General features: G+C 45.4%; 72 protein-coding genes, 1 pseudogene and 2 other annotated features (1 of these 75 cut by a window edge). Of the genes and pseudogenes, 4 read left to right on the forward strand and 69 right to left on the reverse strand.

The features are described from left to right. Window positions 1-483: 483 nt before the first annotated feature. Entirely contained in the window at window positions 484-1,140 is a 657-nt protein-coding gene (gene pgmB, locus HOP45_RS19100) for a beta-phosphoglucomutase (protein WP_181350986.1), read from the reverse strand. 47 nt (window positions 1,141-1,187) lie between these two features. Next, window positions 1,188-1,418: a hypothetical protein gene (locus HOP45_RS19105; protein ID WP_181350988.1), complete on the reverse strand. Its 231-nt coding sequence runs from the start codon at window positions 1,416-1,418 to the stop codon at window positions 1,188-1,190. A gap of 287 nt (window positions 1,419-1,705) precedes the next feature. Between HOP45_RS19105 and pdaB the strand changes: the two genes are divergently transcribed. After that, the gene (pdaB, locus tag HOP45_RS19110) at window positions 1,706-2,353 is read left to right on the forward strand and encodes a polysaccharide deacetylase family sporulation protein PdaB (RefSeq protein ID WP_370458070.1); all 648 of its coding nucleotides are present in this window, start codon (window positions 1,706-1,708) and stop codon (window positions 2,351-2,353) included. Window positions 2,354-2,430: 77 nt separating this feature from the next. On the opposite strand, the gene HOP45_RS19115 is transcribed toward pdaB, so the two are convergent. Next, window positions 2,431-3,033: a KinB-signaling pathway activation protein gene (locus HOP45_RS19115; RefSeq protein ID WP_181350989.1), complete on the reverse strand. Its 603-nt coding sequence runs from the start codon at window positions 3,031-3,033 to the stop codon at window positions 2,431-2,433. 138 nt (window positions 3,034-3,171) lie between these two features. On the opposite strand from HOP45_RS19115, the gene gerD reads away from it, so the two are divergent. Continuing rightward, entirely contained in the window at window positions 3,172-3,846 is a 675-nt protein-coding gene (gene gerD, locus HOP45_RS19120) for a spore germination lipoprotein GerD (RefSeq protein ID WP_181350990.1), read from the forward strand. A 51-nt stretch (window positions 3,847-3,897) separates the two neighbouring features. On the opposite strand, the gene HOP45_RS19125 is transcribed toward gerD, so the two are convergent. The 40 genes and pseudogenes from HOP45_RS19125 to rpsJ form a co-directional block, all read right to left on the reverse strand. After that, entirely contained in the window at window positions 3,898-4,950 is a 1,053-nt protein-coding gene (locus HOP45_RS19125) for an Mrp/NBP35 family ATP-binding protein (protein WP_181350991.1), read from the reverse strand. 92 nt (window positions 4,951-5,042) lie between these two features. Continuing rightward, on the reverse strand, window positions 5,043-5,765 hold the full coding sequence (cwlD, locus tag HOP45_RS19130) for an N-acetylmuramoyl-L-alanine amidase CwlD (RefSeq protein WP_370458071.1): 723 nt from the start codon (window positions 5,763-5,765) through the stop codon (window positions 5,043-5,045). Between the two features lie 54 nt (window positions 5,766-5,819). Further along, window positions 5,820-6,494 carry a Dph6-related ATP pyrophosphatase gene (locus tag HOP45_RS19135; RefSeq protein WP_181350992.1) on the reverse strand — a complete coding sequence of 225 codons (675 nt, stop codon included), beginning with the start codon at window positions 6,492-6,494 and terminating at the stop codon, window positions 5,820-5,822. Window positions 6,495-7,104: 610 nt separating this feature from the next. After that, window positions 7,105-7,497, reverse strand: coding sequence for a 30S ribosomal protein S9 (gene rpsI, locus HOP45_RS19140; protein WP_181350993.1), 393 nt, complete (start codon window positions 7,495-7,497; stop codon window positions 7,105-7,107). 21 nt (window positions 7,498-7,518) lie between these two features. Continuing rightward, window positions 7,519-7,956 carry a 50S ribosomal protein L13 gene (rplM, locus tag HOP45_RS19145; protein ID WP_181350994.1) on the reverse strand — a complete coding sequence of 146 codons (438 nt, stop codon included), beginning with the start codon at window positions 7,954-7,956 and terminating at the stop codon, window positions 7,519-7,521. A 212-nt stretch (window positions 7,957-8,168) separates the two neighbouring features. After that, window positions 8,169-8,912 (reverse strand): tRNA pseudouridine(38-40) synthase TruA, encoded by a 744-nt coding sequence (truA, locus tag HOP45_RS19150; RefSeq protein WP_181350995.1) that lies wholly within the window; start codon window positions 8,910-8,912, stop codon window positions 8,169-8,171. A 15-nt stretch (window positions 8,913-8,927) separates the two neighbouring features. Further along, on the reverse strand, window positions 8,928-9,725 hold the full coding sequence (locus HOP45_RS19155; RefSeq protein ID WP_181350997.1) for an energy-coupling factor transporter transmembrane component T family protein: 798 nt from the start codon (window positions 9,723-9,725) through the stop codon (window positions 8,928-8,930). Continuing rightward, the gene (locus tag HOP45_RS19160) at window positions 9,722-10,591 is read right to left on the reverse strand and encodes an energy-coupling factor ABC transporter ATP-binding protein (protein ID WP_181350999.1); all 870 of its coding nucleotides are present in this window, start codon (window positions 10,589-10,591) and stop codon (window positions 9,722-9,724) included. Before HOP45_RS19160 ends, HOP45_RS19155 begins: the two co-directional genes overlap by 4 nt. Then, window positions 10,567-11,403: an energy-coupling factor ABC transporter ATP-binding protein gene (locus tag HOP45_RS19165; RefSeq protein ID WP_181351001.1), complete on the reverse strand. Its 837-nt coding sequence runs from the start codon at window positions 11,401-11,403 to the stop codon at window positions 10,567-10,569. The genes HOP45_RS19160 and HOP45_RS19165 overlap by 25 nt, the downstream gene beginning before the upstream one ends. 165 nt (window positions 11,404-11,568) lie before the next feature. After that, complete coding sequence (rplQ, locus tag HOP45_RS19170; protein WP_181351002.1) at window positions 11,569-11,925, reverse strand: 50S ribosomal protein L17; 357 nt, start codon at window positions 11,923-11,925, stop codon at window positions 11,569-11,571. A 47-nt stretch (window positions 11,926-11,972) separates the two neighbouring features. Then, a complete protein-coding gene (locus HOP45_RS19175) occupies window positions 11,973-12,917 on the reverse strand; it encodes a DNA-directed RNA polymerase subunit alpha (RefSeq protein ID WP_181351004.1) in 945 nt (314 codons plus the stop codon). A gap of 179 nt (window positions 12,918-13,096) precedes the next feature. Continuing rightward, window positions 13,097-13,495, reverse strand: coding sequence for a 30S ribosomal protein S11 (gene rpsK, locus HOP45_RS19180; protein WP_181351005.1), 399 nt, complete (start codon window positions 13,493-13,495; stop codon window positions 13,097-13,099). Window positions 13,496-13,525: 30 nt separating this feature from the next. Continuing rightward, window positions 13,526-13,891 carry a 30S ribosomal protein S13 gene (rpsM, locus tag HOP45_RS19185; protein ID WP_181351007.1) on the reverse strand — a complete coding sequence of 122 codons (366 nt, stop codon included), beginning with the start codon at window positions 13,889-13,891 and terminating at the stop codon, window positions 13,526-13,528. A 24-nt stretch (window positions 13,892-13,915) separates the two neighbouring features. Beyond that, the gene (gene rpmJ, locus HOP45_RS19190) at window positions 13,916-14,029 is read right to left on the reverse strand and encodes a 50S ribosomal protein L36 (protein WP_003720928.1); all 114 of its coding nucleotides are present in this window, start codon (window positions 14,027-14,029) and stop codon (window positions 13,916-13,918) included. A gap of 35 nt (window positions 14,030-14,064) precedes the next feature. Then, the gene (gene infA / locus HOP45_RS19195; RefSeq protein ID WP_099156774.1) at window positions 14,065-14,283 is read right to left on the reverse strand and encodes a translation initiation factor IF-1; all 219 of its coding nucleotides are present in this window, start codon (window positions 14,281-14,283) and stop codon (window positions 14,065-14,067) included. Further along, a complete protein-coding gene (locus HOP45_RS19200; RefSeq protein ID WP_181351009.1) occupies window positions 14,261-14,596 on the reverse strand; it encodes a KOW domain-containing RNA-binding protein in 336 nt (111 codons plus the stop codon). Before HOP45_RS19200 ends, infA begins: the two co-directional genes overlap by 23 nt. A 16-nt stretch (window positions 14,597-14,612) precedes the next feature. Further along, a complete protein-coding gene (map, locus tag HOP45_RS19205) occupies window positions 14,613-15,359 on the reverse strand; it encodes a type I methionyl aminopeptidase (protein WP_181351011.1) in 747 nt (248 codons plus the stop codon). Further along, window positions 15,356-16,009, reverse strand: a complete 654-nt coding sequence (locus tag HOP45_RS19210; protein ID WP_181351013.1) for an adenylate kinase — start codon at window positions 16,007-16,009, stop codon at window positions 15,356-15,358. The genes map and HOP45_RS19210 overlap by 4 nt, the downstream gene beginning before the upstream one ends. A gap of 48 nt (window positions 16,010-16,057) precedes the next feature. Beyond that, window positions 16,058-17,350, reverse strand: a complete 1,293-nt coding sequence (gene secY / locus HOP45_RS19215) for a preprotein translocase subunit SecY (protein WP_181351014.1) — start codon at window positions 17,348-17,350, stop codon at window positions 16,058-16,060. Beyond that, on the reverse strand, window positions 17,350-17,790 hold the full coding sequence (rplO, locus tag HOP45_RS19220; protein ID WP_181351016.1) for a 50S ribosomal protein L15: 441 nt from the start codon (window positions 17,788-17,790) through the stop codon (window positions 17,350-17,352). The genes secY and rplO overlap by 1 nt, the downstream gene beginning before the upstream one ends. Window positions 17,791-17,816: 26 nt before the next feature. Continuing rightward, the gene (rpmD, locus tag HOP45_RS19225) at window positions 17,817-18,002 is read right to left on the reverse strand and encodes a 50S ribosomal protein L30 (protein WP_181351018.1); all 186 of its coding nucleotides are present in this window, start codon (window positions 18,000-18,002) and stop codon (window positions 17,817-17,819) included. Window positions 18,003-18,015: 13 nt separating this feature from the next. Further along, window positions 18,016-18,519, reverse strand: a complete 504-nt coding sequence (gene rpsE / locus HOP45_RS19230) for a 30S ribosomal protein S5 (RefSeq protein ID WP_181351020.1) — start codon at window positions 18,517-18,519, stop codon at window positions 18,016-18,018. Between the two features lie 20 nt (window positions 18,520-18,539). Next, a complete protein-coding gene (rplR, locus tag HOP45_RS19235) occupies window positions 18,540-18,902 on the reverse strand; it encodes a 50S ribosomal protein L18 (RefSeq protein ID WP_181351021.1) in 363 nt (120 codons plus the stop codon). 34 nt (window positions 18,903-18,936) lie between these two features. Continuing rightward, a complete protein-coding gene (gene rplF, locus HOP45_RS19240) occupies window positions 18,937-19,479 on the reverse strand; it encodes a 50S ribosomal protein L6 (RefSeq protein WP_181351023.1) in 543 nt (180 codons plus the stop codon). A gap of 31 nt (window positions 19,480-19,510) precedes the next feature. Further along, window positions 19,511-19,909: a 30S ribosomal protein S8 gene (rpsH, locus tag HOP45_RS19245; protein WP_181351025.1), complete on the reverse strand. Its 399-nt coding sequence runs from the start codon at window positions 19,907-19,909 to the stop codon at window positions 19,511-19,513. Window positions 19,910-19,938: 29 nt separating this feature from the next. After that, window positions 19,939-20,124 carry a type Z 30S ribosomal protein S14 gene (locus HOP45_RS19250; protein ID WP_181351026.1) on the reverse strand — a complete coding sequence of 62 codons (186 nt, stop codon included), beginning with the start codon at window positions 20,122-20,124 and terminating at the stop codon, window positions 19,939-19,941. A gap of 26 nt (window positions 20,125-20,150) precedes the next feature. Beyond that, window positions 20,151-20,690 (reverse strand): 50S ribosomal protein L5, encoded by a 540-nt coding sequence (gene rplE, locus HOP45_RS19255; RefSeq protein WP_181351027.1) that lies wholly within the window; start codon window positions 20,688-20,690, stop codon window positions 20,151-20,153. Between the two features lie 25 nt (window positions 20,691-20,715). Then, window positions 20,716-21,027, reverse strand: coding sequence for a 50S ribosomal protein L24 (gene rplX, locus HOP45_RS19260; RefSeq protein WP_181351028.1), 312 nt, complete (start codon window positions 21,025-21,027; stop codon window positions 20,716-20,718). Between the two features lie 40 nt (window positions 21,028-21,067). Beyond that, window positions 21,068-21,436: a 50S ribosomal protein L14 gene (rplN, locus tag HOP45_RS19265; protein WP_181351029.1), complete on the reverse strand. Its 369-nt coding sequence runs from the start codon at window positions 21,434-21,436 to the stop codon at window positions 21,068-21,070. 44 nt (window positions 21,437-21,480) lie between these two features. Then, on the reverse strand, window positions 21,481-21,744 hold the full coding sequence (gene rpsQ, locus HOP45_RS19270; protein ID WP_181351030.1) for a 30S ribosomal protein S17: 264 nt from the start codon (window positions 21,742-21,744) through the stop codon (window positions 21,481-21,483). Between the two features lie 23 nt (window positions 21,745-21,767). Beyond that, the gene (rpmC, locus tag HOP45_RS19275) at window positions 21,768-21,968 is read right to left on the reverse strand and encodes a 50S ribosomal protein L29 (protein ID WP_181351031.1); all 201 of its coding nucleotides are present in this window, start codon (window positions 21,966-21,968) and stop codon (window positions 21,768-21,770) included. Further along, window positions 21,958-22,392 carry a 50S ribosomal protein L16 gene (gene rplP / locus HOP45_RS19280; RefSeq protein WP_181351033.1) on the reverse strand — a complete coding sequence of 145 codons (435 nt, stop codon included), beginning with the start codon at window positions 22,390-22,392 and terminating at the stop codon, window positions 21,958-21,960. The genes rpmC and rplP overlap by 11 nt, the downstream gene beginning before the upstream one ends. Continuing rightward, window positions 22,386-23,052 (reverse strand): annotated as a pseudogene (rpsC, locus tag HOP45_RS19285) (30S ribosomal protein S3). The gene rplP and the pseudogene rpsC overlap by 7 nt, the downstream one beginning before the upstream one ends. A gap of 3 nt (window positions 23,053-23,055) precedes the next feature. Beyond that, window positions 23,056-23,397, reverse strand: coding sequence for a 50S ribosomal protein L22 (rplV, locus tag HOP45_RS19290; protein WP_181351036.1), 342 nt, complete (start codon window positions 23,395-23,397; stop codon window positions 23,056-23,058). A 19-nt stretch (window positions 23,398-23,416) separates the two neighbouring features. Next, a complete protein-coding gene (gene rpsS / locus HOP45_RS19295) occupies window positions 23,417-23,695 on the reverse strand; it encodes a 30S ribosomal protein S19 (protein ID WP_181351038.1) in 279 nt (92 codons plus the stop codon). 58 nt (window positions 23,696-23,753) lie between these two features. Then, window positions 23,754-24,593 carry a 50S ribosomal protein L2 gene (gene rplB / locus HOP45_RS19300; RefSeq protein ID WP_181351039.1) on the reverse strand — a complete coding sequence of 280 codons (840 nt, stop codon included), beginning with the start codon at window positions 24,591-24,593 and terminating at the stop codon, window positions 23,754-23,756. A 34-nt stretch (window positions 24,594-24,627) separates the two neighbouring features. Beyond that, window positions 24,628-24,918: a 50S ribosomal protein L23 gene (rplW, locus tag HOP45_RS19305; RefSeq protein WP_181351041.1), complete on the reverse strand. Its 291-nt coding sequence runs from the start codon at window positions 24,916-24,918 to the stop codon at window positions 24,628-24,630. Then, the gene (gene rplD, locus HOP45_RS19310) at window positions 24,918-25,541 is read right to left on the reverse strand and encodes a 50S ribosomal protein L4 (RefSeq protein WP_181351042.1); all 624 of its coding nucleotides are present in this window, start codon (window positions 25,539-25,541) and stop codon (window positions 24,918-24,920) included. Before rplD ends, rplW begins: the two co-directional genes overlap by 1 nt. Before the next feature lie 21 nt (window positions 25,542-25,562). After that, window positions 25,563-26,195 carry a 50S ribosomal protein L3 gene (rplC, locus tag HOP45_RS19315; RefSeq protein ID WP_181351044.1) on the reverse strand — a complete coding sequence of 211 codons (633 nt, stop codon included), beginning with the start codon at window positions 26,193-26,195 and terminating at the stop codon, window positions 25,563-25,565. 31 nt (window positions 26,196-26,226) lie between these two features. Continuing rightward, complete coding sequence (gene rpsJ, locus HOP45_RS19320) at window positions 26,227-26,535, reverse strand: 30S ribosomal protein S10 (RefSeq protein ID WP_181351046.1); 309 nt, start codon at window positions 26,533-26,535, stop codon at window positions 26,227-26,229. Window positions 26,536-27,268: 733 nt separating this feature from the next. On the opposite strand from rpsJ, the gene HOP45_RS19325 reads away from it, so the two are divergent. After that, window positions 27,269-27,430, forward strand: a complete 162-nt coding sequence (locus tag HOP45_RS19325) for a hypothetical protein (RefSeq protein WP_181351048.1) — start codon at window positions 27,269-27,271, stop codon at window positions 27,428-27,430. An 11-nt stretch (window positions 27,431-27,441) separates the two neighbouring features. Then, the gene (locus HOP45_RS19330) at window positions 27,442-27,924 is read left to right on the forward strand and encodes a DUF4367 domain-containing protein (protein WP_181351050.1); all 483 of its coding nucleotides are present in this window, start codon (window positions 27,442-27,444) and stop codon (window positions 27,922-27,924) included. A gap of 153 nt (window positions 27,925-28,077) precedes the next feature. Here the strand turns inward: HOP45_RS19330 and tuf are convergent, their stop codons facing one another. The 26 genes from tuf to radA all read right to left on the reverse strand — a co-directional run. Continuing rightward, window positions 28,078-29,268 (reverse strand): elongation factor Tu, encoded by a 1,191-nt coding sequence (tuf, locus tag HOP45_RS19335; RefSeq protein ID WP_181351051.1) that lies wholly within the window; start codon window positions 29,266-29,268, stop codon window positions 28,078-28,080. A 125-nt stretch (window positions 29,269-29,393) separates the two neighbouring features. Continuing rightward, complete coding sequence (fusA, locus tag HOP45_RS19340) at window positions 29,394-31,472, reverse strand: elongation factor G (protein WP_181351053.1); 2,079 nt, start codon at window positions 31,470-31,472, stop codon at window positions 29,394-29,396. A 44-nt stretch (window positions 31,473-31,516) separates the two neighbouring features. Continuing rightward, window positions 31,517-31,987, reverse strand: a complete 471-nt coding sequence (gene rpsG / locus HOP45_RS19345; protein ID WP_181351055.1) for a 30S ribosomal protein S7 — start codon at window positions 31,985-31,987, stop codon at window positions 31,517-31,519. 49 nt (window positions 31,988-32,036) lie between these two features. Further along, window positions 32,037-32,453, reverse strand: a complete 417-nt coding sequence (gene rpsL / locus HOP45_RS19350) for a 30S ribosomal protein S12 (protein ID WP_181351056.1) — start codon at window positions 32,451-32,453, stop codon at window positions 32,037-32,039. A 99-nt stretch (window positions 32,454-32,552) separates the two neighbouring features. Continuing rightward, window positions 32,553-32,804, reverse strand: a complete 252-nt coding sequence (locus HOP45_RS19355) for a 50S ribosomal protein L7ae-like protein (protein ID WP_181351057.1) — start codon at window positions 32,802-32,804, stop codon at window positions 32,553-32,555. 148 nt (window positions 32,805-32,952) lie between these two features. Next, a complete protein-coding gene (rpoC, locus tag HOP45_RS19360) occupies window positions 32,953-36,564 on the reverse strand; it encodes a DNA-directed RNA polymerase subunit beta' (protein WP_181351058.1) in 3,612 nt (1,203 codons plus the stop codon). 72 nt (window positions 36,565-36,636) lie between these two features. After that, window positions 36,637-40,170 (reverse strand): DNA-directed RNA polymerase subunit beta, encoded by a 3,534-nt coding sequence (rpoB, locus tag HOP45_RS19365; RefSeq protein WP_181351059.1) that lies wholly within the window; start codon window positions 40,168-40,170, stop codon window positions 36,637-36,639. A gap of 325 nt (window positions 40,171-40,495) precedes the next feature. Continuing rightward, window positions 40,496-41,098, reverse strand: a complete 603-nt coding sequence (locus HOP45_RS19370) for a class I SAM-dependent methyltransferase (protein WP_181351060.1) — start codon at window positions 41,096-41,098, stop codon at window positions 40,496-40,498. Between the two features lie 142 nt (window positions 41,099-41,240). Further along, window positions 41,241-41,606, reverse strand: coding sequence for a 50S ribosomal protein L7/L12 (gene rplL, locus HOP45_RS19375; protein WP_181351061.1), 366 nt, complete (start codon window positions 41,604-41,606; stop codon window positions 41,241-41,243). 58 nt (window positions 41,607-41,664) lie between these two features. Then, entirely contained in the window at window positions 41,665-42,165 is a 501-nt protein-coding gene (rplJ, locus tag HOP45_RS19380) for a 50S ribosomal protein L10 (RefSeq protein WP_181351062.1), read from the reverse strand. A 65-nt stretch (window positions 42,166-42,230) separates the two neighbouring features. Further along, window positions 42,231-42,380, reverse strand: a sequence feature (ribosomal protein L10 leader region). 52 nt (window positions 42,381-42,432) lie between these two features. Next, window positions 42,433-43,128 (reverse strand): 50S ribosomal protein L1, encoded by a 696-nt coding sequence (gene rplA, locus HOP45_RS19385; RefSeq protein WP_181351063.1) that lies wholly within the window; start codon window positions 43,126-43,128, stop codon window positions 42,433-42,435. Window positions 43,129-43,242: 114 nt separating this feature from the next. After that, window positions 43,243-43,668 (reverse strand): 50S ribosomal protein L11, encoded by a 426-nt coding sequence (rplK, locus tag HOP45_RS19390; RefSeq protein ID WP_181351065.1) that lies wholly within the window; start codon window positions 43,666-43,668, stop codon window positions 43,243-43,245. 158 nt (window positions 43,669-43,826) lie between these two features. Beyond that, window positions 43,827-44,363, reverse strand: coding sequence for a transcription termination/antitermination protein NusG (gene nusG / locus HOP45_RS19395; RefSeq protein ID WP_181351067.1), 537 nt, complete (start codon window positions 44,361-44,363; stop codon window positions 43,827-43,829). A gap of 138 nt (window positions 44,364-44,501) precedes the next feature. After that, the gene (secE, locus tag HOP45_RS19400) at window positions 44,502-44,675 is read right to left on the reverse strand and encodes a preprotein translocase subunit SecE (RefSeq protein ID WP_181351068.1); all 174 of its coding nucleotides are present in this window, start codon (window positions 44,673-44,675) and stop codon (window positions 44,502-44,504) included. 36 nt (window positions 44,676-44,711) lie between these two features. Continuing rightward, a complete protein-coding gene (gene rpmG, locus HOP45_RS19405) occupies window positions 44,712-44,870 on the reverse strand; it encodes a 50S ribosomal protein L33 (RefSeq protein WP_181351070.1) in 159 nt (52 codons plus the stop codon). Between the two features lie 69 nt (window positions 44,871-44,939). Further along, window positions 44,940-45,596: an RNA polymerase sporulation sigma factor SigH gene (gene sigH, locus HOP45_RS19410; protein WP_181351071.1), complete on the reverse strand. Its 657-nt coding sequence runs from the start codon at window positions 45,594-45,596 to the stop codon at window positions 44,940-44,942. Between the two features lie 83 nt (window positions 45,597-45,679). Further along, a complete protein-coding gene (locus HOP45_RS19415) occupies window positions 45,680-46,189 on the reverse strand; it encodes an NYN domain-containing protein (RefSeq protein WP_181351073.1) in 510 nt (169 codons plus the stop codon). 3 nt (window positions 46,190-46,192) lie between these two features. Then, window positions 46,193-46,936, reverse strand: a complete 744-nt coding sequence (rlmB, locus tag HOP45_RS19420) for a 23S rRNA (guanosine(2251)-2'-O)-methyltransferase RlmB (RefSeq protein ID WP_181351074.1) — start codon at window positions 46,934-46,936, stop codon at window positions 46,193-46,195. A 3-nt stretch (window positions 46,937-46,939) separates the two neighbouring features. Beyond that, on the reverse strand, window positions 46,940-47,338 hold the full coding sequence (locus HOP45_RS19425; protein WP_181351075.1) for a Mini-ribonuclease 3: 399 nt from the start codon (window positions 47,336-47,338) through the stop codon (window positions 46,940-46,942). 4 nt (window positions 47,339-47,342) lie between these two features. Next, window positions 47,343-48,740 (reverse strand): cysteine--tRNA ligase, encoded by a 1,398-nt coding sequence (gene cysS / locus HOP45_RS19430; protein ID WP_181351076.1) that lies wholly within the window; start codon window positions 48,738-48,740, stop codon window positions 47,343-47,345. Further along, complete coding sequence (epsC, locus tag HOP45_RS19435) at window positions 48,730-49,392, reverse strand: serine O-acetyltransferase EpsC (protein ID WP_181351077.1); 663 nt, start codon at window positions 49,390-49,392, stop codon at window positions 48,730-48,732. The genes cysS and epsC overlap by 11 nt, the downstream gene beginning before the upstream one ends. Before the next feature lie 460 nt (window positions 49,393-49,852). After that, window positions 49,853-50,073, reverse strand: a binding site (T-box leader). Between the two features lie 39 nt (window positions 50,074-50,112). Next, window positions 50,113-51,585 carry a glutamate--tRNA ligase gene (gltX, locus tag HOP45_RS19440; RefSeq protein WP_181351078.1) on the reverse strand — a complete coding sequence of 491 codons (1,473 nt, stop codon included), beginning with the start codon at window positions 51,583-51,585 and terminating at the stop codon, window positions 50,113-50,115. Window positions 51,586-51,651: 66 nt separating this feature from the next. Continuing rightward, complete coding sequence (locus HOP45_RS19445; RefSeq protein WP_181351079.1) at window positions 51,652-52,839, reverse strand: bifunctional 2-C-methyl-D-erythritol 4-phosphate cytidylyltransferase/2-C-methyl-D-erythritol 2,4-cyclodiphosphate synthase; 1,188 nt, start codon at window positions 52,837-52,839, stop codon at window positions 51,652-51,654. 94 nt (window positions 52,840-52,933) lie between these two features. Further along, window positions 52,934-54,049, reverse strand: coding sequence for a PIN/TRAM domain-containing protein (locus HOP45_RS19450; protein WP_181351081.1), 1,116 nt, complete (start codon window positions 54,047-54,049; stop codon window positions 52,934-52,936). Between the two features lie 168 nt (window positions 54,050-54,217). Further along, window positions 54,218-55,291, reverse strand: a complete 1,074-nt coding sequence (gene disA, locus HOP45_RS19455; RefSeq protein ID WP_181351082.1) for a DNA integrity scanning diadenylate cyclase DisA — start codon at window positions 55,289-55,291, stop codon at window positions 54,218-54,220. Next, window positions 55,292-55,342, reverse strand: partial view of a DNA repair protein RadA gene (gene radA, locus HOP45_RS19460; RefSeq protein WP_181351083.1) — the 3' end only. 1,329 nt of this gene lie beyond the right edge of the window; only the last 51 of its 1,380 coding nucleotides appear in the window; the start codon falls outside the window, past its right edge; the stop codon is at window positions 55,292-55,294.

Genomic DNA, 55,342 nt, shown 5'->3' on the forward strand with positions numbered 1-55,342 from the left:
TATAGAAGAAACTGAATTGACGTACTGGTTGGTTTGTTCAGTTTTCAAAGATCGAAAGGTTCATCGCTTTTTGCGACAAGTTATAATATACCATGTCTTTAAAAGGAAGTCAATAAGTGGATTAGAAAAGATTTCCCTCTCATCCATTCGCTTATTTTTTTGGACTGCCTTTCCCGACAACGATTAATAATATAGCATACGAATTATCACCAATGCAATATAAAAATCCAATCTTTTTATATATTTTTCATAGATTGCGATGAACAAAGGCGCAAGCGCCCCGGGAGCTCCGACACGCATAAGCAAAGCACCAGGAGGAAGGTGGTCTTTCCTTCCGCAGGGTGGATTGCTTATGTCGCGGAGGAGCTGGGCGCTGGAGCCGGACGTGGCTTATGAGGTATGTGTTATCCACAGGGCCCGAATTTTATCGTTTCCTAAGCGATCAAAAAGAGCTCATCTGTGAGATGAGCTCTACGTAATCGTTTAAGTAAACCTTTTTTTCACTTCTGACATATTGAGTTGCTCTGGAGAATCAACGACCCAATCCGCTTCCTTAAGAGCTTGCGAATCGCCAACGCCAATCGCAAACATGTTGGCAGCTTTAATGGCTTGCACACCTGCTTGGGCATCTTCAATCCCCACACAATGCTCGGGCTGAATCTCCAATTGTTTGGCGGCCGTCAAAAAGATTTCCGGATGGGGCTTCCCCTGGTTCACTTCAGCGGCATTCACAACTGTATCCAGTAAGTCCTGAACCTCAAGTTGGCGAATGACAGGTGCTACGTTTTTGCTTGCCGATGCCAGCCCAGTTTTTAAACCAGCATGTTTAACTTCTTCCATGAACGGCCTGACGCCTGGGAGCACATCGTCTCGTGTAATCTTTTTGATCATTTCTTTGTAGTGATCGTTCTTAATGGAGGCTTGTCGTTGTTTTTCTTGCTCCGACAACTGAATCCCGCCGTGTTCTAAGATGAGCTCAAGTGATTCAAGGCGCCCGATGCCTTTCAAGTTTTCATTAAAGGCGCGGTCAAACGGAATGTTCAGTTCCTCCGCCAGTTGCTTCCAAGCAAGATAATGGAATTCGGCCGTATCGGTAATCACCCCATCTAAATCAAAAATAACGGCTTGCAATTGTTTCATGTCTCCCCACTCCCTGTGCTTAATTTCTATATCGAATATATCATACCTTAATTTCTATAGGTTCCTTTTTTCTTGCTTGGCATGTATTGCACACACTCACCTTTTGAAGCGAACCGTTTAAACAGATTAAATAATACTTCGTAGCGATCCTGCATGGCTTGTTTGATCATTCCATCCAACCTTTTATCCCCAATATCAAATAATATTTCTTCCATCTCACGCTTGATTAAATATTCGATTTCTTGTTGTTCCAAATCTGTCATAAGTAGTCCATGCATAGAATATCCTCCTTCATCCAGCTCATGTTTTTTTCATTTTCCCCTGTTCTTGTTATTTTATCCTGCCTGAATAAAAAGCGTTGCAGTATTCACGGGAAGGATAAAGGCCGTGCACGCATAGCCTGTCTTTTGTTCTCATATAATGAAGCAACTCTGAAAAAAAGGGGGAGGTTATCCTGAGCTTTTATACATGGCGTTTTGCAAAGGTCAAACGTTACGGGATCATTATTCTACTGGCATTATGCTGCGCATTTTTTATTTGGTTTGGACAAGTTAATTCGTTTTCCGTGTTCTCAAATGAAGATGAACCGCGTGCGCTAAGCAAAGGGGATGAAAGCAAGGATCTTATCGCTTTAACATTTAATATCAGCTGGGGGACTGAAAAGGTGGACGATGTGTTAGCGCAGCTTAAAGCCCATAAAGTAAAAGCCACCTTCTTTGTCAGTGGCGAATGGGCAGAGCGGCATCCCGATTTACTCGAGAAAATCAGCGAAGGTAATCACGAAATTGGTATGATGGGCTATCGGTATGACAGCTACCTTGAGCAAAAAACCGAGCAAGTAAAAACCGATTTGCAAAAAGCAAAAGAAATATTTGATAAGCTGGGGTACGATCAGATTGAGCTTATTCGTCCGCCGCACGGACATTTTAACAAAGACGTTATCGAACTGGCTGAACAGGAAGGGCTTAAAGTTGTTCAATGGAGCATCAACACACATGACTGGGAGAATCCTGGGAAAGATAAGATCATCGATCAAGTGGTCAAAGAAGGGGACAGTGGCGATATTGTATTGATGCACGCTTCGGATTCCGTTAAACAAACCCCGGAAGCACTTGAAGTCATCCTGCCCGGCTTAAAACAAAAAGGCCTAAAATTAGCCAGCGTCTCCCAACTGATCACCGGAGACCAAACCACCACCAAAGAAGCTGATTAAATGCGTACCTGGTACAAAATGTGTTTTTTGAAAAGAGCCGGGTGTTCCCTTTTTAAGGGGCCCCGGCTCTTTTTGGTTTATTTGGTTGTTTGGGTGCGTGGTGGGTTTAGTTTGTGTAAGAGTAAGAGCTGGTAAATGTTACAGGCTAAAAGCGGGATGATCATGAGCCAGGTGTAATCGTTGCCTTTAGCTTGCAGGGCAGGTACCCACTCTACTGTGGTGACGACAACCATAAAAAACAAGGCCGGAATGAACGCTTTTTGGTTCGTTTCTTTGGTTTTGAGGTAAGCCACTACAAGCCCTATGAGTAAAATCGCCATTGCGGTAAATAAATAAGGCCAAAGGGATGTGTTATCTGCTGCCCGATATCGAAAATACACGAGATCGAATAATGTAAAAATAACAAGCCCTACTTGTATAATGGGCCAATAACCTCTAAATATGCCTAATCCGAACTGATGAACGGTTAAATATGCGAAAAAACCCATTTGACTGATGACACTGAAAATGAAACCCAGGCCTAGAAAAAATAATAACGGGCCGATCAGCTGGTATAAATCCAATGGTTGAAATACATTTGCGTATGCATCACTTTTTACAATAAAGCTGGTGACGAGTGTTAATAAACCGCCTAAAAACAGCGTGGTCAGAAACAATCGCACCCATTTACGACTTGTCACAGTTGTTCCTCCTCAAGATAAACATTTCCTACGGTATTTTATCACGAACCTGTGTTTTTTTCCTTAATTAGCTAGGCATATTTTTTATGACTTTTCCTCATATTAAAGGTAGGAGAAAGTAGAAAGGGGACATTCCAAATGTCCATTTATATACGAATGATGACAATGGCCGCTTTGATTTTGCTTCTTTCTGCTTGTGGCGGCGGAGCAGATGCAAGTCAACAAGCGGATTATGATCAAACCAAGAAAATGGTAGTTGACATATTAAAAACGGAAGATGGGCAAACAGCGTTGAAAGAAGTACTCGCTGATGAAAAGATGCAGACCGCATTGGCTTTGGATTCGAAAGTCGTAGAAGAAGCAGTCAATAAGGCCTTGACTTCAGAGGAAGGTAAAAAATTCTGGACCAAATTATTTTCCGATCCTGAATTTATAAGTGGATATACGGAAGTCATTAAGAAAGAACAGGAAGATCTCTTCAAGGGATTAATGAAAGACCCCGAATTCCAGAAGAATATGATCGAGATTTATCAAAATCCTGAAATGATGGAACAAATGACCACAGTAATGAAGGGACAGCAATTCCGGGAACATTTGGAGACAACCATCCAGGAAACCTTAAACAGTCCCGTTTTCCAGGCTAAGATGAGCGACATATTGTTGAAAGCTGCTGAAAAAATGCAAGCCGGATCTTCCTCCGAAAGTGGCGGAGAAGGTGAAAGCGGCCAACAGCAAAGCGGTGGCTCTGAAGGCGGAGGCGGTGGCGGCGGAAGCCAAGGGGAATCTGAGTCCGGTGGTGGCGGAGGTTCCTAAGCTCCGTTCTAAAAAGGCACGCTATCCCACAAGGATAACGTGCCTTTTTCATTAATATTTATCGATGATTTTAGCTGCAATATTACGGTAAGCTGTACCAATCGGATGATCTTCCTGATAAACGGAAGGCGCGAAAATTTCTTCTTCTTCGTAAGGCTGCTGAAGAGGTAATTGCCCAAGCACTTCCGATTTAAGTTCTTCGGCCAGTTTCTTCCCGCCACCTTTTCCGAAGATGTATTCTTTTACGCCGCTCACTTCACTTTGGAAATAGGCCATGTTTTCTACGATGCCGAGAATTTCATGGTCAGTTTGAATGGCCATTTGACCGGCACGTGCAGCGACGAACGCTGCTGTCGGATGCGGTGTTGATACGATGAGCTCTTTGGAAGATGGCAGCATGGAGTGAACATCAAGCGCCACATCCCCTGTTCCTGGCGGCAAGTCCAATAGAAGATAATCGAGGTCGCCCCATTCAACTTCCTTAAAGAAGCTGGTCAGCATCTTCCCGAGCATAGGACCGCGCCATATGACAGGGGAGTTATCTTCAACAAAGAAACCCATGGAAACAACTTTGACACCAAACCGCTCAACGGGGATGATCTTTTCACCACGAACAACCGGACGTTCTTCTACGCCCATCATATCAGGAACACTAAATCCGTAGATATCCGCATCAATGATGCCGACGCGTTTCCCGAGCCGTTTCAACGCAATCGCCAGGTTCACGGTTACAGTTGATTTTCCGACGCCGCCTTTCCCGCTTGCTACGGAGATAAATTTCGTGCCCGGTTCCCCGCCAAGCAATGAAGCTTCTTGCTCTTCATGAGCGGCGGGCTGATATTTTTCAATAACATCATCAGGCAATTGTTCAAAGCGAAGCCCGACCGTTTCAGCACCGCCCTCTTTCAGGATGTTGACTATTTTTTGCTGTAATTCCATTTGTTCAGCTGTATTGGTTTTAGCAATCAGTACCTTGACACTGACATGGTTTTTCTCTTCCTTGATCTTGATTTCTCCAATACCGCCAGTCTCTTCTAACGTTTTATGTAAAAACGGATCCTCAACAGGATTCAATAGTTCGATCACTTTATCTTCTGTTAGCATGTCACTCACCATCCTTAAAATAATAGACAGTGTTAGTATAACATATATAGCGCGCTTTCTAAGTGAAACGGCTTAAGGGTTCGCGAAAGGATTCAGCTATCTTCGGGATATTCTTCCTCTGTGGCATAGCGAAGCATCCCCTGGTAAATGGACGCAGCCATTTTTCGTTGATAATCTTCAGTCTTTAACAGTTCACGTTCATGCACATTCGATAAAAAACCAATTTCAACTAGCGCCCCAGGTACACTCGCTTGCTTCAGCAAATACATGCTATTGAGGGCCATCGCTTCCCGCGTTGTATTTTCCAGGTTCCGCTTAATTTCAGCTTGAATGAACTGGGCCAAATCCTGACTTCGTTCCTGGCCTGGGTAGTAGAAGCTTTGCGCGCCACTCCACTCCGGAGACGGGATAGCATTTAAATGAAGGCTGATGAAAAAGTCGGTTTCTTTTTCATGAATGAGCGCCACCCGATTACGGATGTCTTCTGACTTACGCCGTGATAAACCTGACGTATCTTCAGCGGCCAGGTCCTTATCTTCTTCCCGGGTCATATAAACAGTCGCGCCGTTCTGCTGTAAATAGTCTCTTAAATATTTGGCGACCGATAAGGCAATATCTTTTTCCAAAGTGTCATCAGCACCCACTGCCCCACCGTCAGGTCCACCGTGGCCCGGATCAAGCACAATCACTTTGCCCGTTAACGGCAAGGACCATGTCTGCCAGGCATCTTTTACCTCATTCATCGGATAAGCATACAATAATACAATAGCTATAATGCCGCCTAACCATGCGATAAATTTCAAATGTCGCTTCACGAACCCCTCACCCCTTGTCCTTAGCTAATCTATATTATGGGACAAGGGACGTAATTATGAGCGACGATTCTGTTCATAGCGTAGATCGATTGTTGCGAATGCTCCGTTTTGAACAACTTCTCCAGCAGCCAGCGAGATCGGCTGATTGAACGCTGGGCCGTTATGAACAATGGTGTGAAATTCCCCATTCTCACCACATACATCCACACCTTCAGGCAAAGACTCCAATAAGGACGAGGTCAGCTCCTTACCCAGCCACGAAGAAGGAAGCACATGCGTATCGACCGTGCAAATGACCGTCTGATACCCTGATGCTAGGAAGGTGTCCATTAATTGGGTTGTATTCTGCTTCCATAAAGGGAAAATGGCGCTCATGCCAACTTGATGCATATTCTCTTCCCGGTAAGTCCGGATATCTTCAAGATAGATATCGCCGAACACGATCGCCTCCACACCTTGCTGTGTCGCTTTAGCCATCGCCTCCCCCATCAATTTTTCATAGGTCTCATTTGGACAAGGAGAGGGCATATAGAGCTTTTCAAGCGGCAGGCCAATCTGGTGGGCCTGAGCATACAAAACCTTTTCTCTGACCCCCTGCATCGGTACACGCTTATCCTCTTCATTTAACGTCGTAAACAAACGTGTAACCTCATAACGGTCATCTTGAAGAACTGTGTGGAGGGCAAGCATAGAATCTTTTCCTCCGCTGAACGACATCCATACCTTCATGAGAAAACTCCTTCCTAATAATAAAACCTCTGACCTGATTCCCTACTTAATAGGTTAGTTAGTTAGAGATCATTATCTACACTGCTTCCATGTGTATTCACTTTTTTTGAGAGACACTTGTTATAAATTATCGAATTGTTTGTCATTATTGGCTTGAATCTCACCATTTTTCATTTCAACTATCATTGCGACTATGAACAGCAACACATCTTTAAGTATCCTGCCAATCATCCTGTTCTTTGCGACACTTTATAATTACATTGAGATAGGACCCACTTTAATTATAACGATAATATTCGCTTTATTAGCCCTTTCGGTTATTTTAGGGATACTAATTTTTATAAAGAAAAATGAAAAAAATTTACTTGGAATTTTGGCGACCATCATTGCAATCGGGAGCGGTTTATTTGTTACGTTCGTCGTGATGGTATCTCAAATGGCATAATCCTCTATTTAAATAGAATAGGAGGAGGCGAATCACCCGTTCCTCCTCCTATTCCTTACCCTGTACGATATCTTTTTAACGGTATTCAATTCCACATTTGGACATGAAAAAACCCTCTCTGCTCCATAAGAGCAAAGAGGGCAAACCACTGGTATATAAGGTTTATTAACGCTTGGAGAACTGTGGTGCACGACGAGCCGCTTTAAGACCGTATTTCTTACGCTCTTTCATACGGGCGTCACGGGACAGCAATCCTTCACGCTTAAGGACAGAACGATATTCTGGATCTGCTTCAAGCAGTGCACGCGCGATGCCGTGACGAATTGCACCAGCTTGGCCAGTGAATCCTCCGCCATCAACATTGACGAGTACATCGTAGTTACCTTCTGTTTCTGTTACAGCTAGAGGCTGGCGCAGAATTACACGAAGGGTTTCATATGGGAAAAACTCTTCAGCGTCACGATCGTTGACAACGACACGTCCATTACCTGGAACGAGGCGTACACGTGCAGTTGATTTTTTACGGCGTCCGGTGCCGTTGTATTGTACTTGTGCCACTTTTCATTACCTCCTTCTAATTTATCCGCGAAGCTCGTAAGCTTCTGGTTGTTGGGCTTGATGTTTGTGCTCTGGTCCGGCATAAACATAAAGCTTCATGCCTTGCTTACGTCCCAGGCTGCCTTTCGGGAGCATACCTTTGATAGCGCGCTCTAGCATTTGCACAGGGTATTTGCTGCGCATTTCTTGAGCTGTGCGCTGCTTAAGGCCTCCTGGATGGTTAGAGTGACGATAATAAATTTTATCGGTCAGTTTCTTTCCAGTCAATTCGATTTTTTCAGCGTTGATTAGAATAACGTAATCACCAGCGTCAGCGTGTGGTGTATATGTTGGTTTATGCTTGCCGCGAAGAATGGAAGCTACTTCGCTTGCTAAACGACCAAGCGTCTGGCCTTCTGCGTCCACAACATACCACTTGCGTTCTACGTTGTTTTCATTAGCCATGAAAGTTGTACGCATGTCGGTTTCCCTCCAAATTTGTTAATATCCTTCTTGCTTTATCCTTTTATCTCGCATACGATTAGATTCCGGGGCTAATCGTGGTTCAGAAATAAAATGCCATAGAATATCATATAATAGTTACACTGCCTATGTCAAGAAAATGTTACACCAGGAGTCGTTGTTTTTAAAACGTCTCCAGTAAAAGCGATTTGGCCGAGAGGATGCACCTCTTATTCATACGTCACTTCCCAAAGGAATAACGCATGAGCCGGTGCTGTAAAACCTGCCGCATGACGGTCCCTCGCTTCTAATATCTCTGCAAGGTCTTCTGGAGCACGTTCCCCTTTTCCAACGCCAATTAACGTCCCTACTAAAATTCTCACCATATTATATAAAAAACCTGTCCCACGAAAAATGAACACGATTTCTTGATCATGCTTCGTGACGTGCGCTTTTAACAGGTGACGCACCTTACTGCCTTTCACTTTGGCCCGCGGACGGCAAAACGAGGTGAAATCATGCTCGCCCTCGATATAGCGGCACGCTTCCTGCATAGCCTTGACGTCGAGTGGCTTGCGGATATGCCAGGTGTAGTTTCGTCGAAATAAATCAGGGTCCTGATCATTCCATATGACATAGCGGTATTCTTTCTCGACTGCGTCGTACCGGGCATGAAAGGCGTCGCTGACAGGAACCACTTCTTTCACCTGGATGTCCGGCGGCAATACGGATGTGAAAGCCATTTTCCAACGAAGAGAGGGGAGGTCGAGCCAGGTATCAAAATGGGCGACCTGTCCTCTGGCATGGACTCCGGAATCCGTCCGTCCTGAGGCGATCACTTTTGTTTTTTCACCTTTATGCAGTTTCTGCAAACCCTTTTCGACTTCTTCCTGAACGGTACGCCCGTTAAGCTGGGTTTGAAAGCCGGCAAAATCGGTCCCATCATATGCTAGAGTACATTTAACACGCTGCACAGTAGTTCCTCCATCTCAATTCCTCGTCATAAACAAGCCAATGATGATGATCATAAATATGCATCCACTCACACCATCTAATTTTCCTGCTTTCAATTCCCGAAGTTTTGTCCGCCCTTCGCCGCCGCGATAACCGCGTGCCTCCATGGCCATAGCAAGTTCCTCGGCGCGTTTGAATGCACTGACAAACAACGGGACGAGCAACGGAACAACAGCTTTGATCCTCTCTTTAGCCGAACCCGTTTTTAAATCCATTCCCCGGGAAGCCTGAGCCTTAGAAATCTTTTCTGTCTCCTGCAGTAAGGTTGGAATAAAACGCAGGGAAATCGACATCATTAAGGCAAGCTCGTGAACAGGGAAACGAACTTTCTTCAAGGGGCCAAGCAATTCTTCGATCGCATCGGTAATTTCGATAGGCGTGGTTGTCAGCGTCAGCAGCGACGTGAACAAGATCAGTAAAAAGAATCGCAAGGAAATCGCCGCGCCCTGCTCGACGGCTTCGGAATAAATATCAAATGATAACACAGTAAACAGAATCTCGCCTTCCTTCGTAATAAACAGGTGAAGCAGGAAGGTGAATCCCACCAAAAACCATAACGGTTTCATACCTTTCAATAAGAAAGATGGTCGGATACGTGTAGCTAAGGCAGCGCCTACAGCAAACAATGTCAATAATCCGTAGCTCATAACAGAATTAGCAAAAAATACGATCACGACAAAGCAAAATATAATAATGATTTTCGTACGCGGATCAAGTTTGTGAATAAATGATGATCCAGGGATGAATTGCCCGATAATCAAAGAGCTGCTCATGATCGCGCCCCCTTTTTCACAATCTCGGCTACATCCTTTGCCAATTCTGTTACAGATTGATTCCGGTAGGGGATTGCATGTCCGGTATAGGTTTCCAATCGCTTTAAGAAGCTGATCATTTCCGGTAGGTCCAGGTTCACATCAGCTAACGCATTTTTGTCGAGAAACAAATGCTCCGGCTTTCCTTCCATATACTTTTCACCCTCATTCAATATGAAAAGGTGTTCAGCATAGGCCAGGGCATCTTCCATACTGTGCGTCACCAGTATAGTGGTCATTCCCTGATTGCGATGTAACCGGGCAAACATGTCCATCATGTCGCTTTGGCCTTTTGGATCGAGTCCGGCCGTCGGTTCATCTAGCACGAGGACTTGAGGCTTCATAGCCAGCACACCCGCGATGGCGGCCCGGCGCATCTGCCCTCCGCTTAATTCAAACGGGGAACGCTGCAGCACATCTTCCGAAAGCTGTACGGCTTCTATCGCTTGCTTCGTCCGCCGTTTCACTTCCGCGTCGCTCAGCCCGAAATTTTTCGGTGCAAAGGCGATGTCTTTCTCCACGGTTTCTTCGAAAAGCTGGTGCTCTGGATATTGGAATACGATACCGACTTGCTTCCGCAGCTCTCGCAAGGTTTTCGCCTTTTCATCAGCTTTCAATCGGTGGGGTCCTATAGCAACTTCACCTTCTGTGGGTTGGAGCAGGCCATTCAGGTGTTGAATCAACGTTGATTTGCCAGATCCAGTATGACCGATGATGGCAGCATAAGAGCCTGACTCAATGCTAAGAGAAATATCTTTTAACGCCTGGAATTCAAAGGGAGTGTTCGGTTGGTAGGTATAGCTTACGTGTTGGAATTCAATGTCCATAGCGCATTCAACAACTCCTCTTGGGTCAATGGCTCCTGATGAAAATCCAGTCCTAAGGTTTTCAGTTCTGCAGCCAGTTTTGTAATGAACGGCGCATCCAATCCGATGGTATGCAATTCCCCTAATTGGGCAAAAATGTCGCGCGGGGTTCCTTCTTTGTAAATCTCGCCTTCATTCATAACAAGGATGCGGCCGGCCTCCGTGACTTCGCGCAAGTCGTGGGTAATGGTGATCAAGGAAAGATTCCGCTCTCTCTGGACTTCTCGGATGGTTTCCATAATATCTTTTCGACCTAAAGGATCGAGCATCACAGTTGCTTCATCTAAAATAATCAGTTGAGGCGAAACCGCCAACACACCCGCGATCGCCACGCGTTGTTTCTGACCGCCCGATAGATGATGGGGTTCATGGGTTTCATACCCTTCCATGCCCACAGCCTCCAGACTTTCTCCGAGTCGTTCCACCATAACCTCGCGCGGTATGCCATGGTTTTCCATCCCAAAGGCAACATCGTCACGTACCGTCGTCCCGACAAACTGATTGTCTGGATTTTGAAAGACCATGCCGACCCGTTCTCTAACGTCCCAAACCGTCTCAGGCGAGACCTTGATGCCATCAACGAGAATATCGCCTTCTTGTGGTAATAATAAACCGTTGATCAATTTCGCAACCGTTGACTTTCCAGAGCCGTTATGACCGATAATAGCCAACCACTCGTTTGAATTAAACGTAAAATTAACGTTTTTCAACACCCATGGGCCGTCTGATTGGTAACGAAAGGATACGTCTCTAAATTCAACAAAATGAGCCATCGTGTTCCTCCCTCGGTCAAAAAAAGACTCTATTTCCCGGGAAATTATGATAATTTACGACAGTTAATACATAAAAAAACGTTGGTGCAAAATAAAAAAGGGTAGGATTAACCTCTCGCTCGAGATTCCGTCCCGCCCTTTTGCACCAATCACTAAAGACTGTTATTAAACCAATTCAATGATAGCCATTTTTGCTCCATCGCCTTTGCGTTGTTCTACTTTCAGAACACGTGTGTAACCACCTTGGCGGTCTTCGTAGCGAGGGCCAATGTCATTGAATAGCTTTTGGAGTGCGTTTTGCTCCCCTTCTTCGTCTTCAGCTTTATAAAGCAAAGACCCTGCTTGACGGCGAGCGTGAAGGTCACCGCGTTTGCCTAGCGTGATCATTTTTTCAACGACAGAACGGACTTCTTTTGCTTTGGCTTCTGTCGTTTCCAGGCGTTCATGGATGATAAGATCAGTTGCCAGGTTACGTAGCAAAGCCATGCGTTTGTCTGTAGTACGACCTAGTTTTCTAGCCATGCTTTTCCCTCCCTTTTTCAGAATCTCTTATGATGCATATCTATTAATTAATCGTCTTTACGCAAGCCCAATCCAAGCTCTTCAAGCTTGTGTTTTACTTCTTCTAGTGACTTACGGCCAAGGTTACGGACTTTCATCATATCTTCCTCAGATTTCTGAGCAAGCTCTTGTACCGTATTGATTCCCGCACGCTTGAGACAGTTGTATGAACGGACCGATAAATCCAATTCTTCAATTGTCATCTCTAGAACCTTCTCTTTTTGGTCCTCTTCTTTCTCGACCATGATTTCAGCATTTTGCGCTTCATCCGTCAGGCCGACAAAAATGTTGAGGTGTTCCATATAGATTTTGGATCCGAGCGATACGGCTTCTTCCGGACGGATACTTCCATCTGTCCAAACATCCAACGTTAATTTATCGAAGTTGGAAATCTGTCCCACACGCGTGTTTTCGACTTGGTAGGTTACACGAGCAACAGGGGTGAAAATGGAATCGACCGGGATGACACCGATTGGCAAATCGTCACGATTATTGCCTTCTGCTGGGCGGTATCCTCGACCCCGCTCAGCTGTGATACGCATACGTAAGCTGGTATTGCTATCCATTGTAGCAATGTGAAGGTCTGGGTTTAGAATTTCAATATCGCTGTCATGCGTAATATCAGCAGCGGTCACTTTTCCTTCACTCTGCACATCAATTTCTAAAGTCTTTTCTTCTTCAGAGTAAATCTTCAAAGCTAGTTTCTTCAGGTTCAAGACGACCGTGGTAACATCTTCGACCACTCCGTCGATGGTTGAAAATTCATGAAGTACCCCATCAATTTGAACCGATGTCACAGCAGCGCCAGGAAGTGAGGATAATAAGATACGACGTAAGGAATTTCCTAATGTTGTACCATACCCACGTTCAAGCGGTTCGACAACGAATTTTCCAAACTTGGCATCATCGCTGATCTCAACTGTTTCAATTTTTGGCTTTTCAATTTCGATCATTCAACAAACCCTCCTTCAAAACGTCGAAACCCCGGCTAGACTTCTGTCTAACCGAAATTCCTCAGGTAGGCAGTTCCCGATTTCAGAACATACGTTTTGCTACTCTCTGTTTATACGTTGCTGTTTAAAAGCCTATCATAACCCATTATAGACAGGGTGACAAATTCTATACAGAGTAATTATACACGACGACGTTTTGGTGGACGGCATCCATTGTGAGGTACAGGTGTAACATCGACAATGGCTGTGATTTCTAAACCTGTTGCTTGAAGTGCACGAATCGCAGCTTCACGTCCAGCACCAGGCCCTTTTACAGTCACTTCCAGCGTCTTCATTCCATGCTCCATAGCTGTCTTTGCAGCAGCTTCTGAAGCCATCTGGGCTGCGAAAGGAGTGGATTTACGGGACCCTTTGAAACCTAGAGATCCTGCACTGCTCCAGCTCACGGCATTACCCTGGACATCTGTGACCGTGACAATTGTATTGTTAAAAGTGGAACGGATGTGGGCCACACCACTCTCTATATTCTTTTTCACGCGACGTTTACGTGTACGAGTGTTACCTTTACGTGTTGCCATATATTTTGCTTACCTCCTTTACGTTATTACTTATTTGCGCTTGTTCGCTACTGTTCGACGAGGTCCTTTACGCGTACGAGAGTTATTCTTCGTTTTTTGCCCACGTAGTGGAAGACCACGACGGTGGCGGATACCACGATAAGAACCGATCTCGATCAGACGCTTGATGTTCAAGGAATGATCACGACGAAGATCACCTTCAACATTGTAGTTGTCCAACGCTTTACGGATTCTAGCCAGTTCGTCTTCAGTCAAATCACGAACACGTGTATTACCATCAACACCAGCTTCTTCAACGATGTCTTTAGCTAATGATTTACCAACACCATAAATATACGTTAGAGATATAACCACGCGCTTGTCGCGGGGCGTATCTACACCTGCTATACGTGCCATGTTGTACGTGCACCTCCTTTGGTATTAACCTTGTTTTTGTTTATGCTTCGGGTTTTCGCAGATGACCATAACTTTACCTTTACGTCGGATCACCTTGCATTTTTCACACATTGGCTTAACAGAAGGCCTTACCTTCATCATCCATACCTCCTTTTATATCGGAGCATTCCATGCTATTTATAACGGTACGTAATACGTCCTCTTGTCAGATCATACGGGGAAAGTTCAACCGTTACTTTGTCTCCAGGCAGGATTCGAATGAAGTGCATACGAATTTTACCCGAGACGTGTGCTAAAACGGTATGGCCGTTTTCCAACTCCACCTTGAACATCGCATTCGGCAAGGTTTCATTAACGGTACCTTCCACTTCAATTACATCGTCTTTCGCCATCGAGTTGATCTCCCTTCTTCAAATCAGTCACAGATTCATTGGAAATTTTTGATACGGCAAACCGCAATTTACCGTTGGTGACGCGACCCGTTTCCAGAAGGCTGTTTTGGACTTCCGGAGAGATGACATCCATAAGCTCTATATGATTCAAGTTCTTTTTCTTCGGTCGATCATACTTACGTTTCTCTCCGTCGGCAAGCAGTACATGACGATCATCGAGAACGTCGATGACAACCGCATACTGGCCTGCCTCACGTCCTGATACAATACGAACAACTTGACCTAATTGCGGACTCGACTCAGATTCGTTCAAAAACGATCACCTTCACTCAGGATTTAGTCAATACTTCATAACCCTCTTCTGTAATAGCGATGGTGTGTTCGAAATGCGCACACATTTTACCATCTCTGGTCACGACAGTCCAATTATCTGCCAGGGTCCGCACATAGCGTTCGCCTGCATTGACCATCGGTTCCACTGCTAAAACCATTCCCGGCTTGAGCTTTGGGCCTCTGTTCGGGGGACCATAATGAGGAATTTGAGGAGCCTCATGAAGTTCCTGACCGACGCCATGGCCGACGTACTCGCGTACAATCGAAAACCCTTCCGGTTCAACGTAACTTTGTATGGCATGAGATATATTTGATAGACGTTCACCTGGGATTGCTTCATCAAGACCTCTGAATAGTGCGTTTTCAGTGACTTTCAACAAATCCTTGGTTTCGTCGTCAATATTTCCAACAGGGTAAGTCCAAGCGGAATCCCCGTGATATCCATTGAATTTAGCACCGACATCAATACTAATGATATCGCCATCTTCCAGTTTCCGATCACCCGGAATACCATGAACGAGCTCTTCATTGACTGAGGTGCAAATACTGCCACGGAATCCATTATAACCTTTAAAAGAAGGGAATGCATCCATACCACGTATGAAGCGGTCAGCAATACGATCCAATTCCTCGGTCGTCACACCTGGTTGAATGTGCTTTTCCAGTTCTAGGTGCGTCAGGGCAACGATTTTACCCGCATGACGCATGATTTCAATTTCACGTGGCGTTTTGCTGATGATCATTTATTCAAGCCTCCGAGCTTCTTGTCGATATCCTGAAATACAACGTCAATATGCTGATTGCCATCAACTTCGACCAAATATCCTTTGTCCGTATAGAAATCAACGAGCGGCTGCATTTGTTCCATATTGACCTCTAAACGGTTTCGAACGGTCTCAGGCTGATCGTCTTCCCTCTGGATGAGCTTCGCACCGTCATGGTCACAGATGCCTTCTTGTTGCGGAGGATTGAAAGCCACGTGATAGGTGGCTCCACAAGTCGGGCAAATGCGGCGGCCTGTTAACCGCTCGACTAGCTGATCCTTAGGAGCGTTGATATGAAGCACATAATCCAGAGAGTCTTTCATCTCACCTAATAGATTTTCGAGTGCTTCTGCCTGAGCGATCGTTCTAGGAAAACCATCTAGTAGAAATCCTTTTTCACAATCTGGCTTATTTAAACGTTCGCGAACAATACCGATGGTCACTTCATCTGGAACAAGTTCGCCTTTATCCATATAAGATTTAGCTTGTTTGCCTAGTTCAGTTCCTTCTTTGATAGCTAATCGGAACATATCTCCAGTTGAGATATGAGGGATGTGATATTTTTCAACTATCTTCTCTGCCTGCGTGCCTTTACCAGCACCAGGTAAGCCCATCAGAATCAAATTCAACGTGTGTCCCCTCGCTCTCATATAACCTTTGCCGTGTAAACCGGCTGATTATTTAATAAAACCTTTGTAATGACGCTTAACGAGCTGACTTTCTAGCTGCTTCATCATTTCAAGGGCGACACCGACTACGATGAGTAAGCTGGTACCACCAATTTGAATGCTTTGCGGTAGATTCGCCACAGAGCCAAGCACGATTGGCAAAATCGACACCGCGGCTAGAAAGATAGAACCTACAAACGTTAATCGGTACATGACACGAGTCAAGTACGTCTCGGTGTTTTTACCAGGACGGATGCCAGGTACGTATCCACCTTGCTTCTTAAGGTTTTCAGCCATTTGTTCCGGGTTGACTTGAACAAATGTATAGAAATACGTGAAGGCGATGATTAAGGCTACATAAATGATCATACCAGGCCAGTTTTGATAATTGAAAATATATTCAATCATCGATGCGACTTCGCTGCCCTCGAAGAAACCAGCAATTGTTCTTGGAGCAATAATGAACGAGATCGCGAAAATGACCGGAATAACACCTGCAGCGTTAACTTTTATCGGCAAGTGGGTGGAATGGCCACCGACTGGCGAACGGTTCACTAATCGTTTCGCATATTGTACAGGGATTTTACGTAAAGCCTGCTGGATGAAAATAACCCCGACTACTACGGCAACGACTACTAGAGCGATCAAGGCAACAATGACAATGTTAAGGAATAATTGCCCTTCCGGATTGGCAAAGTACTGATCGTATAGTTGATTGATCCCTGTTGGAATCGCCGCAACGATACCAGCAAAAATCAAGATGGAAATACCGTTTCCTACACCATTCGCGGTGATTTGTTCCCCTAACCACATAAGAAAAGCTGTACCGCCCGTTAAGACGATTGCAATGATTAAAAACTTAAACACGCCTGGATTTGCAATCAGCTGACCGCCTGTCATGGCATTAAATCCGATTGACATTCCAATTGCTTGAACAAAAGCAAGAGCAACCGTTCCGTAGCGGGTAAACTGAGCTAATTTTCGACGACCAACCTCACCTTGCTTCTTCCATTCGGTAAACTTCGGCACAACGTCCATCTGCAATAACTGCATAATGATCGAGGCCGTGATATAAGGCATGATACCCATCGCAAAGATGGAGAAGTTCTGCAATGCCCCGCCGCCGAATGTGTTCAAGAAGCCAAATGCGTTCTGTTCATTCATGAAGTTGATGGCTTCCTTGTCGGTGAATGGCACAGGGATAAATGTACCGATTCGAAACACGATCAGCATGAGTAAGGTGAAGATAATCTTTTGTCGAATATCACCCACGCGCATAAAATTGGAGATTGTCCGAAACATTAAATCACCTCAGTTTGACCGCCCGCTGCTTCAATTGCTTCTTTCGCTGAAGCAGAGAACTTATGAGCTTTTACAGTAAGTTTTTTCTCAACTGAGCCGTTACCTAGAATCTTAATACCGGCTTTTTGTTTGCTAACAACGCCTGACTCAAGTAAAAGCTCTGGAGTAACTTCTGTGTTTTCATCAAAACGGTTTAACGTCTCAAGATTAACAATTGCAAATTCTTTGCGATTGATATTTGTGAATCCACGCTTAGGTAGACGTTGGAACAATGGCATTTGACCGCCTTCGAAACCAAGACGAGTGCCTCCGCCAGAACGTGCATTTTGGCCTTTATGACCACGGCCGGATGTTTTGCCGTTACCGGAAGCTGTTCCGCGTCCAACACGGTTGCGTGTCTTACGCGTACCTTTTTGAGCTTTCAATTCATGAAGTTTCATGCCAGCACCTCCTCTTCATACTACGATTATTGTACTTCTGTAACCGAAACAAGGTGTGAAACCTTGTTGACCATGCCACGATTGGCTGGATTATCTTCAAGGACTACGGATTGACGAATTTTATTAAGGCCAAGTGTTTTGACAGTCACACGTTGGTCTTGTGGTCTGCCAATGACACTGCGTGTGAGGGTAACCTCCAACTTATTAGCCATTTGATTTCCCTCCTTATCCTAACAGTTCTTCTACGGACTTTCCACGAAGCTTAGCTACGTCTTCAACGCGCTTCAGCTCGCTCAATCCATTGATTGTCGCCCGTACCATGTTGATTGGTGTATTGGAGCCTAGTGATTTAGACAGAATATCGCCTACTCCAGCAAGTTCCAGTACCGCGCGGACCGGTCCGCCAGCGATAACTCCGGCACCTTCTGCAGCTGGTTTCAGTAGGATATTTCCTGCTCCGAATTCACCAGTGATTTCATGAGGAATCGTCGTTCCTTTGATTGGTACATTGATTAGACTTTTCTTAGCATCGTCAATCGCTTTTTTGATCGCTTCTGGTACTTCTTGTGCTTTCCCAGTACCGAATCCGACATGACCATTCTTATCACCTACGACAACCAATGCGGCAAAACGGAAACGGCGTCCACCTTTCACGACTTTTGCAACACGGTTGACGGTTACAACGCGTTCTTCAAGATCCAATTTGCTTGGGTCGATGTTTGTTTGCATCAATGTCCCTCCTTTTCCGATTAAAATTCAAGACCGGCTTCACGAGCCGCGTCTGCTAGTGCTTTTACACGTCCATGATACAAGTAACCACCGCGGTCGAATACGACAACTTTATACCCTTTTTCTACGGCACGGCCAGCCACGATTTCACCGATTTTCTGAGCGGCATCAACATTACCAGTGTTTTCAAGCTCAATGTCATTCTCTGAGGTTGAAGCACTTGCTACTGTTATTTGTCTTTCATCATCAATCAGCTGAGCATAGATGTGTTTATTTGAGCGGTATACGTTCAAACGAGGGCGTTCAGCAGTGCCGAAAACGCTTGAGCGGACACGTGCGTGCCGTTTTTTACGTACAACGTTTTTATCAGGCTTTGTGATCATCTCAAGGTCACTCCTTTCTGTTCCTTACCTGCTTTTATTTAGCAGTTTTACCTTCTTTACTACGTACACGTTCACCTTCGTAGCGAATACCTTTGCCTTTATATGGCTCCGGCGGGCGGATAGCGCGAATGTTGGCAGCAACTGCACCAACCAATTCTTTATCGATACCTTTGACCGTCAATTTGGTATTTGAAGGAACTTCGATATCGATTCCTTCACGGTTTTCCACTTCAACAGGGTGGGAATAACCAGCGTTAATCACAACGGTGTTACCTTGCTTCTGAGCACGGTAACCGACACCGATGATTTCAAGGCTTTTCTCATAACCTTTCGTTACGCCTTCAACCATGTTACCGATGAGGCTGCGTGTTGTACCGTGGAGTGAGCGATGTTCTTTGTTGTCGCTAGGGCGTTCCACAGTTAGCACGTTATCTTCGATTTTTACCGTCATATCTTCATGATAAGTGTGGCTCAATTCGCCTTTAGGGCCTTTGACCACAACTTGTTTGTTGTCGGTATCCAGATTGATTTCGACACCTTCTGGTATTTCTAATGATTTTAAACCTACGCGTGACATTCATGTGCACCTCCTGTCTTTTAAAATTTAATTACCAAACATAAGCGAGCACTTCGCCGCCGACGGCTTGTTGACGTGCTTCTTTGTCGGTTAGAACACCGTTTGACGTTGATACGAGCGCAATGCCGAGTCCGTTCAATACACGAGGCACCTCATCTGCTTTCGCATATACGCGCAAACCTGGTTTGCTGATACGTTTCAAACCTGTGATGACACGCTGTTCATCTTGCCCGTATTTAAGGAAAACACGAAGGATCCCTTGTTTATTATCTTCTACAAACTCATAGTCGCGTACAAAGCCTTCGCGCTTCAAAATGTCCGCGATTTCTTTTTTCACGTTAGAAGCAGGCAGCTCAAGTTTTTCATGACGCACCATATGGGCGTTACGAATACGAGTGAGCATATCTGCAATCGGGTCTGTCATTGTCATAATTGATTACCTCCTTCCCTGTCCGGGTATTACCAGCTGGCTTTTTTCACACCAGGAATTTGTCCTTTATATGCGAGTTCACGGAAGCAAATACGGCAAAGGTTAAATTTGCGCAATACGGAATGAGGACGTCCGCAACGTGAACAACGAGTGTATTCTTGCACTTGAAACTTTTGCTTGCGCTGTTGTTTTGCGACCATTGATTTTTTAGCCACAGTTTTCCCTCCTTATCGTTAACACTTTAGTTCTGGAAAGGCATTCCGAACTGAGTCAATAATTCGCGTGCTTCTTCGTCACTATCAGCTGTTGTCACGATAACGATATCCATTCCGCGTACTTTATTGACATTGTCGTAATTAATTTCCGGGAAAATCAACTGCTCTTTTACGCCAAGCGTATAGTTTCCACGACCATCAAAAGCTTTCTTGGAGATACCACGGAAGTCACGGACACGTGGCAGAGATACTGCAATCAGCTTGTGGAGGAATTCGTACATACGCTCGCCGCGAAGGGTAACTTTTGCACCAATTGGCATCCCTTCACGAAGACGGAAGCCTGCAATTGATTTTTTCGCACGTGTGATTACAGGTTTTTGTCCAGAGATCAAGGATAGTTCTTCAACGGCTGTATCCAATGCTTTTGCGTTTTGCACAGCATCGCCGACACCCATGTTGATAACAATCTTCTCAACCTTAGGAGCTTGCATTACAGAGTCATATTCGAATTTGCCCATCAAAGACGGCACAACTTCTTCGTCATATTGTTTTTTCAATTGATTCATTTCGGGGACCTCCTTTCGTCGCTAGTTACTTATCTAGTGATTCGCCAGATTTTTTAGCGATACGGACTTTCTTACCGTTTTCGTTTTGATAGCCAACACGAGTCGGCTCTCCTGATTTAGGGTCAATCGGCATCACGTTGGATACGTGTACAGGGGCTTCCTGATTAAGAATGCCGCCTTGTGGGTTCTCTTGTGAAGGCTTCGCGTGTTTTTTGACAACATTGATCCCTTCAACAAGCACACGGTCTTTTGTTGGATAAGCTTCAAGGATCGTTCCTTGCTTGCCTTTATCCTTGCCAGTAATGACCATAACTTTGTCACCTTGTTTTACGTGCATGTTTCCGCACCTCCTTAACCAACGCATTTCATTTGTGCTTTTATAGAACTTCTGGAGCTAGAGAAACGATCTTCATGAACTTTTCATCGCGAAGTTCACGAGCAATCGGTCCAAAGATACGAGTACCACGAGGTCCTTTGTCATCACGTACGATAACTGCTGCGTTTTCGTCAAAACGGATGTAAGAACCATCTTTACGGCGAGCTCCAGTCTTTGAGCGGACGATAACAGCTCTTACGATTTCGCCTTTTTTGACAACGCCCCCTGGTGTTGCTTGTTTCACACTAGCCACAATCACATCACCGATATTGGCCGTCTTACGTCCTGAACCACCCAATACTTTGATTGTATGGATCTCACGTGCACCAGAGTTATCTGCAACTTTTAAACGAGTCTCTTGTTGGATCATACCGGGTTAACCTCCCTTCGGATTTTATCCGAGCGAACTTTTAATTAAATAATGACTGCTTCTTCAACGACTTCAACCAAACGGAAACGTTTAGTAGCAGACAGTGGTCTAGTTTCCATAATACGTACGACGTCACCTTTTTTGGCCTGGTTGTTTTCGTCGTGCGTTTTGAATTTCTTAGAATACTTAACACGTTTTCCATAAAGCTGATGGAATTTATAAGTTTCAACCAACACTGTGATCGTCTTATCCATTTTGTCGGAAATGACGCGACCAGTGTAGTCTTTACGATTGTTTCGTTCACTCATATGAGGGTGACCTCCTCTCATTTTTAGTTATTGACGCCTACTTCTCTTTCACGTGTAACGGTCTTCATGCGCGCAATCGACTTGCGAACCTCACGGATACGAGCCGTGTTTTCAAGTTGACCGGTTGCCAGTTGAAAGCGAAGGTTAAAAAGTTCTTCTTTTAAAGATACTACTTTTTGTTCAATTTCGGCAGTGGTTAATTCTCTGATTTCATTAGCCTTCATTGATTTCACCACCAATTTCTTCACGTTTTACAAATTTCGTTTTAATCGGAAGTTTATGTGAAGCAAGACGCAACGCTTCGCGAGCAACCTCTTCAGATACACCTGCGATTTCAAACATGATTTTCCCTGGTTTAACGTTTGCTACCCAACCTTCTGGAGAACCTTTACCGGAACCCATGCGAACTTCTAGGGGCTTAGCAGTTTTAGGTTTGTCAGGGAAGATTTTGATCCAAACTTTACCGCCACGTTTCATGTAACGAGTCATCGCAATACGTGCAGACTCGATCTGACGGCTTGTAATGCGTTCTGGTTCAGCAGCTTGTAGTCCATATTCACCGAAAGACACAGTGGTTCCGCCTTTAGCTCGACCTCTGAGGCTTGTGCGGTGTTGACGACGATATTTTACGCGTTTAGGCATTAACATAATGCTTTTCCCCCTTCCTTACTGATCGTTTTTTGTTGGAAGGACTTCGCCACGATAAATCCACACTTTAACACCTAACTTACCGTAAGTGGTGTCAGCTTCTGCAGTGCCATAGTCGATGTCTGCACGAAGTGTGTGTAGTGGTACAGTACCTTCACTGTAATATTCTGTACGAGCAATGTCTGCGCCGCCAAGACGACCGGATACTTGAGTACGGATACCTTTAGCACCACCGCGCATAGCTCGTTGGATTGTTTGTTTCTGAGCACGACGGAAAGATACACGGTTTTCCAATTGACGTGCAATATTGTCAGCAACCAATGTTGCATCAAGGTCTGCTTTCTTAACTTCAACGATATTGATGTGAACACGCTTGCCTGTTAAATGGTTCAATGATTTACGGAGAGATTCAACTTCTGAACCGCCTTTACCAATAACCATTCCTGGCTTAGCAGTATGAACGGTGATATTCACACGATTAGCCGCGCGTTCAATTTCGATCGTAGAAACGGCAGCATCCTTCAGTCTTTCTTCAAGATATTCACGAATTTTAATGTCTTCATGCAACAAATCTGCGTAGTCTTTGCCAGCGTACCACTTGGATTCCCAATCGCGGATAACGCCGATGCGAAGACCTACCGGATTAACTTTTTGCCCCACTGATTATCCCTCCTTCTTTTCTGATACAACCACCGTAATGTGGCTGGTGCGTTTGTTAATTTGGCTTGCACGTCCCATAGCGCGTGGGCGGAAACGTTTCAATGTGACGCCTTCATCCACAAACGCTTCGGAAATATAAAGGCTGTCTGGATCCATTTCATAATTGTGTTCAGCATTCGCAATCGCAGAATTCAATACCTTCTCAATTGCAGGAGAAGCGCCTCGTTGTGTATTTCGTAAAATACCGATGGCTTCACCAACGTTTTTTCCTCGAATTGTATCTATAACCAAGCGAACTTTACGAGGAGCGATACGAACGGTTTTTGCAACAGCTTTAGCTTGCATCTAAAGTGCCTCCTCTCAATTAGCGTTTTGTCCTTTTATCATCGCCAGCATGACCCTTGAACGTCCGGGTAGGGGCGAATTCGCCTAGTTTATGCCCTACCATGTCTTCTGTTACATATACAGGGACATGTTTGCGTCCGTCATAAACAGCGATTGTGTGTCCTACAAAATTAGGGAAAATCGTGGAACGGCGTGACCACGTTTTGATTACCTGGTGCTTGTTATCTTCGTTCAATTTCTCTACTTTTTTCATCAAATGGTCATCTATAAAAGGTCCCTTTTTTAGGCTGCGACCCATACATAAACCTCCCTTCGTGATTGAGAGACGGGTATGATTGCCCGCCGATCAACCCCGTTTATTTTTTCTTCTTCTTACGTCTACGCACGATATATTTATCAGATGGTTTGTTACGTTGGCGTGTCTTGTAACCAAGAGTCGGCTGACCCCATGGTGTCACTGGAGATGGCATACCGATAGGTGCACGACCTTCACCACCACCGTGTGGGTGATCACTAGGGTTCATGACAGAACCACGTACTGCAGGGCGCTTGCCTTGCCAGCGTGAACGTCCAGCTTTACCAATGCTGATCAATTCGTGTTCCAGGTTACCTACCTGGCCGATGGTTGCACGGCACGTATTCAAGACTAAGCGAACTTCACCTGAAGTCAGACGTACAAGAACATATTTTTCTTCACGTCCAAGAATTTGGGCTTGAGCACCAGCTGAGCGGACCATTTGTCCACCGCGGCCAGGTTTAAGCTCTACGTTGTGCACAATAGTCCCTACTGGAATGTCTTTCAATTGAAGCGCATTGCCTGTTTTAATATCAGCTTCAGGGCCTGAGATGATTTCGTGTCCTACTTTCAAGCCTTTCGGAGCAAGAATGTAGCGTTTTTCACCATCAGCATAGTTGATAAGTGCAATGTTGGCAGAGCGGTTAGGATCGTATTCGATCGTAGCAACGCGTCCTGGTATTCCATCTTTATCACGTTTGAAGTCAATCAAACGATACTGACGCTTGTGACCGCCGCCTTGATGACGAACTGTCATTCTACCCTGGTTATTTCGTCCGCCACGTTTATGAAGCGGCGTTAGTAGGGAGCGTTCAGGCTGGTCTGTTGTGATTTCAGCAAAGTCAGAAGCTGACATGAATCTGCGACCGTTCGTGGTCGGTTTGAATTTTTTAATCGCCATCGTTATTTCCCTCCTTCATATTTAGATTTAGGTTTTATACACCTTCAAAGAATTCTAGGTCTTCACTATCTTCAGTCAATGTCACAATCGCTTTTTTACGGTCAGAACGGTAACCGCCATAACGGCCCATACGTTTGAATTTACCTTTGATATTCATCGTGTTGACATTCTCAACATTCACACCGAAGATCTCTTCAACTGCGTGCTTGATCTCCGTTTTGTTGGCTTTAACACTCACTTCAAACGTATATTTCTTGTATTCCATAAGATCAGCAGATTGTTCCGTGATGACAGGGCGCTTAATGATTTCGCGTGGCTCTCTCATTATTCAAGCACCTCCCCTGCTTTTTCAGCTGCTTCCTTCGTCAGGATCAGCTTGTCATGCGTCAACATGTCTAATACATTCAAGAAATCGACTGTCACGATTTTAACATTTGGAAGATTACGTGCTGATAGAAAGACGTTGTCATCTTTCCCAGCTGTTACAATCAATGCATCTTCGCTGACATCCAATGATTTAAGCATATTGACGATCTCTTTTGTTTTGGGAGCATCTATTGCGATGTCTTCCAATACAATAAGATTATCTTCGCTCAACTTAGCCGAAAGCGCAGAACGCATAGCTAAGCGACGCACTTTCTTTGGAAGCTTATAACCATAATTGCGTGGTGTAGGGCCGAAAACAGTTCCGCCACCTACCCATTGTGGGGACCGGATGGAACCCTGACGGGCACGTCCTGTACCCTTCTGGCGCCATGGTTTGCGGCCTCCGCCGCTTACTTCAGAACGATTCTTCGTATTGTGCGTTCCTTGACGCAGTCCTGCACGCTGCATGACAACTGCTTCATGAAGCACATGCGTATTCGGTTCAATACCAAAAACGGCGTCTTTCAATTCGACATCGCCTACTTGCGAACCGCTTTGGTTTAATAGTGCTATTTTAGGCATGACATATCCTCCCTTCCTTTATTATCGGCTAGCCTTAATGGCACTCGTGACTTTAACGTAAGACTTTTTCGGACCAGGAACATTGCCTTTGATAAGCAGCAGGTTACGGTCAGTGTCGACTCTAACCACTTCAAGGTTCTGCAATGTCACTTGCTCGTTACCCATTTGTCCTGGCAATTTTTTGCCTGGGAGTACGTGGTTTGGATCAATCGGTCCCATCGTACCCGGGCGACGGTGATAACGGGAACCGTGGGTTTTGGGTCCAGTAGATTGATTGTGGCGTTTGATTGCGCCCTGGAAGCCTTTCCCTTTTGAAGTTCCTGTTACATCAATGATGTCACCTTGATCGAAAATATTTACGCTAACCTCATGACCAACTTCATAGTCATCAAGGTTTACATTACGGATCTCACGAATGTAGCGCTTAGGTGTGGTATTTGCTTTATCAGCATGGCCTAGTTCAGGCTTTGTCACACGATTTTTCTTCTGATCGGCAAACCCTAGTTGTACAGCTTCATAGCCGTCGTTTTCGTTCGTTTTCATTTGAAGTACGACGTTCGGCTCTGCTTGTACGACAGTTACTGGAATCAACTCGCCATTTTCAGAGAAAATTTGAGTCATGCCGACTTTGCGTCCTAAGATTCCTTTCGTCATCCGTTACACCTCCTATGATTAAATAATCGTTTTATAGTTTAATTTCAATGTCCACACCAGATGGTAGATCAAGACGCATCAATGAATCTACTGTCTGTGGTGTCGGATTGACAATGTCGATTAGACGTTTGTGCGTACGCATTTCGAATTGCTCACGCGCATCTTTATACTTATGTGTTGCACGAAGCACCGTATAGATAGACTTGTCAGTTGGAAGCGGGATCGGCCCTGACACATCAGCTCCGGAACGCTTCGCTGTGTCCACAATTTTCTCAGCAGACTGATCAAGCACCCGATGATCATACGCTTTTAAACGAATACGAATTTTCTCTTTTGCCATTATTTTCCCTCCTTTTCGCCCATTTTGCTAAATAGACTTTCTCCGCGAAAATTCCTTGATGCACCACCCATGGCAAAGGGGCCTGGTGTATCAACAACCTTTCGCATCATCGCCTTTTTGTGACCAACATTACTTATTATAAAGAATTGGCCAGCTTGATGCAACCATAAATTCAATATGAATGATGGCAACACCTCAACGTATTATACTAGGCTGACCACTGTATTTCAACCCTTTGCCCATCTTTTCAACAAATTCAGTGGAATAAAATTAGGCTTTGTTAAAGTTTGTTGTTGATATTTGAAGTGGATATTTATCTCGAAACGGAGTTTTTCCTAAAAGAGCAGAATTCTGTAAGACTCGATTTCGAGATGGTTGTGGGAGTGTAGGGCCGTTGGGGAAGGGTTCGCTTTCCTGCGGGGGAACTGGCAAGCCTCCTCAGGCTTCGCCTTCCGGGGTCTTGCCTTGCTCCTTCTCCCGCGGGAGTCTCACCCTTCCCCAACGGCCCTTGCCCTATAGGCTTCTCGAAATCACTTGGTTGCGAATCTGCCTATAGGGAACCGATAGCACATATAATCACGTGTATGAAAGCTTTTTCAGTCAAAGCTTCCAGTTACGGAAGGTCGTTTCGAGCACCTTATGATTGTATGGTGGATGGGAAAACGGTGAGACTCCTGTGGGAATAACATGAGCGGTGAGATCCCGCAAGGCGTAGCCTGAGGAAGCTCACCCCATGCCCACGGAAAGCGATCCGTTTTCCCAGCCAGCATCCGCAAACACGAAGCTCGAAACGGAGTCTTCAAAAAGCGAAGGCGTCTTGATCAGCGGCGTATGGACTGGAGTTTTGAAACGTCCTGTGGAGTTATACGTATATAAAATGACGACAAAATTTTAGGTGGTTTATAATTGAGAATTTTATTGATGTCTATTTTATTAGTAGCGGTTTTTGTTTTAGGAGGGTGTGCAAACAATAATACCAGCGGACAAATTTCTTACGACGACGAACAACTTCGCTCACAACTTGAAGAAGCTTTTTATCAACCTTTACTTCCAACGAAATTCCCTTTTGAGGTTGAAGACGCCTCTTTTTCCCCTATTCCAACTGATAACGATGAGAAAGTGTTTAACTTTGATTTCATCAGAAAAGACAATGTTGTGGAATTGATGACTTTTAATGGAGAATCTATCAATGACGATACAAAAACGGAGAAAGTAAAATTTGATGAGACTGAGGGCGAGTATTTTGAATCGAATGATAAAGGTACTACAGTTAAACATTTGATTTGGAAAGAAGATGGAGTGGTTTACGATTTATCTACTGCTAATGATAGTGAGTCGCAAGGCATATCGAAAGAGGAGCTTATTCAAATTGCGGAATCATTTAAATGAACTAATAAAGAACACAGGGCATATACAGTATCAAACTCCCAAATTTTTGGGAGTTTGATTTTTTTATGAATATCAACACTAAACATTAACAGAGCCATTCCATTAGAAAAGGACAGCGAGTTCAACTCACTGTCCTTACAATCAATTATTCAATTACTTCGTGATGTCAGCAACAACGCCAGCGCCTACTGTGCGTCCGCCTTCACGGATAGAGAACTTAGTACCTTCTTCGATCGCGATCGGAGAAATAAGTTCAACTGTCATTTCAACGTTATCGCCAGGCATTACCATTTCAACGCCTTCTGGAAGTTGAATAACACCAGTCACGTCAGTAGTACGGAAGTAGAACTGAGGACGGTAGTTAGAGAAGAATGGTGTATGACGACCACCTTCGTCTTTTGATAGGACATAAACTTCAGCTTTGAAGTTCGTGTGTGGCGTGATGGAACCAGGCTTAGCTAGTACCTGACCACGTTTGATGTCTTCACGGCTCACACCGCGAAGAAGCGCGCCGATGTTGTCGCCAGCTTCTGCATAGTCAAGAAGCTTACGGAACATTTCAACACCAGTGATGGTAGATTTACGCTTGTCTTCTGCCATACCGATGATTTCAACGTCGTCACCGACTTTGATCTGTCCACGCTCAACACGACCAGTAGCAACTGTTCCACGGCCAGTGATTGAGAATACGTCCTCAATTGGCATCATGAATGGCTTGTCAGTGTCGCGTTCAGGAGTAGGGATGTACGCGTCAACCTGCTCCATTAGATCGAAGATGCGCTGCTCATACTCTTCGTCCCCTTCAAGGGCTTTAAGAGCAGAACCACTGATTACTGGTACATCGTCACCAGGGAATTCATATTCAGTTAGAAGATCGCGAACTTCCATTTCTACTAGCTCAAGAAGCTCTTCGTCGTCTACCATGTCAGTTTTGTTTAGGAATACCGCGATGGCAGGTACACCAACCTGACGAGAAAGCAGGATGTGCTCACGTGTTTGTGGCATCGGGCCGTCAGCCGCAGATACGACAAGAATCGCACCGTCCATTTGTGCTGCACCGGTGATCATGTTTTTAACATAGTCAGCGTGTCCAGGGCAGTCAACGTGGGCATAGTGACGATTTTCAGTTTCGTACTCAACGTGGGCAGTCGCGATTGTAATACCGCGCTCACGCTCTTCTGGAGCACCGTCAATCATGTCATATGCCATTGCTGTACCTGAGCCAGATCTCTTATGAAGGACTGTTGTGATAGCAGCAGTCAAAGTTGTTTTACCGTGGTCAACGTGTCCAATAGTACCAATGTTTACGTGGGACTTGGAACGGTCGAATTTTTCTTTACCCATTTTTATATTTCCTCCTTTAATTAAATAACAGTGTTATTATTAAGGTTTTATGTGCAGCTTAGAAGCACACAATGGGCTCCTAAGCTTACAATACAAGTTATACGTTAACTCGTCAAAAAAATCAATTACTCACCAGCATTTTTCTTGATGATCTCTTCTGAGATGCTCTTCGGAACCTCTTCATAGTGGTCGAAGTGCATGGTGTACGTTCCGCGGCCTTGCGTGTTAGAACGCAGAGCAGTCGCATAGCCGAACATCTCGGCTAGCGGAACAAATGCATTGACCAACTGAGCGTTACCGCGCGTTTCCATTCCTTCAACACGTCCGCGACGGGAAGTAACGTCACCCATGATATCTCCCATGTATTCTTCTGGAATGACAACTTCAACTTTCATCATCGGTTCAAGAAGAACTGGTTTACATTTTGACTTAGCTTCTTTAAGTGCCATTGAAGCAGCCACTTTAAAGGCCATTTCGTTGGAGTCCACATCGTGGTAAGATCCATCGAACAACGTCGCTTTGATATCGACCATCGGATAACCGGCTAGTACGCCGTTTTCCATCGATTCTTTGATTCCGTGCTCGACTGATGGGATATATTCACGCGGAACAACACCACCGACGATTTTGTTCACAAACTCAAAGCCTGCGCCTTCTTCGTTCGGTTCGAATTTGACCCAAACGTGACCGAATTGTCCACGTCCACCAGACTGGCGGACAAACTTCCCTTCAACATCCGCAGTTCCGCGGAATGTTTCACGGTAAGCAACTTGCGGCGCACCAATATTGGCGTCCACTTTGAACTCACGGCGCAAACGGTCAACGATGATATCAAGGTGAAGCTCACCCATACCGGCAATGATCGTCTGGCCTGTTTCAACGTTCGTTTCCGTTTGGAAAGTCGGGTCTTCTTCGGCTAGCTTTCCAAGGGCGATCGCCATCTTATCCTGGTCTGCTTTGGATTTCGGCTCAATTGCCACTTGAATAACAGGTTCTGGGAATTCCATTGACTCAAGGATAACGTGAATCTTTTCATCACATAGTGTATCCCCTGTGCCTGTGTCTTTAAGACCAACGCCGCCTGCGATGTCCCCTGCGTAAACAGTAGAAATCTCTTCACGCGAGTTAGCGTGCATTTGCAGGATCCGACCGACACGTTCACGTTTATCCTTCGTACTGTTACGTACGTAGGATCCAGATGTCAATGTTCCGGAGTACACGCGGAAGAATGTAAGTTTACCAACGTAAGGGTCTGTTGCGACTTTAAAGGCCAATGCTGAGAATGGCGCTTCATCGTCTGCTTCGCGGGTAACTTTTTCTTCGGTACGCGGTACGTGACCTTCAATCGGAGGAACATCTAATGGAGACGGTAGATAATCAATAACACCGTCAATCAATAGCTGTACGCCTTTGTTCTTGAAGGCTGACCCACAGAATACAGGATAGAATTCGACGCTTAGCGTTGCTTTACGGATAGCCGCAACAAGCTCTTCGTTCGAAATTTCTTCCCCTTCAAGATATTTCATCATGAAGTCTTCATCAAAGTCCGCTACTGCTTCTACGAGCTTAGCGCGGTACTCTTCAGCTTGTTCCTTGTACTCGTCTGGAATCGGACGGGATTCAGCACGCGTACCTAGATCATCCAGGTAATAGAAAGCTTCCATGCTGACGAGGTCGATAATCCCTTCGAAGTTGTCTTCTGCCCCGATAGGAAGTTGTACAGCGTGGGCATTAGCTCCAAGACGTTCATTCAATGTCCCGAGGGAGTAAATGAAGTCTGCGCCGACTTTATCCATTTTGTTGACGAATACGATACGCGGAACTCCATAAGTAGTTGCCTGACGCCATACTGTTTCTGTTTGTGGTTCAACACCTGATTGAGCATCTAAAACAGCGATGGAACCGTCAAGCACACGAAGGGAACGTTCAACCTCAACAGTGAAGTCTACGTGTCCCGGAGTATCAATGATATTAATTCGGTGATTTTTCCATTGGGCTGTGGTCGCAGCAGAAGTGATGGTAATCCCACGCTCCTGTTCTTGCGCCATCCAGTCCATTTGGGAAGCTCCTTCGTGAGTTTCCCCGATTTTGTGGATACGTCCTGTATAGAAAAGAATACGTTCTGTTGCCGTTGTTTTACCGGCATCAATGTGAGCCATGATGCCGATATTACGTGTCTTTTCCAAGGAGAACTCTCTTGCCATGAATCTTTCTCCTTCCTAAGTGAAAATTTTATTGGATTTCAGATTTACCAACGATAGTGTGCAAATGCTTTGTTCGCTTCTGCCATTTTATGCATTTCTTCGCGACGTTTAACAGCTGCACCAGTGTTGTTAGCTGCATCCAAAATTTCGTTCGCCAGACGTTCTTCCATTGTTTTCTCACCGCGAAGACGGGCGTAATTCACAATGAAACGCAAGCCTAGTGCTTGGCGACGCTCTGGGCGTACTTCCACTGGAACCTGGTAGTTGGAACCACCGACACGGCGGGCGCGAACCTCCAATACAGGCATAACATTTTTCATTGCTTGTTCGAATGTTTCCATGGAATCATTACCGCTGCGCTCTTGAGCTAGATCGAAAGCTTTATAAAGAATCTTTTGAGCTTTTCCGCGCTGGCCGTCTACCATGATTTGGTTGATCAAACGAGTTACAAGCTTAGATTTATAAATGGGATCTGGTAACACATCACGTTTTGCTACGGGTCCTTTACGTGGCATATGTTCCCCTCCTTTCTTAACTAAATTTGAATGACATCATTAATCAATACTACGCTTTTTTAGGTTTCTTCGTACCGTATTTGGAACGGCCTTGTCTACGTCCTTCTACACCTGCAGTGTCTAGGGCACCACGTACGATGTGGTAACGTACACCTGGTAAGTCCTTAACACGTCCTCCACGGATCAAAACCACGCTGTGCTCTTGCAGGTTGTGGCCGATTCCAGGAATGTAAGCTGTCACTTCAATAGCGTTCGTCAAACGAACACGTGCATACTTACGCAATGCGGAGTTAGGTTTTTTAGGAGTCAGCGTACCTACACGCGTACAAACGCCTCTCTTTTGTGGAGAAGACTGATCTGTATGCTTTTTACGGTAGCTGTTATAACCCTTGTTAAGTGCTGGAGAGTCAGACTTTTTACCTTTGCTTACGCGTCCTTTACGTACCAATTGATTGATTGTTGGCATGTTTATTTCCTCCCTTCATGACTGTATTTTTAATACCACACATCCAGGTGGTTCATAAATGGGCAAAAAACAAAGCTTTCGCGTGTGAACGCCAAAACTTTATTGCTTTATCGCCACAGTAGCGGCTCTTACATCAATCCCGCAAGCTCTTCCTAGTTGTTTCATCGAATCGACTTGCTTGACTGGAATTTGCAGTTGGTCAGCCACATTCATCACTTTATCCTTTATGGCTTGATCAGCATCATCAGCCACGAGGACTTCTTCCACTTCACCATTTTTCATGGCTTTCAGTGTCTGTTTCATTCCAATTACAACTCTAGCCTTAGCCTGTGCTACTTTTTCATAAGACATCTTCATATCCTCCAAAGTAACATGGATAATTGGAAGCACCTTGATTATATTATCACTCAGCTATAGGCATGTCAACTGAATTTCATGTGATTTTTTCAAGGTGCTTCGCTTAAAATCCACTGTTAACTAGCATGATCTTACTTAACTTTTACTGGGTGGTTTCACCTACGACCACTTCAGAAGGCGCTTCTTCCTCTTCAGGGGTGTCCGTCTTGATTTTACGGTATTTCGGCATGCCTGTTCCAGCTGGCACGAGCTTACCGAGAATAACGTTTTCTTTCAAGCCGAGCAATTCATCACGTTTTCCTTTAATCGCTGCATCCGTAAGAACACGTGTCGTCTCCTGGAAGGATGCGGCAGATAAGAAGGAGTCCGTTTCAAGTGATGCTTTCGTAATTCCGAGGATGACAGGGCGTCCCACGGCAGGCTGGCCGCCTTCCACCAATGCTTTATGGTTGGCTTCCTTAAACTGATGGATTTCCAGTAGTGAGCCTGGAAGGACATCTGTATCACCCGCATCAAGTACACGGATTTTACGAAGCATTTGCCGTACCATAACCTCAACGTGTTTATCTCCGATTTCAACACCTTGCATACGGTAGACTTTTTGAACTTCTTTCAACAAGTATTCCTGTACTCCGTCAAGACCCTGTACTTTCAAGAGTTCTTTCGGATCCACGGAACCTTCTGTCAACGACTCGCCGATTGTGACGTCATCTCCGACAGAGACTTTAAGTCTGGCACCATAAGGCGCCGTGTAGCTTCTTGTTTCAATGTCGCCTTGAACGACGATTTCATGTTTTTCTTTAACTTCTTTAATTTCTTGTACAGTACCCGGAATCTCGGTAATGACAGCTTGACCTTTAGGATTACGCGCTTCAAACAACTCTTGGATACGCGGCAGACCTTGTGTGATGTCGTCTCCTGCTACACCGCCAGTGTGGAAGGTACGCATTGTAAGCTGAGTACCAGGCTCACCGATGGATTGGGCAGAAATGATACCGACTGCCTCGCCCACTTCAACTTCGTCCCCTGTCGCCAGGTTACGGCCATAGCATTTCTTACAAACGCCATGTTTCGTGTTACATGTAAAGGCTGAGCGAATCACGACAGATTCAATGCCGGAATCAACCATTTCATGAGCTGCTTCTTCAGAAATCACTTCATTTCGGCCCGTCAATACTTTTCCACTGTCTGGATGCTTCACAGTTTGGAAAGCTGTACGGCCGATGAGTCGGTCAATCAACGGCTCGATCACTTCACTGCCTTCCGTCAAGGAGCTCACTGTCAAGCCTCGATCGGTGCCGCAATCATCTTCGCGGACGATGACATCTTGGGCCACGTCGACGAGACGACGGGTCAAGTAACCGGAGTCAGCCGTCTTCAAGGCTGTGTCGGCCAGACCTTTACGAGCACCGTGAGTAGAAATAAAGTACTCAAGAACGGTTAAGCCTTCGCGGAAGCTTGATTTGATCGGAAGTTCAATGATGCGTCCAGATGGATTGGCCATTAAACCACGCATACCAGCAAGCTGGGTGAAGTTAGATGCGTTACCACGTGCTCCGGAATCACTCATCATAAAGATTGGGTTCCGTGGGTTAAGAGACTGCATCAAGCGTTCCTGGATGTCATCCTTCGCGTTCGACCACACTTCAATAACCCGATCATAACGCTCTTCTTCTGTAATGAGACCGCGACGGAACTGCTTCAAGATACGGTCCACTTTCCCTTGGGCCTCATCTAAGATTTCTTGTTTTTCAGACAGAACCACAACGTCGGATATACCGACTGTGATACCGGCTTTTGTAGAATAGGAGAATCCTAAGTCTTTCATGCGGTCAAGCATTTTAGACGTTTCGCTAATAGAGAAGCGTTTAAATACTTCAGCAATGATGTCGCCTAGTATGCCTTTCTTGAAAGGCCCTACTTCTTCTCGACTGGCAATCGACTCTCTGATGTTTTCACCTTTCTCTATGAAGTAGATTTCAGGTGTTTTGATCTCGAGGTTCTCTTGCGTCGGCTCGTTAATGTAAGGGAACGAGTTAGGCAACATTTCGTTGAAAATCAACTTACCGACTGTTGTCGTCAGCAACTGTTGATTTTGTTTTTCTGTGAACGTTTCATTCCCTAAGGAACCAGCGTAAACAGCCACTCTTGTGTGAAGGTGGACGTACCCGTTCTGATAGGCCATCAAGGCTTCATTCAGATCCTTGAATACCATTCCTTCACCGACTGCATTGGCACGTTCAAGCGTCAAGTAGTAGTTACCCAGCACCATATCCTGGGAAGGTGTAACGACCGGTTTTCCATCCTTAGGATTCAAGATGTTCTGAGCAGCAAGCATCAAGATGCGTGCTTCAGCCTGTGCTTCAGCGGAAAGCGGTACGTGTACAGCCATCTGGTCCCCATCAAAGTCAGCGTTGTAAGCTGTACATACGAGTGGGTGAAGCCGGATGGCCCTGCCTTCGATCAAGACAGGTTCGAACGCCTGAATACCTAAACGGTGCAATGTTGGCGCACGGTTCAAGAGGACGGGGTGTTCACGGATCACTTCTTCAAGCACGTCCCAGACCTCTGGATGGATCCGTTCAATTTTGCGTTTGGCGGACTTGATATTATGAGCTAATCCACGCTCGACTAATTCTTTCATAACAAATGGTTTGAAGAGTTCCAACGCCATTTCTTTCGGAAGCCCGACTTGATACATTTTCAAGTTCGGTCCGACGACGATAACGGAACGACCGGAATAGTCGACACGTTTACCGAGCAGGTTCTGACGGAAACGACCTTGCTTCCCTTTTAACATATGTGATAAGGATTTTAATGGTCGATTACCCGGACCAGTAACAGGACGGCCGCGGCGACCGTTATCGATCATGGCATCGACAGCTTCCTGAAGCATACGTTTCTCGTTTTGCACGATAATGGTCGGTGCTCCAAGATCCAGCAGTCGCTTCAAACGATTGTTACGGTTAATGACACGACGATAAAGATCATTCAGATCTGATGTAGCGAAACGGCCGCCATCGAGTTGAACCATCGGGCGCAACTCGGGAGGAATGACCGGCAGCACATCAAGAATCATCCAGGAAGGATCATTTCCGGAATGACGGAATGACTCCAACACTTCAAGGCGCTTGATCGCACGTGTGCGACGTTGACCTTGTGCTGTTTTCAATTCCTCTTTTAATGCTTCTACTTCTTTATCGAGGTCGATAACTTCTAATAGCTTGCGAATCGCCTCGGCACCCATTGCCGCTTGGAAGCCTTTCCCATACTTCTCGCGATAGGCACGGTATTCCTTTTCAGAGAGAAGTTGTTTTCTCTCCAGAGCAGTTTCACCGGGCTCCGTTACGATATAAGCTGCGAAATAAATCACTTCTTCCAGCGCCCGTGGTGACATGTCAAGGACAAGTCCCATACGGCTCGGGATACCTTTGAAGTACCAAATGTGCGAAACAGGAGCAGCTAACTCCAAGTGGCCCATACGTTCACGGCGCACTTTAGCTTTCGTTACTTCTACACCGCAACGGTCACAGACGATCCCTTTGTAACGAACACGCTTATATTTTCCGCAGTGGCATTCCCAGTCCTTTTGCGGACCGAAAATACGTTCACAGAATAAGCCGTCCTTTTCAGGTTTCAACGTACGATAGTTGATGGTTTCTGGTTTCTTGACTTCACCGAAAGACCATGATCTGATCTTATCGGATGAAGCCAAGCCAATCTTCATATACTCAAAGTTATTAACATCTAGCAAGGGGCTTACCTCCCTTTTTAGTATCCAGGTTTCCCTAAGCAAAGAGCAGCATGTTCATGCGGTTAAGTCGATCTATAAATCATCTTCGAAGCTTAATGTTTCTTCAGCTTTCGTTTGCTCTTCCTCAATATCACGTATTTCGATCTCTTCTTCATCACCGGAAAGGATTTTCACATCCATTCCTAAGCTCTGCAGTTCTTTGATCAGAACTTTGAAGGACTCTGGAACGCCCGGTTCAGGAATGTTATCACCTTTGACGATCGCTTCGTACGTTTTGACACGTCCGACCACGTCATCGGATTTTACCGTTAAGATTTCCTGCAGGGTATATGCAGCGCCATAAGCTTCAAGCGCCCATACTTCCATTTCACCAAAACGCTGACCGCCAAATTGCGCTTTACCGCCAAGCGGCTGCTGGGTGACGAGAGAGTAAGGCCCGGTAGAACGAGCGTGCAATTTATCATCAACCATGTGAGCCAGTTTGATCATATACATGACCCCGACTGATACACGGTTATCAAACGGTTCACCTGTGCGACCATCGTATAGGACTGTCTTGGCGTCGCGAGGCATGCCCGCTTCTTCAAGTGTTTCCCATACGTCTTCTTCACGGGCTCCGTCAAATACCGGCGTGGCGACTCGTATGCCAAGCTCACGAGCAGCCATTCCGAGATGAAGTTCCAAGACCTGACCGATATTCATACGTGACGGAACACCCAGAGGGTTCAACATAACGTCGACCGGCGTACCATCAGGCAGGAATGGCATATCTTCTTCAGGGAGTATTTTAGAAATGACACCTTTGTTACCGTGACGGCCTGCCATTTTGTCCCCTTCGGATATTTTACGTTTCTGAACGATATAAGCACGAACGAGCTGGTTGACACCTGGCGGCAGTTCATCATCATCTTCACGGTTAAAGATCTTAACATCAAGTACTATGCCACCTGCACCGTGAGGTACTCTGAGCGACGTGTCACGCACTTCTCGGGCTTTTTCACCGAAAATAGCATGAAGTAAGCGCTCTTCTGCGGAAAGCTCCGTTACGCCTTTTGGTGTTACCTTCCCGACAAGCAGGTCACCGTCACTTACTTCTGCACCCACTCTAATGATGCCGCGCTCATCTAGATCACGAAGGGCGTCTTCCCCAACGTTCGGAATATCACGCGTGATTTCTTCTGGTCCTAGCTTGGTATCACGAGCTTCAGATTCATATTCTTCAACGTGAATCGAGGTATAAACGTCATCTTTCACGAGACGTTCACTCATGATCACCGCGTCTTCATAGTTATAACCATCCCACGTCATAAATGCTACAAGTGGGTTTTGACCTAAGGCCAATTCACCCATATCCATGGAAGGTCCATCAGCAAGGATTTCGCCTATCTTCACATGGTCACCCTTGGATACGATCGGACGCTGGTTGTAGCATGTGCCTTGGTTGGAACGGACAAATTTCTGCAAGCGATAGCGATCAAGGTCGCCTTCGACTTGTTTGCCCTCAACATCAGACACGCGGCGAACAAGGACTTCTTTCGCCTCGACGCGCTCTACGATTCCCTCATGTTGGCAAAGGACAGCAGCACCGGAGTCTTTACCAGAGACATATTCCATCCCTGTACCAACGGTTGGTGCATCAGGCTGGAGCAATGGCACTGCTTGACGCTGCATGTTAGCACCCATCAAGGAACGGTTGGAGTCATCATTCTCCAAGAATGGGATGCAAGCTGTCGCGGCAGAGACCACCTGTTTTGGTGATACGTCCATATAATCGAGACGATCACGCTTCACCACGGTGTTCTCCCCTCGGAAACGGGCGATAACTTCTTCATCTGTAAAGAAGCCATCCTCTTCTAATCGTGCGTTCGCCTGAGCCACAACATAATTATCTTCTTCATCAGCCGTGAGATAATCAAATTGAGACGTCACTTTATTGGTGTCAGGGTCAACACGGCGGTAAGGGGTCTCAATGAAGCCGAACTCATTCACCTTCGCATAGGAAGATAGTGAGTTGATCAACCCGATGTTCGGTCCTTCCGGCGTTTCTATCGGACACATCCGGCCATAGTGAGAGTAGTGGACGTCACGCACTTCAAAACCGGCGCGTTCACGTGTCAGGCCACCAGGCCCTAATGCTGATAAACGGCGTTTATGGGTCAATTCAGCCAACGGATTGGTCTGATCCATAAACTGCGATAGTTGGGAACTGCCGAAGAACTCTTTGATGGATGCGATCACCGGACGGATGTTAATCAACTGCTGAGGTGTAATAGATGAAGTATCTTGGATTGACATCCGTTCACGCACAACGCGCTCCATACGGGAGAGACCAATTCTGAATTGGTTTTGCAACAATTCACCCACAGAACGAAGGCGACGGTTACCCAGATGGTCAATATCATCTGTTCCACCGACTTTGTGGAGTAAATTAAAGAAATAACTGACCGCTGATAGAATGTCAGCCGGCATGATGTTCTTCACGTTATGGTCAATATTAGCGTTACCAATCACGTTAATAGAACGTTCGCCTTCAGGATCAGTCGGATCCACTATTTTCACAGATTGAATGCGAATTTCATCATCTAAAACGCCATCAACTGGTTCGAGCGTTTGTTCACTCAAGTCGGACTCATCGTTTTCAAAATAAGGGATCAGCTTATTCAGTAAACGGCGGTCGATTTTGTCCCCTTTTTCTGCCAACACTTCACCCGTTTCAGGGTCTACTAGTGTTTCAGCAAGGGTTTGGTTGAACAAGCGATTTTGAATGTTCGCCTTCTTGTTCATCTTATAGCGTCCTACGCGTGCCAGATCATAACGTTTCGGATCAAAGAAACGTGATACGAGTAAGCTTTTAGCATTATCCACTGTCGGCGGCTCGCCTGGACGTAGACGTTCGTATATTTCTAATAACGCTTTTTCACTATTTTCAGTGTTATCTTTTTCTAGCGTTTTCTTGAGATATTCATTATCACCGATGAGGTCGATGATTTCTTGATCGGTTCCGAACCCAAGCGCACGCAAAAGAACCGTAATCGGTAGTTTACGCGTACGGTCAATTCGAACATGCACCACATCTTTTGCATCTGTTTCAAATTCCAGCCAAGCTCCACGGTTCGGTATGACCGTTGCCGTGTGCGCCCGTTTGCCATTTTTATCGATCTTGCTATTGAAATAAAGGCCTGGAGAACGGACCAGCTGCGATACAATGACGCGTTCGGCACCATTGATTATAAATGTTCCTGTATCGGTCATTAACGGGAAATCTCCCATAAATACTTCTTGCTCTTTCACTTCGCCTGTTTCATTGTTTAGCAGACGAACTTTCACACGAAGCGGCGCATTGTACGTCACATCGCGATCCTTGGACTCATCTACAGGATACTTAGGTTCTCCTAGACTATAATCCACGAATTCTAAAGATAGATTGCCTGTGAAGTCTTCAATTGGTGAAATGTCCGCAAACATTTCTTTTAACCCTTCGTGAAGGAACCAATCATAGGAAGCCGTTTGAATCTCTATTAGATTCGGCAAATCCAAAACTTCACTGATGCGCGCATAGCTTCTGCGTTGGCGGTGTCGTCCGTACTGAACTAGTTGACCTGTCAACTGCTTCACCCCTCAAATCAAGCGTAATATTAACGTAAAAAATGGTCCGGCAAAGACATGCCGAACAGGCTTGCATAGGCTATAAAACTGCCTCACAAGCAATGTATATAGGCATTCGTATATGACGAATGGTTCTTCATTTCTCTCTAACGTTAGACAAAAAAGAAAAAGGGTTTTTTAGGTAAAAAACCACGTTTCGTTCTGCATGTTTGATTTTACCATTCTTACCCTCCTTTAATGATTTCATACATATAAGTGCAAAAAAACCTTGACAAAGAAAGGGCATATTGGCATTTGTCTATACTACCACACTGAAAAATGGTAGTCAATCCTTTTTCATTTTCAAAACATAGTAGCCTTTTTTTCTCGTCATCACATGAACTTCTCCGAATAATTCTTCTAGTTTCTGCTTGGCAGAAGGGGCGCCCTGCTTCTTTTGTATAACGACCCATAACTCACCTTGAGACCGGAGCGCTTCATAGGATTCCGAAAACATGTTATGCACGACCGCCTTGCCTGCCCGAATCGGAGGGTTTGTCAAAATGGCGGCAAATGATCGGCCTTCCAGCTGCTTAAAACGATCGCTCTCTAAAATTTCAACGTTGGAAACCGCGTTATCGCGGGCGTTCCGTTCGGCGAGCTGTAAAGCCCGCTCATTCACATCCACCATGACCACTTTTCGATCAGGCGAACGTTTAGCAATAGCGATACCGATCGGGCCATATCCACAGCCCAAATCAAGCAAATCACCGGCTACGTCTGGTTCACGAAATGTTTCAATTAATAAACGGGAACCAAAGTCGACCTCGCGTTTAGAAAATACTGCATGATCAGTTGTCATGTGCAGGCTGTGACCTGCCAGTTTGACAGGAAATGTCCATTCATCACTTCCAGCTTCTGTTTGTTTAGAGAAATAATGCTCCGACATTCATTTCACCCACTTTCACCCTGACCTGATCTTTCAAGGTTCTCTCTTGATGATTAATCAACACCAGACTCACAAAACCTTTTTCAAAGGAAAAATAAAGCCCGCCGATTAACAGCGAGCTTTTACCTTATATCTTGATCGCTTACTTAAGTTCGACAGAAGCGCCTGTTTCTTCAAGCTGGGACTTCATTTCTTCAGCGTCTTCTTTAGATACGCCTTCTTTTACTGCGCCAGGTGCGTTATCAACGAGGTCTTTCGCGTCTTTAAGACCAAGACCAGTGATTTCGCGAACAGCTTTAACAACTTTGATTTTAGAGCTTCCGGCATCCGTAAGCACTACATCAAATTCTGTTTGCTCTTCTTCTTCCTCTACAGCTGCACCAGCACCGCCAGCAGCTACTGGAGCCGCAGCGCTTACACCGAATTCTTCTTCGATTGCTTTAACGAGATCGTTAAGCTCAAGAACGGACATTTCTTTAATTTCTTCAATAATTTGTTCTTTAGACATGAGTCATTTCCTCCTTGATTATGATTGAAAATATAATGATCTAATACCGGGTAACGCCTTAAGCGCCTTGTTCATCTTTTTGATCCGCAACTTGTTGCGTTGCATATGCCAAGTTACGAACAGGAGCTTGAAGTACGCTAAGAAGCATGGATACAAGTCCTTCGTAATCCGGTAGGTCTGCAATTTCTTGAATTTGCTCAAGTGTTGCAATCTTTCCTTCGATCACGCCGCCTTTGATTTCCAATTCTTTGTGATCTTTAGAAAAGCTTTTAAGCACTCTCGCAGGTGCGACCGCATCGTCAGCGCTGAACGCTAATGCTGTCGGACCAACAAGGTTCTCTTGCAGTTCGGAAAGTTCAACATCCTCAACAGCACGGCGCGTCATGGTGTTTTTATAAACTTTATAATCAACACCAGCTTCACGCAGCTGTCTGCGAAGCTCACTATCTTCCCCAACGTCAAGACCGCGGTAGTCTACAAGGATTGCAGATTTACTATTGCGGAACTTGTCAGCAATTTCAGAAACAACCTGTTTCTTTTGCTCAATAATTTGGCTCATTCTTCCACCTCCTATTGACCTTTCATCATACCGTCGAGCGCAAGATTGTTTATAGATAGCATTCACTCATCAAATAAAAAGTGCCTCCATGTAGACATGGAGGCACGTAAGATTGAAACAGTTCACGACTGTCGTTTCAACTATTCACAAACCTCGGCAGGATATTAAGCGTTCGCTGACGCACCTACTGTCTACGGTATAATTTATTCTTTTATACAACATGTTTCATTGTATTTGATGGCCTTGAAAAAGTCAAGACATGCTTACTTATTTAGTAAGTCCAGCGACATTCACTTTGATTCCAGGGCCCATGGTGGATGAAATCGCAGCGTTACGCATGTAGATGCCTTTGGATGATTGAGGCTTCGCTTTAACGAGTGTATCGGTAATCGCTTCGAAGTTCTCTTTCAGTTTATCCTTGTCAAAGGAAACTTTTCCAATCGGCACATGGATGTTAGCTGATTTATCGACACGGTATTCAACCTTACCAGCTTTAATTTCGCCGACAGCTTTTTCAACTTCAAAGGTAACAGTACCTGTCTTAGGATTCGGCATAAGGCCTTTTGGTCCAAGGACACGGCCAAGCTTACCTACTTCAGCCATCATGTCTGGCGTTGCAACAACGACATCGAAATCGAACCAGCCCTGGTTGATTTTGTTGATCAAGTCTTGCTCGCCAACGAAGTCCGCACCTGCTTCTTCCGCTTCTTTCGCTTTATCACCTTTAGCAAAGACGAGAACGCGCTGGGATTTACCTGTACCGTGCGGAAGCACCATAGCGCCGCGCAGCTGTTGTTCTGCCTTCTTAGGGTCTAAGCCCAGACGGAAAGCTGCTTCTACTGTCTCGTCAAAATTCGCTTTTGCTGTTTCTTTCACTAAGTCCACAGCTTCTTCAATCTCATATGATTTCGAACGATCAACAAGCTTATTCAGCTCTTGCTGTCTTTTACTTCTGTTTACCATTTTATTTCCTCCTCATTGTGGTTTTAACGGTTATACCTCCCACGAGTAAAGGTTGCGATACGAAGGGCTCCTTCTTCTCGCAACCTTAGCCTTCATCAGGATGACGCAGTGGGATTAGTCCTTGACTTCAATACCCATGCTAAGCGCTGTACCTTCGACCATGCGCATAGCCGCTTCAACGTCAGCTGCGTTCAAGTCAGGCATCTTGGTTTCAGCAATCTCACGTACTTGATCGCGATCAACTGTTGCAACCTTGTTGCGGTTAGGTTCACCTGACCCTGTTTCAATTCCGGCTGCTTTCTTTAGAAGAACAGCAGCAGGCGGAGTTTTCGTAACAAATGTAAATGAACGGTCTTCAAAAACCGTGATTTCAACCGGGATAATCATACCAGCTTGTTCTTGTGTACGAGCATTGAACTCCTTACAGAAACCCATGATATTAATACCAGCCTGTCCCAACGCCGGGCCAACTGGCGGTGCCGGGTTTGCTTTACCTGCAGGAATCTGAAGCTTTACAACTTTGATAACTTTTTTAGCCACGTGACACACCTCCTTAAAGTCCGTGATGTGGTAATAGGGCGCGTGCCCTCCCACTCAATTTGCAATATGCATAAACGCCTCTTTATCGAGACACATAAAGAACATAAAAATTTTAGCATCTTTACAAACATTATGCAAGGGGGAACGCCGGTTATTCATTATAACTTTTTAATTTGTGAGAAATCGAGTTCGACGGGCGTCTCCCGGCCAAACATGTTGACGTGGACTTTGACCTTTTGCTTATCCGTGTCAATATGTTCGATGGTTCCTGTGAAATTAGCAAATGGCCCTTCATTGACTTGGACACTTTCCTTCAAATCAAAATCGACTTCAACAGGAGCTTCTTCTTTCATACCCATACGTTTCAGGATTGTGTCGACTTCTTCGGGCAGGAGAGGGATCGGCTTAGAACCAGAGCCTGTCGATCCTACGAAACCGGTCACACCAGGTGTGTTGCGGACAACGTACCATGAATCATCGGTCATCACCATCTCAGCCAAAACATAGCCTGGGAACACCTTTTTCTTCGCAATTTTGCGTTTGCCGTTCTTGATTTCTGTTTCTTCATCTTCCGGGACGAGGACACGGAAAATTTTATCCTCCATCCCCATTGATTCGACTCGCTTTTCTAAATTGGCTCTCACTTTGTTTTCATAACCTGAATAGGTGTGGACCACATACCATCTTTTTTCCATGTTTGCAGCAGGACAAGCGCCTTGCCCTTCCCTCCCTTGTCGTATATATATTTAAAAAATCTCCAACATGAAAAAACCCGTAGAACGGGTTTTTAAACGACTTATCATATTCACCATTATAGCATAAATCAGACGACGTTATTCAAAGAAAAATTCCAAACCCCATGATAGGCCTGTATCGACGATCGCAAAAAACACAGTGACAAAGGCAACAGTGGACAATACTGTGATTGTATAGCGTGTCAATTCGCGTCCTTTCGGCCAACTGACCTTCTGCATTTCCCTTGATACGTTTTTCAAAAATTTGAACATTGTAGAACCCCCAAACTAGCGCCTGCCAGCTCTCCCCTATTTTGTTTCTCTATGCAAGGTATGAGCCCCGCATTCTCGGCAAAATTTACGTATCTCAAGTCGTTCGGATTGATTGGTTGTATTTTTATCAGAACGATAGTTTCGATTGGAACATACCGTACAAGCTAATATGACTTTTTTCTCATTTTCAGCCACCTCTTTTTCTCGAGGTTTGATCACTCACATTAATGTAGCATGCTTGTCCAACACTGTCAACGCTCACTTTCATGAAGGCATGCCGCTTGCTTCCAGGTATTTCTCAAGTTTGCGTTTGACCCGTTGCAACGCATTATCAATCGACTTGATATGCCTCTCCAACTGTGCCGAAATTTCTTGATAGGTACGCCCATCAAGGTAAAGGGCCAACACTTGTTGTTCCAGGTCGCTGAGTAACTCAGCCATTTTTTCTTCCATATCACCGAATTTTTCTTTATTGACCATCATTTCCTGCGGATCAATTGTTTTTGATCCTGCGATGATGTCGAGCAAGGTACGATCTGATTCTTCATCATAAATAGGTTTGTCCAAAGAAACATAGGAATTCAACGGAATGTGTTTTTGTCTGGTGGCGGTTTTGATGGCGGTGATAATCTGGCGGGTGACACATAATTCGGCAAAGGCTTTAAAAGAGGATAACTTGTCACCCTGGTAATCACGAATGGCTTTGTACAGACCAATCATGCCTTCCTGGACAATATCTTCCCTGTCTGCCCCGATTAAGAAATACGTTCTCGCTTTGGCTCGTACAAAATTTCTATACTTATGAATCAAATAATCCAAAGCTTCACTTTTCCCGGCATTGATATGGCCAATGATCTCTTCATCTTCAAGCTTATCCAGACCTAAATCTTCGATGTCCGCTTCTGTTTGTCCGATGATCACGTAAGGATTCCCCCCGACCGTACTTCCTTAAATATAGAAATATTATACAGTAAGCGTTTCACTAGCGTCAATAAGGCTTCCGTTCATTTATCCCCTCTACGCCATTTTTCAAAGATATCGAGTACCTCTTTTTTTATCGGAATTTTCGGCTGATAGTGAACCTTATGGTGCATTTCAACATCTTTTTTTATTTGATTTTCAATATTTTTGACTTCAATATAAAGTTCACGGGCTGATTTCCGAAAAGCTCCCTGTCCAAAGATGGTCCGTTGTTCGGCGAAATCTGATGTAGCCACGTAAACCTGAGTGCGCACATCATTCAACTCCCCGGCTAATTTCTCAATGCGCTCATCGGCCGTTTCGTGCTCCTTCGTGTAAAGCACTTCGATTTTATAATCCTGCTGCTTTTTAGACAGCCCTTTTACGTGATAAGCATCAAAGACAATAATGACACGATCTCCTGTGTAGGACTGATACTCAGCCATCATCTCGATTAATAAGTCTCTAGCTTGTCCAAGATCCGTTTCTTTCAATTGTTTCAGCTCCGGCCATGCCCCAATCATGTTGTAGCCATCAACGATTAGTACAATCATCGTTCATTCACCAAGAGGCTGACGTTTCCGTAAGACTTCATACATAAGAATGGCAGCCGCAACTGAAGCATTCAAGGAACTGACCTTTCCGACTAAGGGGAGGCTGACAGTCCAGTCACATTTATCTTTCGTCAGTCGGCTCATCCCTTTCCCCTCGTTTCCGATGACCAAGGCAAGCGGCATGTGGCCATCAAGCTTGCGATAATCTTCTGTTCCTTCTGCTTCCGTTCCGACTACCCAAACCTGACGCTCTTTCAATTCATCGATTGTTCTGGAAATATTCGTGACACGAGCGACAGGAATGTATTCAATTGCACCTGTGGATGTTTTGGCGACTGTGGCCGTCAATCCTACCGATCGTCTTTTAGGAATGATCACACCGTGCACACCGCTGGCATCTGCCGTTCTTAAAATGGACCCTAAATTATGCGGGTCCTCGATTTCATCAAGGATGAGAAAAAAGGGTTGCTCTCCTTGTGTTTCAGCTCTCTTAAATAAATCATCAAGATCATAATACTCATAGGCAGCCGCAGCCGCTGCCACACCTTGATGATTGCCATCGACCACTTGATCGATCTTTTTCTTCGGCACCTTTTGGATGATGACGCCATTTTCCTTCGCAAGCTGCTCAAGCTTTTTAACGGCATGCTGCTGCAGTTGGTCCGATACCATCACTTTGTTGATACGATGGCCAGATTTCAGCGCTTCAAACACCGGGTTTTTCCCAATAATCCACTCGTTCTCCATCGTTCATTCCCTCCTTTCGATAAACTGGATAGCTCGTTCAATTAACTCGTCTAGTCGTTCAACATTACCTGTTAGATAGTGATAACCAAGCACAGCTTCAAAAGCCGTACTGTAACGATAAGTTTGTACGTCTGTATTTTTCGGGACAGTACCGGACTTAGCATTGCGACCGCGTCTGAGAACCCCTTCTTCCGTTTCATCCAGCACGCCGTCCGCTCCCCAGTCATGCACCACCGCAGCTTGAGCCTTAGCTGAGACAAATTTAACTGCGGCCTGGTGCAGCTCCTGAGGTTTTACACTCCCTTGTTCCAGCAGATGCTGTCTGACGTAAAGGTCATAGACCGCATCCCCCATATAAGCGAGTGCCAGACTTTTCATTTGTTTCACCTCTGCAGGATTCATGCCATCACCCACGTTTCCAGCGGGTTCCCTGAGGCGTATCCTCAAGTATGATGTTCCGGGCTTTTAAGTCGTCCCGAATCTGGTCAGCTCGCTCAAAATTCCGGTCTTTACGAGCCTGGTTCCGTTCTTGGATCAAACGGTCCACTTCGTCATCGAGCAATTCGGTTTCTTCTTCCAGCTCTAAACCCAGGACCTGGACGAATTCATGGAGCGTCTTTTCAAACGCGTTCAATACCTCCAAGGAGGTCTGCTCGGACTGCAGATACACGTTGGCTTCTTTTGTGACATCAAAAATGACGGCGATCGCATTCGCTGTGTTAAAATCATCATCCATTTCGCGAATGAATTGCTGCTCAAATTGCTGGATTTTCTCAAGCCACTCTGTATCCTGCTTCAAATCCAGACTGGTCTTTTTACGATGTTGGATATTCTCATAAGCATTACGTATCCGGTCAAAACTGTTCTTCGCTCCGCGCAATAATGCGTCGCTGAAGTTGATCGGATGGCGGTACTGCACGCTTAACATAAAAAACCGGATGACTTGGGGATCATGGTGTTTAACCAGGTCATGTGCGAGCACAAAGTTGCCAAGCGATTTAGACATTTTCTCATTTTCGATATTTATATACCCGTTATGCATCCAATAACGCGCAAATGTTTCACCGTTCCCCGCTTCCGACTGAGCGATCTCGTTTTCATGGTGAGGGAACGTCAAGTCCTGACCGCCAGCGTGAATATCGATTGTATCTCCCAGGTATTTTTTAGCCATAGTGGAGCATTCGATATGCCAGCCGGGCCGGCCGCTTCCCCACGGGCTCTCCCAGGCAATCTCATTGGGCTTGGCTTCTTTCCATAACGTGAAATCCAACGGGTCCTCTTTCTTCTCCCCGACCTGGATACGGGCGCCGGTCCGAAGCTCATCAATCGATTGATGCGACAACTTGCCGTACTCGTCAAATGACCTCGTCCGAAAGTATACATCACCTTCCGCCGCATAAGCGTGGCCTTTATCAATGAGCGTCTGGATGAATTCAATAATTTCATCCATGTTCTCTGTCACGCGCGGATGATGGACCGCTTCTTTAACCCCAAGCGCTCCGACGTCTTCAAGATAAGCATCGATAAACCGGTTGGCTACATCCGGGACTTCTTCCCCCAATTCGTTCGCCGATTTAATCAGCTTGTCATCAACGTCTGTAAAGTTAAGCACGTATTTTACATCATAGCCGCGATATTCGAAATACCGGCGCACAGTGTCAAACACAATGGCCGGTCTGGCGTTGCCGATGTGGATGTAATTGTAAACAGTCGGCCCGCAAACATACATGTTGACTTTTCCAGGTTCGATGGGAGTAAACGTCTCTTTCTTCCTTGTTAAGGTATTGTATATTTTAATCGACATCCTGCTTCACTCCTTTGACATCTTCTAACTGCTTTTGCAGGCGCTGCATTTCCTGCTCCATTTCCTCCAGACGGTCATACACAGGGTCAGGCAGTTTATGGTGATCGAGATCTTTCGTCCTGATTTTCTTTCCATCCTGAACGACGACGCGGCCGGGGATCCCCACGACTGTGGAATTGTCCGGGACTTCGTGAAGGACGACTGATCCCGCTCCGATTTTTGAGTTTGCTCCGATGGTGATGGAGCCAAGTACTTTTGCGCCTGTGGCTACGAGCGTATTATCTTTCAATGTCGGGTGGCGTTTTCCTTTTTCTTTACCCGTGCCTCCGAGTGTCACACCTTGGAACAGCGTGACGTTGTCCCCAATTTCACACGTTTCGCCGACGACAACGCCCATGCCGTGGTCGATAAAGAAGCGGCGTCCGATTTTTGCACCTGGATGGATTTCAATCCCGGTGAAGAAGCGGCTGATTTGAGAAATCACACGGGCCATAAAGAAAAACTTCCGTTTATAACAAGCATGGGCCACCCGGTGCGACCAAATGGCATGCAAGCCAGCATAGGTAAGGATGACTTCTAAGTACTTACGAGCAGCCGGGTCCTGGTCAAACACAACATCGACATCTTCTTTAAACATTTTAAACAGCCCCATACTTGTTCCTCCTTCATTCATTCCAGTAATTATTCCTCTTTCACATAAGTCCCCTTGCATAGGGTCCTTTGCGGTATACGTGTTTGGGGTGGCTGGGAAATAACTCGCTTTCCTGCGGGGAACCGGCGAGCCTCCTTTTCCCGCGGGAGTCTCGCCATTTCCCAGCCACCCCCTCTTTATTTTGGCGAACGGCCCCTTCTATATGAGAAAACTTTCTATACAGCCTGTTTAGCACAGAAATGCTTCGTGCAATAATGACTCACCGCCAAAGAATTGCGTTGTAAAAGGGGGACAAGGAGACGACTCCTGCGGAACGGGTGCGCCCCAGAAACCTCTTCGTTAGGCAGCTCGCCACGGAAATCGAGTTGTTTCAAAGCCGCCCCTACCCCTTATACGGCAACGAAACTAATAACTAATGAGATAACGAAATAAAAACACGCGCCTCGGTGCCTGGGTATGGCACAGAGACGCGTGTTCGCGCGGTTCCACTCTGGTTGGGACGATGTAACCGTCCCCGCTTCCGGCTCGGTAACGGGAGCAGCCGCTTTTGTCTACTTCCTGCTTCGACAAAAGACTCAAAGGTGCATTTCAAAGGGGATCCGTCAGACCATTTCCAGCTCCAGGATGGTCCTCTCTGTGTCAGGAATCGCTCCTTTTACTTTTCCTCATCTACGTTCAATTCTGTATTTATACTATATTACACCTGAGGGCAGTTGTGCATTAATTATGCTTAAGCTGCCCAAGAACATCATCCAAACGAGCAATCACGGTCTCCAAACCGAGTAAATGAATGGCGTTCGGCAGTTCCGGTCCATGCGTTTGCCCTGTCGTCGCTACACGAATCGGCATAAACAGCTTCTTGCCTTTATGCCCCGTTTCTTTTTGGGTAGCTTTAATCTGGCCCTTAATATTTTCAGGCGTAAACGTATCAAGTTCTTGAAGTTTCTGCTTGAAAACAGTCATGACTTCCGGTACTTGCTCTCCGCGTAAAACGTCCATTGCAGCTTCATCATATTCGATCTCCTGCTTGAAGAACAAATCCGTCAATTCAACAATTTCAGCTCCGTAGCTTAATTGTTCATGATAAAGGCCGATCAGTTCACGCACCCACTCTTCATCCTGCTGGTTCCGCGATTCAGAAACACGGCCGGCTTTAACAAGGTGAGGCAGTGTGAGATCAACGACGCGCTCGAAATCGCTCGCTTTGATATATTGGTTGTTCATCCATTTCAGTTTGGCTGGATCGAATACCGCCGGCGATGTACTCAATCGATCCGGGTCGAATATATCAATCAGTTCATCCTGCGCGAACAATTCTTCTTCGCCTACCGGAGACCAGCCGAGCAGTGTAATGAAATTAAACAGTGCCTCCGGGAGATAGCCCAGGTTCTTATATTGTTCGATGAACTGGAGAATGTGTTCATCGCGCTTGCTTAGTTTTTTGCGATTTTCATTCAGAATCAACGTCATATGACCGAATTGAGGCGGTTCCCACCCAAAAGATTCATACACCATCATTTGTTTCGGCGTATTTGAAATATGCTCTTCGCCGCGAAGCACATGGGTAATATCCATCAAGTAATCGTCAATTGCGACTGCAAAATTATACGTCGGGGTCCCGTTTTTCTTAGCGATGACCCAATCGCCAAAATCACTTGATTCAAAGGAAATTGTGCTTCGTACAATATCGTCGAACATATACGTGCGGTTTTCCGGCACCCGCAAACGTATGCTTGGTGTTCGTCCTTCTTCCTCAAAAGCCTGTCTTTGTTCTTCCGTTAAATCACGATGGGCGCCCGAATACATAGGGACTTCACCCCGGGCTCGCTGTGCTTCACGCTCGGCTTCAAGTTCTTCTTCTGTCACATAACATTTGTAGGCGTCCCCTTGCTCCAGCAGTTTATCTATATACGTTTGATATATATCAAGACGCTCCATTTGCCGATAAGGACCGTAGTCCCCCCCAGCATCAGCGCTCTCATCCCAGTCTATTCCCAGCCATTTCAAATAGCTGAGCTGACTTTGTTCGCCTCCTGCAACATTGCGCTTTTCGTCTGTATCTTCAATCCTGACAATAAATTTGCCCCCTAAATGGCGGGCATATAAATAATTGAACAGTGCGGTACGAGCATTGCCAATATGCAGATTACCTGTGGGACTTGGTGCATAACGCACACGAACTTCATTCGTCATGGTCGAACCCCTTTCATTAATAGTCTCCGTAGGATTACCTTGTATTATTCTATCATCTTTTGCTTATTATTGTTGAGTGTTTTGTAACAAAATCACGGCCTGAGCCGCAATTCCCTCTTTTCGTCCGGTGAACCCGAGTTTTTCCGTAGTTGTGGCTTTCACGTTCACCTGGGAAGGATCTGCCTGCAGCAAGCGCGCGATATGGGAACGGATTTCCTCTATATACGGTCCCATTTTGGGCGCTTCAGCAATGATGGTACAGTCCAAATTGCCGAGCTTGTACCCTTGCTCACTGACCATGTGCCAAATGTGAGAAAGCAGTGTGCTCGAGTCGGCGTCTTTGAATGCCGGATCTGTATCAGGAAAATGTTTGCCAATGTCCCGCTCGCCAATCGCTCCCAGGCAGGCGTCACCTATCGTATGCAGCAGCACGTCAGCGTCTGAATGACCACTCAACCCTTTCTCATACGGGATCTCCACGCCGCCAATGATACACTTTCGTCCTTCAGTCAACTCGTGAACGTCAAACCCTTGGCCTATGCGAAACATTGTTTGCTCCTCCTTCTTTCCATGATTCACTTGCTGAACATACGATTCGGCCTGCTTCAAGTCATCAGGCGTGGTGATTTTAATGTTTTGATTACTCCCTTTAACAATGGTTACTGCATGGTCGAGACGTTCGACCAGCGAGGCGTCGTCTGTTCCGTAATAGCCGTCTCGTTTCGCTGCCTGATGGGCTTCTAGAATTAGAGGGTAGGAAAAGCACTGCGGCGTTTGAGCTGCCCAGAGTGTATCCCGGTTCAACGTTTTCAGATAATCGCCATCTTTTTGTTTCACCGTGTCTGTCACGGGCACAGCTAACAAGGCCGCCTGTTGTTCTTTGAGCGCTTCAGCCAGTTGATGCAGGTGGTGTTGCTCGACAAAAGGGCGGGCTCCATCATGGATAAAAACAGGCATATCCTGGTTTGTGATAGCCCAAAGACCTTCATACACACTATCCTGACGTTCGGCGCCTCCTTCCACCAAGTTGACGGGCTTGTCTAGCGGGTACTCGGAAAGTAAGGCCGCCATTTCCTCACGTTCTTTCGGATTAATCACGACAATCATTTCACGACACCAATCATCACGATTGAAGACAGATAATGTATGTACGATTAACGGAAGCTGATTGATGTACAGGAACTGCTTATTTTGCCCTGATTTCATTCGCTTGCCCTGTCCTGCGGCCAATACAATTGCTGTATATGGGGTCATGTATAACCATCCTAATCATCATTAAAATAACAAAAGCGATAACACGCTCTGGGTTATCGCTTTTGAGTCTTCCTTCTATTTGTTTATACCTTTTTTACAGGGCTTTTTCAAGTGATTTCGGTTTAGCAAAAATCATACGGCCCGCCGAAGTTTGCAATACACTGGTTACGACCACATCAATCGTTTTACCGATATACTCCTTACCTTCTTCCACCACAATCATGGTGCCATCATCAAGATAAGCCACACCCTGGTTTTGTTCCTTACCGTCTTTGATAACTTGTATTTTCATCTCTTCGCCAGGCAATACAACGGGTTTCACCGCGTTGGCCAGGTCATTGATATTCAAAACTTGCACGTTTTGAAACTCACATACTTTGTTCAAGTTGAAGTCATTCGTTACGACAATACCCGTCATCACTTTCGCGAGCTTGACAAGCTTGCTGTCTACTTCTTGAACTTCCTCAAAGTCTCCTTCATAAATCTCGACATTGACAGGCAGATCACGTTGGAGTCGATTCAGGATATCGAGTCCGCGACGGCCACGGTTCCGTTTCAGTCCGTCAGAAGAATCGGCAATATGCTGTAACTCTTCCAACACGAATTGAGGAATCACGATGGTCCCTTCCAGGAAGTGAGTTTCGCATATGTCTGCAATTCTTCCATCAATGATCACACTTGTATCGAGAATCTTAGGCTTAGGAATCTCTTCATTCCGTGCAGAAGAAGCAGCGTTGGTCATGTCCTCTTCTTCTAGACGTTTCCTGTCTTTCTTAGCGGCATTCGTCAAAAGGTTCTGGAATTCATCCTTCCGTTTAAACCCTACTTGAAAACCAAGATACCCCAGAAAGAACGTCAGGAAAATCGGAACGACCTGGTTAACGACCTGAATATTGATATCAGCTAAAGGAATATTGATTAAAAACGCGACAATCAAACCGAGGATCAGCCCGAAACTGCCTAGCAATAAATCTGCCACTGGAGCTTTTACCAAGGTGTCTTCTACCCATCGCAATAAGTACACAATATGATCGACTAACCAGAATGTTAATAAAAATAAAATAAGTGCTCCCATGACCGCTCCGATATAAGGAGACATAATCCACTCTTGGCTTGTTATATTACTCCACCCGAGCAATTCCGGGATATATAAATAACCAATCGTCCCTCCTGCGATCACAATAAATAACTGGACAATCTTTTTCAGCACTTGTGTTCACCTCCTCGACAACAGTATGACCAAAACGGGGCTATGATAACCTTACGAATCCATTTAGAATTATATGATTAAGCTAGCACACTTGTAAAAAATAGTCAATTTCCAAAATATAAATTTTATCATAACTGAACGTAGTGGTCAACAAACTGCTCCGAACCTTTATATATTTCGATCTACAAACAGTTGTTCCTGTATGCGCTCAAGCCCTTCCTGTATCTTCTTAGCACGTATTTCTCCGACGCCGTCCACTTCAACTAACTCACTTGTATCCGCTTTGACGATGTTATTGAAATTGCCGAACCGCTCCACCAGATGCTCAATAATTAAATGAGGCAAGCGGGGTATTTTTTCTAGGATACGGTACCCTCGTGGCACAAACGGATTTTCCACCTTCGTGTTGGATGCGTAACCAAGCAGCTTCAGGACTTGTTCATCACTCATTAATTCGGTCGATTTAACTTCCTGCATCTTCTTTAAAATATAATAAGGCTCGTAATCAGCGCGTTTACTATAGTCCTTTAACAATAAAGACGCTTCCTCTTCGATATTGGAAACCAGTTCGGTCAACTGCAACTGGATCAAACGGCCTTCTGTTCCGAGTTCATTCACGTAATTAAGGATCTCTGTTTTAATACGTAGCACCATCTCTAAACGGTGGACCACCTGAATGACCTCTGAAAAGGTAACCATATCTTCAAATTCCATGGCTCCCAGGTTGGTCAAGCCCTGATCGAGGACATTCTTGTACTTTTCTAACGTTTGAATCGCCTGGTTGGCCTTCGTCAATATAACGCCGATATCTTTTAAAGAGTAGCGGATACTCCCTTTATAAAGCGTAATAACATTACGACGTTGCGAAATGGCTACGACCAGCTGACCGGTCTGTTTAGCCACTCTTTCAGCAGTCCGGTGACGCATCCCTGTTTCCGTCGATAATATATCAGGATCCGGCATAAGCTGGGCGTTAGCAAATAATATTTGAGTACCTTCATCGTTTAATATCAAAGCCCCGTCCATTTTAGCCAGTTCATATAAGTGGGCGGGAGAGAATTCGGATTGGATGTGAAACCCGCCATCCACCAGCCCTTGCATTTGTTCATCAAACCCGATCACAATCAAACCACCGGTGTTAGCCCGTAATACATTCTCAATTCCTTCGCGAAGAGGTGTGCCGGGTGCTACAAATTTAAGAATTTCACCAATGCCTCGTTCTTTCATTTCCTGCCATTCCATTTATCTCTCTCCCAACGTAGCCTGCAGCGCTTCTTGTACTGTGTTTACTCC

This window comes from Thalassobacillus sp. CUG 92003 (assembly GCF_013618635.1).
Lineage (GTDB): Bacteria > Bacillota > Bacilli > Bacillales > Halobacillaceae > CUG-92003.

What these genes read in the sequence shown, in the direction of transcription:
- pgmB (WP_181350986.1), bottom strand. Translation starts at nt 1,140, where the DNA reads ATGAAACAATTGCAAGCCGTTATTTTTGATTTAGATGGGGTGATTACC.
- HOP45_RS19105 (WP_181350988.1), bottom strand. Translation starts at nt 1,418, where the DNA reads ATGCATGGACTACTTATGACAGATTTGGAACAACAAGAAATCGAATAT.
- gerD (WP_181350990.1), top strand. Translation starts at nt 3,172, where the DNA reads ATGTCCATTTATATACGAATGATGACAATGGCCGCTTTGATTTTGCTT.
- HOP45_RS19125 (WP_181350991.1), bottom strand. Translation starts at nt 4,950, where the DNA reads ATGCTAACAGAAGATAAAGTGATCGAACTATTGAATCCTGTTGAGGAT.
- HOP45_RS19135 (WP_181350992.1), bottom strand. Translation starts at nt 6,494, where the DNA reads ATGAAGGTATGGATGTCGTTCAGCGGAGGAAAAGATTCTATGCTTGCC.
- rplM (WP_181350994.1), bottom strand. Translation starts at nt 7,956, where the DNA reads ATGCGTACAACTTTCATGGCTAATGAAAACAACGTAGAACGCAAGTGG.
- HOP45_RS19155 (WP_181350997.1), bottom strand. Translation starts at nt 9,725, where the DNA reads ATGAGCAGCTCTTTGATTATCGGGCAATTCATCCCTGGATCATCATTT.
- HOP45_RS19160 (WP_181350999.1), bottom strand. Translation starts at nt 10,591, where the DNA reads ATGGACATTGAATTCCAACACGTAAGCTATACCTACCAACCGAACACT.
- HOP45_RS19165 (WP_181351001.1), bottom strand. Translation starts at nt 11,403, where the DNA reads ATGGCTCATTTTGTTGAATTTAGAGACGTATCCTTTCGTTACCAATCA.
- rplQ (WP_181351002.1), bottom strand. Translation starts at nt 11,925, where the DNA reads ATGGCTAGAAAACTAGGTCGTACTACAGACAAACGCATGGCTTTGCTA.
- HOP45_RS19175 (WP_181351004.1), bottom strand. Translation starts at nt 12,917, where the DNA reads ATGATCGAAATTGAAAAGCCAAAAATTGAAACAGTTGAGATCAGCGAT.
- rpsK (WP_181351005.1), bottom strand. Translation starts at nt 13,495, where the DNA reads ATGGCAACACGTAAAGGTAACACTCGTACACGTAAACGTCGCGTGAAA.
- rpsM (WP_181351007.1), bottom strand. Translation starts at nt 13,891, where the DNA reads ATGGCACGTATAGCAGGTGTAGATACGCCCCGCGACAAGCGCGTGGTT.
- rpmJ (WP_003720928.1), bottom strand. Translation starts at nt 14,029, where the DNA reads ATGAAGGTAAGGCCTTCTGTTAAGCCAATGTGTGAAAAATGCAAGGTG.
- infA (WP_099156774.1), bottom strand. Translation starts at nt 14,283, where the DNA reads ATGGCGAAAGACGATGTAATTGAAGTGGAAGGTACCGTTAATGAAACC.
- map (WP_181351011.1), bottom strand. Translation starts at nt 15,359, where the DNA reads ATGATCATCAGCAAAACGCCACGTGAAATTGAAATCATGCGTCATGCG.
- secY (WP_181351014.1), bottom strand. Translation starts at nt 17,350, where the DNA reads ATGTTTCGGACAATCTCCAATTTTATGCGCGTGGGTGATATTCGACAA.
- rplO (WP_181351016.1), bottom strand. Translation starts at nt 17,790, where the DNA reads ATGAAACTTCATGAATTGAAAGCTCAAAAAGGTACGCGTAAGACACGC.
- rpmD (WP_181351018.1), bottom strand. Translation starts at nt 18,002, where the DNA reads ATGGCTAATAAGTTGGAGGTTACCCTCACACGCAGTGTCATTGGCAGA.
- rpsE (WP_181351020.1), bottom strand. Translation starts at nt 18,519, where the DNA reads ATGCAAACAAACATCGACCCAAGCAAATTGGATCTTGAAGAACGCGTT.
- rplR (WP_181351021.1), bottom strand. Translation starts at nt 18,902, where the DNA reads ATGATCACAAAGCCTGATAAAAACGTTGTACGTAAAAAACGGCACGCA.
- rplF (WP_181351023.1), bottom strand. Translation starts at nt 19,479, where the DNA reads ATGTCACGCGTAGGTTTAAAATCATTAGAAATACCAGAAGGTGTCGAA.
- rpsH (WP_181351025.1), bottom strand. Translation starts at nt 19,909, where the DNA reads ATGACAATGACAGACCCGATTGCAGATATGCTCACTCGTATTCGTAAC.
- rplE (WP_181351027.1), bottom strand. Translation starts at nt 20,690, where the DNA reads ATGAATCAATTGAAAAAACAATATGACGAAGAAGTTGTGCCGTCTTTG.
- rplX (WP_181351028.1), bottom strand. Translation starts at nt 21,027, where the DNA reads ATGCACGTAAAACAAGGTGACAAAGTTATGGTCATTACTGGCAAGGAT.
- rplN (WP_181351029.1), bottom strand. Translation starts at nt 21,436, where the DNA reads ATGATCCAACAAGAGACTCGTTTAAAAGTTGCAGATAACTCTGGTGCA.
- rpsQ (WP_181351030.1), bottom strand. Translation starts at nt 21,744, where the DNA reads ATGAGTGAACGAAACAATCGTAAAGACTACACTGGTCGCGTCATTTCC.
- rpmC (WP_181351031.1), bottom strand. Translation starts at nt 21,968, where the DNA reads ATGAAGGCTAATGAAATCAGAGAATTAACCACTGCCGAAATTGAACAA.
- rplP (WP_181351033.1), bottom strand. Translation starts at nt 22,392, where the DNA reads ATGTTAATGCCTAAACGCGTAAAATATCGTCGTCAACACCGCACAAGC.
- rplV (WP_181351036.1), bottom strand. Translation starts at nt 23,397, where the DNA reads ATGCAAGCTAAAGCTGTTGCAAAAACCGTTCGTATCGCTCCTCGTAAA.
- rpsS (WP_181351038.1), bottom strand. Translation starts at nt 23,695, where the DNA reads ATGGGTCGCAGCCTAAAAAAGGGACCTTTTATAGATGACCATTTGATG.
- rplB (WP_181351039.1), bottom strand. Translation starts at nt 24,593, where the DNA reads ATGGCGATTAAAAAATTCAAACCGACCACGAACGGTCGCAGATTCATG.
- rplW (WP_181351041.1), bottom strand. Translation starts at nt 24,918, where the DNA reads ATGAGAGAGCCACGCGAAATCATTAAGCGCCCTGTCATCACGGAACAA.
- rplD (WP_181351042.1), bottom strand. Translation starts at nt 25,541, where the DNA reads ATGCCTAAAATAGCACTATTAAACCAAAGCGGTTCGCAAGTAGGCGAT.
- rplC (WP_181351044.1), bottom strand. Translation starts at nt 26,195, where the DNA reads ATGACGAAAGGAATCTTAGGACGCAAAGTCGGCATGACTCAAATTTTC.
- rpsJ (WP_181351046.1), bottom strand. Translation starts at nt 26,535, where the DNA reads ATGGCAAAAGAGAAAATTCGTATTCGTTTAAAAGCGTATGATCATCGG.
- HOP45_RS19325 (WP_181351048.1), top strand. Translation starts at nt 27,269, where the DNA reads ATGCCCACGGAAAGCGATCCGTTTTCCCAGCCAGCATCCGCAAACACG.
- tuf (WP_181351051.1), bottom strand. Translation starts at nt 29,268, where the DNA reads ATGGGTAAAGAAAAATTCGACCGTTCCAAGTCCCACGTAAACATTGGT.
- fusA (WP_181351053.1), bottom strand. Translation starts at nt 31,472, where the DNA reads ATGGCAAGAGAGTTCTCCTTGGAAAAGACACGTAATATCGGCATCATG.
- rpsG (WP_181351055.1), bottom strand. Translation starts at nt 31,987, where the DNA reads ATGCCACGTAAAGGACCCGTAGCAAAACGTGATGTGTTACCAGATCCC.
- rpsL (WP_181351056.1), bottom strand. Translation starts at nt 32,453, where the DNA reads ATGCCAACAATCAATCAATTGGTACGTAAAGGACGCGTAAGCAAAGGT.
- HOP45_RS19355 (WP_181351057.1), bottom strand. Translation starts at nt 32,804, where the DNA reads ATGTCTTATGAAAAAGTAGCACAGGCTAAGGCTAGAGTTGTAATTGGA.
- HOP45_RS19370 (WP_181351060.1), bottom strand. Translation starts at nt 41,098, where the DNA reads ATGTCGGAGCATTATTTCTCTAAACAAACAGAAGCTGGAAGTGATGAA.
- rplL (WP_181351061.1), bottom strand. Translation starts at nt 41,606, where the DNA reads ATGTCTAAAGAACAAATTATTGAAGAAATTAAAGAAATGTCCGTTCTT.
- rplJ (WP_181351062.1), bottom strand. Translation starts at nt 42,165, where the DNA reads ATGAGCCAAATTATTGAGCAAAAGAAACAGGTTGTTTCTGAAATTGCT.
- rplA (WP_181351063.1), bottom strand. Translation starts at nt 43,128, where the DNA reads ATGGTAAACAGAAGTAAAAGACAGCAAGAGCTGAATAAGCTTGTTGAT.
- nusG (WP_181351067.1), bottom strand. Translation starts at nt 44,363, where the DNA reads ATGGAAAAAAGATGGTATGTGGTCCACACCTATTCAGGTTATGAAAAC.
- secE (WP_181351068.1), bottom strand. Translation starts at nt 44,675, where the DNA reads ATGTTCAAATTTTTGAAAAACGTATCAAGGGAAATGCAGAAGGTCAGT.
- HOP45_RS19415 (WP_181351073.1), bottom strand. Translation starts at nt 46,189, where the DNA reads ATGATTGTACTAATCGTTGATGGCTACAACATGATTGGGGCATGGCCG.
- rlmB (WP_181351074.1), bottom strand. Translation starts at nt 46,936, where the DNA reads ATGGAGAACGAGTGGATTATTGGGAAAAACCCGGTGTTTGAAGCGCTG.
- HOP45_RS19425 (WP_181351075.1), bottom strand. Translation starts at nt 47,338, where the DNA reads ATGAATCCTGCAGAGGTGAAACAAATGAAAAGTCTGGCACTCGCTTAT.
- cysS (WP_181351076.1), bottom strand. Translation starts at nt 48,740, where the DNA reads ATGTCGATTAAAATATACAATACCTTAACAAGGAAGAAAGAGACGTTT.
- epsC (WP_181351077.1), bottom strand. Translation starts at nt 49,392, where the DNA reads ATGGGGCTGTTTAAAATGTTTAAAGAAGATGTCGATGTTGTGTTTGAC.
- gltX (WP_181351078.1), bottom strand. Translation starts at nt 51,585, where the DNA reads ATGACGAATGAAGTTCGTGTGCGTTATGCACCAAGTCCCACAGGTAAT.
- HOP45_RS19445 (WP_181351079.1), bottom strand. Translation starts at nt 52,839, where the DNA reads ATGACCCCATATACAGCAATTGTATTGGCCGCAGGACAGGGCAAGCGA.
- disA (WP_181351082.1), bottom strand. Translation starts at nt 55,291, where the DNA reads ATGGAATGGCAGGAAATGAAAGAACGAGGCATTGGTGAAATTCTTAAA.